Raw genomic sequence first — 53,329 nt, 5'->3', positions numbered from 1 at the left:
TCTCTGAGAATCTTTACTTTTTCTTCGGCAGTATAACTTTTTCTTTTGCCCATGTTTCCCTCCTGGGCTTTTGTATACCACCTTATATGCTTTGGTCTAAAACGGCAAGTTCAGCGTGGGCAGGACAATTTTTTTGTTTTTTTATTCATCTTTTGGGTAAAAGCGGTAGAAGATACCGTAGTGTGACTTTTACTCCAAGTGAGGCAAGATGTATGCCCAAAGAATTTATTTAGTACAGTGCTATCCGGCTACGCTAGATAGCTTAGGCAGGCTGCGCACGCTGTAAAAACTTCGGAAGAACCCGCCTCGCACTGACGGCCACCTAAAGGCGGCCTTGCTTTTATTTGGGACTACTGCATTTTTTGGTGCTCTCAGCGTGCGGCATTATTGATTTACACGGCTACGCCGTGCGTTTATTTGGCTGTGGCGGGGAACCCACAGAAGATGTTTTTGCCATAGGCAGCCTGCCCTGACTGTACTCAAGGATTTATTGGGCATACATCTTCTAGCAGTAATTAGGAATGAGCAATTTACAATTAGCAATAGACACCATCGGTGGCGTTTAAATGTCGCATAACGACACTATGAAAAAGTGGTGTCAATTACCACTGCATTACCGTTTTGAGAAGACTTCACACAAAGATCACGAAGGAACAAAGATCACAAAGGGGGATTAGGGTGGACTGTTTAAAGTGTTCATTTTTTTAATTCGTCAAAAGCGGCTTGAATATCATTTGACACCGCTTCAAGTAATTTCTTTTTAGCGGATTCTATGCGTTGTGCATGTGCGGTTCTGCCTGGTTTTGTTTCATCATAGAACAGTTGATACGGTTCAATGTGCAACGCATCGGCAATCTTCCCAATAAAAGCAAATGATGGATACCTGTTTCCACATTCAATTTGCCTAATATATGAATGGGCCGCATCACACTTTTCCGCAAGCTTTTTCTGGGAAATACCCATAATTTTACGCCATTTTTTCAGGTTTTGAATAAAAAGCCGACATAAATCCATTTTTGTATTCTATATGCACTCTTTTTTTTTACACAGAGATGCTTGACGAATACATAATATTATATTATGCTAGCAGTATGCGAACAATATTCGGGAAAACGTGGGAATATTGCGAAATTTCAATGGAATTTGAGTTAGGCAGAATAAAAAATTGAAATTGATGAGAGCGACAGCATCTGTGCTGCCGCTACGGAACACTCATAAATAAAGATTTTTATTTTCATTGTTTAACTTAAAAAATTTTATTGCCACACAAGGAGAAAAAAAATGGCAAAGAAAAGATTTATTGTTTTGGCACTTACGGTTTTGGTTGTGGGAGGGGTTTTTGCGCAAGCAAAAGGGTTTTCGATTGGAGTTCGGGCTATAGGAATTATGCCTACCTATGAACCTTCTTCTGACTTTGAAAAGGCGTTAGGCGGAATCTCTGTTGACCTTGAAGGCGATTTTGGTTTTGGTTTTGCGGTTCAAGCTGGATATAATTTTTCTGATACGTTTGGTATACAGGCAGAAATTTTATACAATTCAGATGAGGTCGCGGTCAAAGCGATGGGAATTGAAGCAGCAACATTAAAAGCCTCTTCATTATTAATCCCTGTTCTCCTCCGCGTTGGAACAACTATTGGGGACGGGATACAATTATCCGGTATAGGCGGAATATATTTAACTGTACCAATTGGTGATGGAGAAATTAAACTTTCACCACTTGCAGGAGGTGCCAGCGCAGAAGGAGAATGGAAAGGTTCTATTGGAGCGATGATAGGCGGGATAGTCGGTTACAAAATTGGTCCAGGGGTGCTTTTTGCGGACATTCGATATGGGTTTGATTTTTTAGATACTGAATTTGAATTTATGGGATCAACAGAAAAGGTTTTGAAAAAAAGCGCTTTTCACATTGGAGTAGGTTACTCTATTACCATAGGAGAATAGCCTAAAACTAGCACATGACACTCAAAACGTCTAGTGCCGTTAGTTGTAACAATACTAACGGTACTAGGCTCGCCCGCCTGTCCTGAATACTAGAAACAAGAAAATCAAACAATGCGGAATTGCCTTGATGCCGCTGTACATGGTTAACAGAAAGTACCAGCTATAATCCATATTACCGCTAGAAGATGTATGCCCAATAAACTTCTTGAGTACAGGCGGGCAGGCTGCGCGCGATGTAAAAACATCTTTCGGAATTCCCCGCCGGAGAGACTTGGGAATAAAACAAAAAAAATCAGAGAATAAAAGTCCGGCGACAAACCCTAGATAAAGCTTTCTACCCACACTGTTCAGTCGCCGGAAAGGCTCACAGCCAAATAAACGCACGGCGTAGTCGTGTAGAACCTCAACCGAGACTTTAGGTCGAAGGTTCCCCTCTTGATCAATAATGCCGCACGCTGAGAGCACCAAAAAATGCCGCAGTTCCCAATAAAAGCAAGGCCGCCTTTAGGTGGCCGCCAGTGCGAGGCGGACTCTTCCGAAGTTTTTACAGCGTGCGCAGTCTGCCTGCCTGTACTGAATAAATTCTTTGGGCATACATCGTTCTATAAATACTTGTTGATCTGCCAAAAAAAGAGTATATTAAACATAGAGGAGCTTTTTATGATAGCAGTAACCGAAACTGAAACCACCACCGAATGTATTCACGGAGATGACTGTCCCCTTCATGCCGAAAATCCTCCCTTTAACGCCAAAGTGCTTGCCGCAATAGCAGAGGGAGACGCTATTTTTAATGGAGAAAAATCGGCTAAGTGGTATACCTCTCTTGAAGAAGCAAGGGAAGATTTAGGCGTTTAACTGTTGCTGGACTTTGCTTTTACCAACCAATTTAAAAAAGACATCAAACTAATGGAAAAACGCCATAGAAACATGGACAAAATATATGAAATAATAGCACTACTCATTTGGGGTGAACCGTTACCAGAACATTGTCATGAACATGGATTTTCCGGCAATTATGAAAGACTTACTGATTGCCATATTGAAGACGATTGGGTTATGATCTATCGCAAATCAGAGGAGAAAGTTGTTTTTTACTATACTGGAACACATTCCGATTATCTTTAAAGAAGGAATACAAGTAGTACCCCTTTGTGTTTTTAACAAGAATTCTTGCAATTTAATCATAAAAATCAACCCATATTTGTATAAAAAGACTTATAAATGCATTATAATTAAATAAATGGACAAAATTGAAAATAACAAACCAGATTTCCCTTATATCAGCAGAGATCTTTCATGGGTGGATTTTAATGAGCGTGTAATGAATGAGGGGCTTCGCGCAGAAACGCCCCTTCTTGAAAGATTAAGGTTTCTTTCTATTGTATCCTCCAATTTTGACGAGTTTTTTATGGTCAGGGTCGCGGCGTTAATGCGCTTGCAAAAAGCGGAAGCCGGCAGAACGGTTGATCCTTCCGGTTTAACGGCCGCTCAGCAGTTAAAGGCTATTTCCAAAAAAGTTCATTCCATTATGAATCGTCAGTATGAATGTTTGCGTAATGAAATATTTCCGGGGCTTGCAAAAAACGGTTTGTCTCTTCTGCGCCCCGATTCATGGTCTGTTCCCCAGCTTGATTTTTTAAACGCGTTTTTTTTAAACCAAATATACCCCGTATTAACTCCCCTGCGTTTGGAAGATGACAAGCCCATGCCTTTTATCGAAAGCAGATCGCTAAATGCCGTCTTTCTGCTTGAGCCTGAAAATCCAACTCCGCCTCAGGGACTGGAAGGCGTAGCAAGCGACGCGCCGAAAGAGTTAAAAGTAATTATACCTATTCCCGGCGTTTTAAACAGGCTTATCTGGCTGCCGGACTTTGAAGCGTCGCATAACGGCGGCGGAAAAGAAAACTTTCAGAAAGAAAACTTTCAGCTTGCTTTACTGGATGACGTAATTGTTACATGGGGCGGTTATCTTTTCCCCGGTTTTCGCGTCAGGGAAAGCATGTTGTTTAAAATTAACAGGGACGCTGATTTCTCGGTTGACGAACAGAGAGACGAAGATTTTGTCGAAGCAATGGTAGAAGTTATTGAAGGCAGGGGAAGATCGGAATGTATCAGAATGGTTTATTCTTCGGGAAGCGTCAAATTAAAAGAAGACCTTGCCCGTCGTTTTTTACTGGATAGCGATTATTTGTATGAGGTTGACGGGCCGATTAATCCTGTTGATTTTATGGAATTGTCCAATGTGGCAAGCCTTGAAGATTTGACGGAAAAACCGTGGAAGATACACAAGTCCGTAGATTTTAACGAAGAGACTCCCATCTGGGACAGAATCAGTCAAGGGGACGTGATGCTGCATTTGCCGTATCAGTCTTTTGATCCTGTGGTTCGTTTTTTTCAGGAAGCCGCGACAGACCCGCAGGTTATTTCTATTAGAACCGCGCTTTACAGGACGGGCGGCGCTATTCCGGGAATCGGGCTTCATTCGGGGTCTTCGGCTTTTTCCCCGGTTGTCCGCGCCTTGGAGCAGGCGGCTTTGAACGGCAAACATGTAACGGCGGTGGTTGAACTTAAAGCGCGGTTTGACGAGGAGCGGAATATCTCATGGGCGAACAGGTTGGAAAAAGCGGGCGTTATCGTCGTGTACGGGCTTTCACGCTTAAAAATCCATTCTAAAATTTCGATGGTTCTGCGCAGGGAGAACGACCGCGTAAAGCGCTATGTGCATCTTTCTACGGGAAACTACAACGACAGAACGGCAAAATACTACGAAGACATCTGCCTCTTTACCTGCCGCGATGATATTGCTTATGACGCGGGGCTGATTTTTAACATGCTCACGGGTTACTCAACCGTTCAGACAATGACGAAGCTGACAATTGCGCCTACTGCCCTAAAGCGCCGTTTTCTTGAACTTATAGAAAGGGAAGCAAACAGGGCAAAGCAAAAATATCCCGCCAGAATAATGGCAAAAATGAATTCGCTTACCGATGTTGACGTAATAAAGGCTCTTTACAATGCGTCTGAGGCGGGCGTAAAAATATCCTTGTGCGTCAGGGGCATCTGCACTTTAGTTCCCGGCATAAAAGGAGTTTCTGAAAACATCCGCGTAATCAGCGTCATCGACCATTATCTTGAACACTCAAGAATTTATTACTTTTCCAACGGCGGCGCGGACGAAATTTACTGCGCCAGCGCCGATTTGATGACGCGAAACCTTGACCACCGTGTGGAAATTTTATTCCCCATACAGGATGAAAAACTCCGCGCGGTATTATATGATATTCTTAACGATTATTTCCGTGATAACTGTCAATCTTCCGTGTTGGACAGCGAAGGCAAATGGAAACAGTTGGCTCCTCCTGCGGGAGAAAAACTTTTCCGTGTTCAGAAAGAAATGCTTTCCCGCGCCGCGAGGGACAGTGAAAATCACGGCTCTGTAAAACTTGAATATACCGTGCGGCGCAGTCCGCCCGCGGATAAATGATAGAATATAAAAGGGATCCATGGAGGAAAATTATGTTTGATCAGTATTATTTATTCTTAGTCGTTCCAACTTTGCTCTTGTCGCTTTGGGCGCAGTTTATGGTTAAATCCACTTTTGCAAAATATTCAAAAGTGCCCTGTTCAAAGGGAATAACAGGCACCGCTGCGGCTGATCTTTTACTGCGGACAAACAACATCAACGATGTAAAAGTTGAGCCGGTCGGCGGCTCTCTTACAGACCATTATTCGCCCTCGGATAAAAAATTGCGGCTTTCAGAACCGGTGTACGGCTCAAAGTCAATTGCCGCAGTAGGCGTCGCCGCGCATGAAGCCGGACACGCGATTCAACACGCCACCCACTGGGGGCCTCTTTTCATGAGAAGCACGCTTGTACCTGTGGCAAATATCGGCTCAAGATTTGGCCCATGGCTTGCGATAATCGGGCTTGCTATTCCTGCCAGTTCGTCTTTTGGCGGCATTGCCTCGCTGTTATTAAATATTGGAATTATCCTCTTTAGCGGCGCCGTGCTTTTCTACGTTATCACATTGCCTGTGGAATTTAACGCTTCACATAGGGCTATTACTGTTCTGCGAGCCAACAATGTCCTGACCGAAAAAGAATTAAATGGCGTAAAAAAGGTTTTAACCGCTGCGGCATTAACTTATGTCGCCTCAGCGCTTTCTTCGATTGCCAGCTTACTGCGCCTTATTCTGTTGTCACGCCGCCGCAGATAAAAGTATTTTACGAAAAATTCCCTTCTGGGTCATATATAATACTAAAAATAACTTGATATTACAAAAGATACAAATACTCACAAATATTTGTTAATTTATTATAAATCTTTAATATTTCAACTTGCCCTGTTTTTCTCTTTATGGTACAATACTAAGGTCAAGTTAATAATTTCCCTCTATAATTGGGTTTTTTGAAGGTATTGTATGTTTACTGATTTTCGATTTTTTAATTTTATCTCTGTTCTTGCGTTATTGGTTATCGTAATTGTCCTTTTTATTATTTTATTATTAAGACGCGCCAATGAAAAGAAAAAGCTTGAAAAGCTGGTGCAGTTACGCACTGGTGAGTTAAACAAGCGCCTGCAAGAACTTGAAGCCGAGCTTGAAGCAGCTAACGCTGTAAGCAAATCAAAATCTGCGTTCCATGCAAATATCAGTAATGAAATTCGCACGCCCTTAGACAGCATCATTGGATTTTCCGATTTGGCTCTGGATGATGAGATTTCCAATAAGACAAAAGATTATCTGACTAATATCCGCGTTAACGCGGACTGGTTGCTGCAAATTACCAATGATATTATGGATATTTCCAAAATTGAATCCGGTGAATTGTCGCTGAAAAAAATTCCCTTTGATATGCATGAACTGTTTGCAAGTTGCAGAACCATGGTTATGCCTAAAGCCGTTGATAAAGGAATATTGCTTCACTTCTATGCCGAACCAAGCGTTGGTAAAAAACCTGTTGGCGATCCGGTTAGACTCAGGCAGATATTTGTAAATCTGCTTTCCAACGCGGTAAAATTTACAAATACCGGCATGGTCAAACTTGTGTCCGATATTATTCGTATAGATGATAAGTCCATTACAATACATTTTGAAATTAAAGACAGCGGCGTTGGCATGACCGCCGAGCAGATAGCTGTAATATTTGAGCCGTTTTCAAAAGTGGAAACAGTAATGGCAAGCAGATACGGCGGCACAGGGCTTAGTTTACCGATAACCAAAAGCATCATAGAAATGATGGGAGGGAAACTCTCTGTAGACAGTACGCCCGGCGTTGGAAGCAGATTTAGTTTTGATCTTACATTTGACACGATAGATGTGTCCATGGAAGAAATGTTCCAGAGTCGGATTTTCCCAAAAGAACTTGAGAAACCTGTATTTAACGGCGAAGTTCTTATATGTGAAGATAATTTTATGAAGCAGGAAGTTATACGCGAACACCTTACGAGGGTTGGGTTGAAAACCGTAATTGTGGAAAACGGTTTAATTGGCGTTGAGTTGGTTAAAAGCCGTATCAGGAAAGGTGAGAGATTATTCGATTTAATTTTTATGGATATGAATATGCCCGTAATGGACGGGCTTGAGGCTGCCGTTGAAATCATCAAACTTAATAATAAAATTCCCATTGTAGCCTTGACTGCCAATATAATGACAGAAGACATGGATACTTATAAAGCTCATGGTATAGCTGACTGTGTAGGCAAGCCGTTTACTTCCCAGGAATTGTGGCGCTGCCTGTTAAAATATCTAACGCCCGTAAAACAGTCAGAATTACAAAAGGAAATAAAAAAAGAAGAACCTGCGTCCGATATGGAATTTCAAAAATCTCTGGAAAAATATTTTATTAAAGCAAATATAAATAAATACGAAGAAATATGCAAATTAATAGAAAGTGGCGATGTTAAAACGGCTTATAAACTGGTGCATGCGTTAAAAGGCAACGCCGGGCAAATAGGGAAAAATCGTTTGCAATCGGCAGCCGCCAGCGTTGAACATCAACTTGCAGACAGTGTAAATACGGCTTCACCTGATCAAATGGCCGCGCTTAAAAGTGAATTAGACGCTGTTTTAACGGAATTTTTGCCATTACTTAACGAAGACAATTAATCTTTATTGGAGGAATGTATGGCGGAAAATCAACCGGTTAGTGATGATGTTGTTGAATTATTCAGTAAAGGGAATGCCGCAGGAATGTTAAATAATTTTGCGGAAGCTTTTGATTGTTACCGCAAAGCGGCGGAAAAAGGATACGCTCCAGCACAGTGCAATCTGGCGTTTTGTTATGAAAAAGGGCATGGCGTTCCCCATAATTATGCAAAAGCGCTTGAATATTATCAGAAAGCCGCAAAACAAGGGTATGCTCCAGCCATTTGTAATTTGGGATGGTGTTATGAAAGCGGTAGCGGAGTAGAAATGGATTTAGACAAAGCGGTCGCGTATTATACTAAGGCGGCGCAATTGGGATATGCGCCAGCTCAGGGTAATTTGGGTTTTTGTTATGAAAACGGCAATGGCGTAACTAAAGATATAGAAGAAGCTGTTAAATGGTACAAGCAGGCTGCGGCTCAGGGTAACGTTTTTGCCCAGTATAATTTGGGCGTATGTTATGAATTTGGCAAAGGTACGCCTGCGGATATAGCAAAAGCAATTGAATTATACAAAAAATCCGCAGAGCACGGATACGCGCCAGCTCAGAATTGTCTTGGGATGTGCTATGAGAATGGCAACGGAGTGCCAAAGAATCAGCTTGTAGCCCATGAATGGTATAGTTATGCCGTATTTCAAGGGTATTCAGCCGCAAAGAAAAATCTTGATAATCTTAAAAAAAAGTAATCTAACATTTAAAAACCCCAGTTAGGTTTTTAGATGTTAAATGCTCTTGCCACGCCGCTCTTAATCGCTGCTTGGGCTGTCGCGCGCGCAACAGCGTCCCTTACCCTTGGGTCAAAAGCCGCGGGAATAATGTAATCGCGGCGTAATTCATTTTCGCTTACAAGACTGGCAAGCGCATAAGCCGCCGCGATTTTCATTTCATCGTTAATGTCGCTTGCGCGGACATCCAGCGCTCCCCGGAAAATGCCCGGAAAGGCGAGCACGTTGTTGATCTGGTTGGCAAAATCACTGCGACCTGTTCCCACTACTGCGGCTCCTGCGGCAACCGCCAAATCCGGCATGATTTCAGGCGTCGGATTGGACATCGGAAATAAAATTGCGTTAGGCGACATTGATTTCACCATCTCTGCCGTAACCATGCCGGGCGCTGAAACGCCGATAAAAACATCGGCTCCCCGCAGTACGTCGGCGAGGCTTCCCTTTTTCATTTGCCTGTTTGAAACTTCAGCCATTTCAGCCTTTTCACTGTTAAGGCCGCCTCTCCCCTTGTAAATTGCCCCTTGACGGTCGCACAGTACTACATCAGACAGTCCCAGCGCAAGTAAAAGCCTGATTACGGCTATACCCGCCGCGCCCGCTCCTAACGTAACTACGCTGACATTCTCAAGTTTTTTTCCCGTAAACTTTAACGCGTTAAGCAGCGCGGCAAGCACTACTACCGCAGTCCCATGCTGATCATCGTGAAAAATAGGGATGTCGCATTTCGCTTTTAATTTTCGCTCTATTTCAAAACAACGCGGTGCGGAAATATCTTCCAGATTAATGCCGCCAAAACTCCCCGCAAGAAGCGATACCGTTTCTACAATTACGTCAACTTCTTTTGAACGTATGCAAATAGGGATTGCGTCAACTCCGCCAAAGGCTTTGAACAGTACGCATTTTCCTTCCATTACGGGCATTCCGGCTTCAGGGCCAATATCGCCAAGTCCTAAAACGGCAGTGCCGTCTGTTACAACGGCAACCGTATTCCAGCGCCCTGTCAACTCCCAGCTTTTTTCGGGATTTTTCTGTATTTCAAGGCAGGGTTGGGCGACGCCGGGAGTGTAGGCAAGCGAAAGATCCTCCCGCGTTGACACCGGCATTTTGGGTACAATTTCCAATTTACCGCGCCACTGGTAATGTTTTTTTAAAGATTCTTCAGCATAATTCATAATGGAATCAATATATTAGATAATCACCGTCTTAGCAATAAGCCGTATTATATGCTAGAATTAGAAAAACAATCGGAGAGTATTTTGATAATAGGAATTGATATTGGCAGTACCATAACAAAAGCCGTTTCCATAGAAGATGGAAAAATAATCAAAATGATAAAAACAAAGGCATCGGACGCTATAACTGCCGCTACCGGCGCTTTTGGAAAAATAGTCCTTGAAAACGGCATAAAAATAAACACTGTCGAAAGAATCGAGATTACCGGAGCCGGGGCGTCAAAAATAAAAGACGACATTTTTGGCATTACCACAGGCAGGGTAAATGAGATAAAAGCTATCGGCACGGGCGGAATGTTTCTTTCCGGCATGAATAATATAATTATTACAAATATCGGGACGGGAACCGTAATAATCGAAGCCGGCGATAAAGGCATTTTTCATTTTGGCGGCTCGGGTGTCGGAGGCGGAACAATATTGGGACTGGGTAAAAAACTTTTGTCGGTCGCCGAATTCCATGATATTATGGAATTGGCAAAGAATGGAAAATTAAACCAAGTTGACCTTTTGTTAGGTGACATTACAGATACGGGATTAAGTTTCTTAAACGGCGAATGTACGGCTTCTAATTTTGGGAAAATGCTGGATACCGCCAATCATGGGGATATCGCGCTTGCGATTATCAACATGGTGTATCAGGTAATAGGAGTTCTTTCTGTTTTTGCCGCAAGAGCGAAAAATTACAGCCGCGTTGTTATTACGGGCAATGGCAGCAAAAACCCGATAGGGCGGAAAGTGCTTGCCGACGTAACCTCTATGTATGGAATTGAATTTATCTACCCTGAACAGGCGGAATATACTACGGCGATTGGCGCGGGATTATCAAACAGGGAGTGAAATAAAGAATAATGTTCCCTTGTTGGGTTCCGATTTTAATTTAATTGCGCCTTTTACTTCCTTTATACGGTCTCGCACAAGGTTTAAGCCAATGCCCCTTCCGCCATGAACAGTTTCAGTATCTGCGGTGCTAAAGCCGGGCATGAATATTACCTTCGATAATACGTCAGGATTTTTAGCTTCTTCCTTAGTAATTAAGTTATTGGCTAACGCTCTTTCGCTGATCTTTTGGTAATTAAGACCTCTTCCGTCATCAATAAGTTTTATATGTATATTCTTATGATCTTCCGTCATCTTAATGGAAAGTTTTATAACGCCCATTTCATTTTTACCTTTGGCTTTTCTTTCATCCGGCATTTCTATTCCGTGCAGGGCGGAATTGCGGATAAGCTGCATTAGTATTTCTTTCATTACCCGTCTTGGACCTTTATCTATAGCTTCAGGATCAATTTCAGCCGGGACAAATTTAATTTTCTTTTCTAAGTCTTCGGCGACTCTGGAAGTGGTTTTTGCAAGAGATTCAACCAACACTTTGATATTTTGTTTTTCACCTGTTCCGCCGCTCTTGCCGCCGCTTCCGGCATAACTTTGAAGCTTGTTAAGAATATCCCTGAAACCTTCTTTTTCTTTGGATATCTTTTCTATATCCATGGTCAGATTCAACATTTCACCGAAGGGCACGTCCCCTTGCATTTCCCGTAATTTCTTTATTTTTGATTCCAGATTATGCATCTTGTTGCCAAATACGTTCAATCCTAGAATAACGGCGTTTGATTTAATGGCATGAACAGACTGATAAATCTTAACAAGCGCGTCATGCGTGGGCAATGTGTCATTTTTTTGTACCTTATCAATTTGGTCGAACTCATGCTCCATATCCGCCATAAAGTCGTTAAATACGTCCGGTTCAACTTTGATAAGTTCAAAGACAGACTGCATTTCTTCCTGCCGTCTTGATTCTTCTTCTGCCAATCTTTGCTGCAGTTCTACTCTGGTTGTAATATCATAGACTGTTACCAGAAGAAAGACTTCACCGTGCCCGCGTTCTACCGTGGCAAAGGCAAATTGGAATACTTTTCTGTCGCCTGTTTCTTTGTTTACATAATGAAGTTCATTTAACGGATTTATATCATCCAACATTTCCTGGTCGTAAGTGCGTTCAAGGATCATGCCAAAATAATCCTTTATCGCTTCCAGTTCGCTATGGCTGACTGAGTCGGCAATAACATCCGTTAAATTTTTTCCAAAAAGTTTGGTATCTGAAAGCATTTCCTCCAAATATCTTGAATAATGATCCTGAATAATAAAGTTCTTATCTATGAAGAATAAGCCAATCTTCATGCTGTCTTTCATGACGGCAATTTCATCACGCTCTGCAAGCTGGGTCATGTCGTATAAGCTGATAAGAGTGCCGCCGCCTCCCGGAAGGCCATGCGAAGCAGCTTTAAAATAACGTTTCTGTCCGTTTAATGAAAATTCCCAGTCTTCTTTGTAATCGTCCTTTTCCTTTAATAAATTTCCCGCATGTATTTTCAGGCCTTTTCCCGGAAAAAGATCGATAAGAGGACGCCCTTGAACCAAAGTCGGATCGCTTGTATTTCCCAGATCGGATAAGGTTTTACTTGCGTAAACAACCTCATTGCGTTCATCTATCATCGCGACAAAGTTTTCTGTAGAAGCAAGAAGATCCATGAATGAATTTTGGTGTTCAATCGCTTTATTTAATACAACTGTAGCTAATCTTGTAAGCAACAACATTATAATACTGATGAATAGGCAGATAATCCATATAACCAATACGGTAAATATGGGCACTTTCCCGCCTATAGGATAACCGCTTAAAATAAGAAAGATGGAAAAAATATTTTGAATTATTATAAAACTCAGAGTTCTGTCAAAACTTGAATATATGCAGCTAATAGCGCACAGGAAAATACAGATAAGCATATAATGGGAGTTATACCAGCTACTGAGCATCATAAGCGCCGTATAAAATAATAAAAGTAAAACGGGAATGTTAATCGCCATTTTGTAATGATTTATTGTGTTTTTGATGATTGCGATAAGTATCACCATAGTTAATATCATTACAAGCCCGGCTATACTGTAATTAACCTTAACCTTGGCTACGTAAGTTTCAATAATATAAGAGGCGCTTATAAAAATAACCATCGCAATAGAAGAAAAGTTTGCGATGGTTTTTAATTTATTACTTTCTGTTTTTTTTATTGCCATGGAGTAATCCTTCTTTAAACAGCCGTCATCGAGGTTGATGGGTATGATAAATTATTTATCGTTACCATTTGTACCGCGTGATTAATCACGTTCATAGTTATATTGGTGTCTTGAATGTATTCATTATCAAGTTGAATCCACATTTGACCGGCGGTTTGAATTGAAATTTTTTTCCCATGGACAACAGCGCAATTTCTCGGGCGTTTCCCTTTGGAATATTTTCTCATGGATGAAAGCGTCCCCATGGGGTGGGAAGGTTTAATTAACGCGATATCCAATACACCATCATCAGGGCTTGCCCCTGAAACGCCAGTCATTTTTCCATCATGATACGGGCTATTCGCGACATGGATTAAGCAGTATTGCCCAGAATAATCCGCGTCATCAATAGTTATCTTATATTCCCGCGCGGCGACATTTTTATCAAATGCGCCAAATAACGTGTTAAAGTAAGATGAAAGTTTTGAGAAAGCAATAAAGCTGCCTTTGTTCATGTTTGACTTTAAATCTTTTATTCTTTTTAATATGGCGGAATTCATTCCTATGTAACAGGAATTTAAAGCATAATTTACCCCCCATCTGATTATGTCTGTTTGAAGAGCTTTTCCTTTAACAAGAGACGGAATATCCCTAAAGGATTCAATATTGCTTTCACCGAAAATATGTAAAAAATCATAAGACTCCCCATGAGGAACGGCTGCAAGCTGCATATTTTGAAAATGAGCGACGCCATTCAAGCAGTCAAAGAGAATTTCTTCTCCGCCTATCGCATAAACCCTGATGATGTCGTCCGGTTTTGCCTTTTCCGCTTCATCTTGAATTATGGTTATAGCGTTTCTTCTGTAACGTGAAAATTGTATGGAGAAATTAGGGGCTTCTTGTGTTCTAAAAAATTGCCCTATGTTGTCCAAAATATTGTCCATTTTCCATTGCTGGCCGTAGAAAGCTTTTGGATCAAACACGAAAACATGCTTCATTATGCCCTCTCCCTATTATTTTTCAGCATCAAGTTCAATAGCCACCATTAGGTGAAAAATATCATTTTCAAACGCTTTGTGCGGAATACAAAGAATACGCGTCTGCTTGCTGGGCCACGCGATTGAATGTTCCTTTCCCTTGATAATTGTAGGAATTGAAATTACAATCCTGTCTCCGTTTGGCACTTTTGGTTTTATGTTTCCGGCAATGATGTTATTTATTTCGCCAATTACGTCAATTACATCGGCATCAAGTTCCGAATGTTCCGAACCCGTTAACAAGTCGGTTAATTTTATCGCTAAATCAGCCTTCATTGAAACTATAACAGCGCCTTTAACCACGCCGGATAGGCCTATTACCGCAGAAATGTCCCATTCAAAATTTTTGTCAGGATCCAGAAAATGCGGATGCCTTGGGCTTACTTCAACACCTACAAATTCTTTGAAAGTGCTGACCGTAACTTCTACAAAAGGTTCTACATAATTTTGTAATTCTACTGTCATATTTTACATCCTGAATAAATGTAGTTTCGACAATTTTTGCTTGAACAGATCAAGCTTAATTGGTTTAGTAATATAATCAGTGGCTCCATGTTTTAACGCTTCTATAACGTTAAATTTGGCAGCCTCACTGGTTACCATGATAATAGGCAAATCTTTGAATTGCTCCATCGCTCTAACTTGTTTTAGAAAATCAATTCCGGATAATCTTGGCATATTCCAGTCAAGCAGAATTAAATCGACTGTTTGCGTTTCCAATAACGCTAGGGCTTCCTCACCATCTTTTGCCTCGATAAAGTTACAAGTTGATTCAACTCCTGAGAAAACGCCTTTTACAGTATTTCTCATAATTCTGGAGTCATCAACTATCATAATTGTCACACCGCCGGGCATAACACCTCCTTATAATTAATTGGAGATAAGCGACATTCAAAATAGCTTATCATTACAGTATCCGCCAAATTAAAAGTAGATACCTATTTTTAAATGATACTATATATTTATCGTAAAAACAATGTCTTTTATGCACTTTTTTTTACATTTTTCTTTGTATTTCCATTCTCCATGACACAGTCCAATTCCATTTTTCGGGAAAATCCGGAGAAGACATCTTAAAACTCAATCTGCCCATTTTAGAACGAATGGCTGTACTAAAGGAAAGCTCCCATTTTTCGTCTTTTTCCGGGAAAAAGGCGCATCCGGCCTTTGATCTGAACTGAAAAACCCCTGCCGACCATAAAAATTCACAATTTATATCGGCTGTTTCCCATGACCAATCTTTATCCAATACGGGATATGGTGATATATCGACATTTGCCCCTGCCAGCCCCTTAACCGAGCCTGAAAAATTAATCCCAAGTGGGTTTTTTATGCCTATTTGCCGCATATTCAGTGAAATTCCAATGTTTCCCGAGAAACTATCATTGATTTTTAACGGATTAGACGCGTTTCTGTCCATAGACAGGGAAATACGCGTCAGGCGGAGCGTATTATTGCGTATTGCAGAAGAAGAGGGGAACCGCCAATAAAAACCGGAGGAACTGCGGTTAAAATCCTCGCCAAAAGCCAGTCCCCGTAATACGGTGTTTATTTTGATTAGGGAACTGTTTTTGCCTTTCCATTCAATTTTTGCCGCGCTCCTGAAACCTTCCCCGTGGTTTACGCCGTCTCTGTATACAAACCTATCCCCCGCGCCGTCTGCCGATAATGAAATTAATAACGGTCTTGACTTTTGCCCAAAAGGTAAAGACGGCGAATAGGAAATGCCCAGATTGGCATAAATATCCTTTCCTACGGCAAAAGTTTCTGATACGGCAAAATCTGAGCTTACGGAAAAATCCGGGTTTGTAAAGAGAAGCCCTGCGGCAAAGAGACTGAATTCCCGTTCCGGTAAAGGCGGCTTATCAGAGAACCATGCGCTTGGTTTTGAAGACTGAAGCGTTTTACCGGTGTAAAAAGTTTCCAGCAATAAGTTATTGGTTCTTTTAAAAGTAAAATCCAATCCGCCTGAAAACGCCGGCGTAAACTCGTCAACTTCCGACTGTGCGCTGATAAAAGTCCTTAAATTTACATCAGGAAAAAGTTGAAATAAAGGACTTGACAAATACAGATACGCCTCGTCTTCCTTTGTAGAAGAAGCAGTCGTTTTTAAATCCGCAATAATAGGCTTGTGATTTTCAGCATAGGCCGGCGAGCGGATCCACGGGTTACGGATTCTTGCGGGCAGTCCCCACTCATCAATCGTCCCATAAAGCAACCTTGATCCTGTTGTTTTGTGATACAAGCCTCCCGTATAATTGGTGACTCCTTTATCAGGCTCCCCCCAGGGCGGCTCCAATGAAAAGTCCAATGGGTGCCTATCCAGAACCTGAGCGCGTAATGCAAGATCAGGCTGGAGAAACTGCAATTTAATTTCCCCCCTATTACCAAGTGTCCCCGACAAAGCCGGTTCGTCCTGAAATGTGAAGTTTTTTTCTTCCCAAGAGCCGCTCCAGAGAAGACCCAAATTAAGAACCGGCGCGGGTTCCGCCGCGAGAACAACTGTGCCGCACAAAAGAACGGCAGCCAAAACAGATAAATTTTTCATACCTATATATGGCGTACAGATGCGTGGCGCTTGACTGTTTTTTAAAAAATTTTCGAAAATATTTCACACTCGAAGAATGGGGAGTGGGGAGTAGGGAGTGGGGTTTTTGTTCGTTATCTTATTGTGAAGCTCACGCATAGCCTGCGGACAAGAACCCCTGATCTCTATCTTTCTACTACGCATATATTTGTAGTAAATCTTTGCTCTCTAGGTTCGCTCCTTGTTCGTGTGGTTCGTGGTTAAATTCTTTGGCTATTATGCCTCTTTGTTCAACTCCCCGCGTTCTTGTAGATCGGAGAGTATTTGTTTGTAGAATTTACTGTCGATTTTGTACTTCATGCGGTAGATTAGGTAGCTTCCTAAAAAGCAAAAAAGTGGGAAAATTAGCATGGCGACTTTCATCATTAAAAGGCCCGATGGCGTAACTTCGTCTGCTGAATTGGCATCTTTAATTCCTGAGATAATTATCACTACGGAAACAACCCCGCTGCCTACCGCGCCGCCTAATTTGTTGATAAGCGGCTGGATGGAGAAAGTGATGCTGTCGTTGCGTTTGCCGAGTTTCCAGTGTCCGTAGTCAACAGAGTCGGCTAGGAACATAACCATTAAAAGCTGGATAAACGATTGCCCAAAGAAAATTAAAACGCCGGCAATGCCGATGAATAACATTGTTGAAACAGGAGCGAAGAAAAAGAGCAGATAACCCGCCGTCATCGAAATAATCGCGCCGGTATAGAGAGTTTTACGGTCGAACTTTTTGCTGAAAAACTGGAAAGTTGCAAGGGCTGATAATTGCGATACGCCTAAAACTGCCGAGAAGATTGAAAACATCCCTTCATCACCGTAAGCGTATTTGAAAAAATACAGTCCAAAACTGGTAGTTGTCATATAACCAATCATAAACAGCGAAAGGGCAATCATCGTAAAAAATAACTGGTCGTTTTTAACTATGATGTTTACTAATTCACGTAACGGCGTATTTTGTTTTTTATCCGCGACAATACCCGTCTCCTTTACTCCGAAAATTGTTACGCACATTCCAAGAGACATAAAAACCGATACGCAAATCGCAAAAACAAAATAGCCTTTTTGCATAGAACCAAATTTTACTCCAAGGGAAGTCGTAAGCGGCACAATTGCGACAACTACAAAAAACAAACCGATATTCGCGAAAATACGGGCAAGCGCCCCTATTTTTTCCCGTTCTTTTTGATCGACGCTTAAACTGGGAAGCATTGACCAATATGAAATGTCGTGGATCGTGTAACAGATACCCCACATAAAGTAGATAATCGCGAAAGCAACGATGTACGCGTTGCCCTGAAGTCCAAGGTTGGTAAAGAGAAGAATGGTAAATATTGGGGAAGTTATCGCGCCTATTGTTATCCACATTTTAAATTTACCCCAGCGCGTGTGCGTATTATCGACGATAAGCCCCATGAAAGGATCGTTAAAAGCGTCAAAGATACGGGCGGCAAGAATAATTCCAGCTACCCACCACATTGTACTTGTCGGCAGATCAATTACATCGGTAAGGTAGAACATAAGGAACATGCTGACTATGCCGTAAACCATGTCCCTGCCGATTGTCCCCAAACCGAAAGTTATCCGGTTGCGAATATTAGTTTTTTGCATAATAATATATTATATCATTAAAATATTATTTTGAATAGAGGATTATTTATGTGGTGGAAAGACAGAGTTATTTATCAAATTTATCCTAGGAGTTTTCAGGATTCTCCAAAGACGCAGTTTCCAAACGACGGAATCGGCGATATTCCGGGAATAATTTCAAGGCTGGACGAGATCAAAGAACTGGGCGTGGGCATAATCTGGCTTTCGCCCGTGTATAAATCCCCCGATGCCGATAACGGTTACGACATCAGCGATTATTACAATATAAACCCCAAATTCGGGACGATGGCGGACATGGAGAAGCTTTTCGCGGAAGCAAAAAAAAGAGACATAAAAATTATTATGGATCTTGTTATAAACCATACTTCCGATGAGCATGAGTGGTTTCAAAAAAGCAGAGATATTAAAAGCCCCTACCGTGATTACTATATCTGGCGCCCCGGTAAAAAAGTTTCCGATAAAAAAACCGGCAAGCAAGGACGGGAACTTCCGCCAAACAATTGGACAGGTTTTTTTCTGGGCAGCGCGTGGGAGTACGATGAAAAAAGCGGCGAATATTATCTTCATCTTTTTGATAAAAAACAGCCCGATCTAAATTACAAGAACCCAAAAGTTATAGAAGAAGTAAAAAAAATTCTTCGTTTTTGGTTGGACAAAGGAGCCGCAGGGTTCCGTTGCGATGTTATCAATATAATTTACAAAACAAGCCTTGATGACGGAAAAAAAACCGTAGCGATTCAAGGATTGGAGCATTACAAGTCGCAGGAAGGCTGCCATGCCGTGTTACGCGAACTAAGGCGCGACGTATTGGACAAGTACGATTGCTTTACGGTAGGTGAAACTGTTTTTGTCGATTTGCCGGACGCGAAACTTCTATGCGATGAAAGCCGAAAAGAGTTAAATATGCTTTTCTTTTTTGATCATCTGGAAGTTGACCGCCGCATTGTAAAGTATATACTGAAAAAATTCCGCGCCCGTAAATTGCTGGAAGTAATGTCAAAGTGGCAGCAGGGACTTGATTGGTGCGCCCTATATCTTGAAAACCACGATCAAACACGTACTGTCTCTCACTTTGGCGCTTTGAGAAAATGCCGCCTGACCAATGAGGGAGATTTGAAAAAAAAGTCGGGAGAGTACTGGCGGCGAAGCGCGAAGATGCTCGCTCTTTTTGAACTGACATTGCGCGGCACTCCCTTTATTTATCAGGGGCAGGAAATCGGCATGACCAATTTTGATTTTAAGAGTATTGACGAACTCAACGACGTGGAAAGCAAAAACATGGACAATTTGTTGAAAAAGAAATTCGTTCCCAAATGGCTGCGTTGGAATTGGATTAAAACAGGTTCAAGAGACAACAACCGCACTCCAATGCAATGGGATAACAGCGAAAACGCCGGTTTCAGCAAAGGAACCCCTTGGCTTGGTATAAACAAGAATTACAAGTATATTAACTACGCTTCGCAAAAAAATGATCCCGACTCAATATTGTCTTTTTACAAAAAATTAATCGTCTTACGCAAACAAACCAAGTGCCTTGTCTACGGAGACTTCCATCCCGTTTATTCCAATGATCGCATAATGATCTATCAGCGCAAACTCAATGAAGAGACATACACGGTAGCGCTTAACTTTTCTTTTAATAAAGTTAAACCGCCAAGAAAGTTCGCGAGTCTATTATTGGGAACGCAGATTATTTCCGCGTCAGGTGAAAAATATGAAGACTCACTGCTACCATGGGACGGGGTATTGGTGAAGAATTAATCCCCAATGGTGATTTACCACGAACAGGAAGAAGTGGTTAGTAATTAGTAGATAGTGATTAGTGTTATTGTTAGTAAACTAAGCTTGTTTCCAATACTCTTAGCTTACTAACATACAAACTATCTACTATCCACTAACTACTCCTTTGGTTGTTTTAGATTCATCAACCTTAAAATGACAATCAGTACCACGCCGACAACCGCAAGAGCACCGAGGGCGATAAATTGTAATTCTTGCCCATTGATTTTTTTGATCACAATTGGGAACAACAGCGCAGAGAGCATAAAGCCCACCATGACCGCGCCGTAATTAGAACCGATGTTTTTAATGCCGAAATTTCCCGAAGTAAGAACGGGATACAGTCCCGAATAGCCGCCGTAACAGAACGCTACTACCGCGATGATCACTATCAGCAGAATCCCGTTGGCGAAACAAAGCCCAAACGCGCCGAGCGCGGTTGCGGCAAGAATGATGATGTCAGCCATTTCACGCCCGATTTTATCGGACATAAGCGGCGCGCCAAGTCTGCCAAGCGCGTTGGCTATGCCTGTGAACATGACAATTCCGGTTGCGAAAGACGCAAGCCCTCTGTTCTCCGCTAATTCTTTAAGACTGGGAAGGATGATGAAAAATACCGAAGTGCCAAACATGAGCGATAGCGCAATTAAATAGAAGCGCGGTGTTTTAATCATTTCCAAAGTCGTGTATTGCTTGCCTTTCAAGACAGGCGCGGCGGCGTTTGGCACTTGCTCCGGCGTTTTAATAAAATTGAATAATAAGAGAACTGCCACCGCGAAACCTCCGGCTAAAATTAAAAACGTATACTTCACGTCAAGCTTACTGATTAATGTTGTAACAAGTGGCGCGAAGATAACTGTCGAAACTCCAAACGCGCAGACGCTTATGCCTGTCGCAAAGCCTCGGTTTTGCGGGAACCATTTTTGCGCACAGGAAATGTTCGCGTTATATCCCGCGCCCACGCCAAAGCCGCCGATAATTCCGTAGAAAAGATAGATAAGAAAAACGGGCGCTTTTCCGTCCCCCGGAATCAGCGCGGTAGCCAGCATACCAACTGCGACCATTAACCCGCCAATCAAGGTTGTGATTTTTACGCCGATTTTCACTTGCGCCTTTCCCCCAACCAATATGCCTATGACAAAAAAGCAAAGCATAAATGAAGACGTAAGTTTTACGCCATCAATAGTCCATCCGTAAAAACCGCTGACCGGTCTTACAAATACGCTCCATACATAAATTATTCCCAAGAACAACTGTAAAATACTTCCCATTATGAGAACCTTCAAACCCTGTTTGTTTTCTGTGATTGACGACATAATTTTCTCCTTGTATTTGATTTGTTTTTAGTATATAGGAAAGCGGTGGAAATTGCTATGGGGTAAAGGGGGGTGATGGGTGGGGGTATGCAACAATAAAACGGCAAAAAACAAGGGAAATGACTTCGGTATAAACATCGGTTTAAATTTCGGTATAAACTTCGGTATAAATGGGGGAGAAGTGAGTGAGGTTGCCATTGTTTTTTAGCCTATTTCATGATATAATTTTTTATGCCCAAAAAAATCAATAATGATCAGCTCAGTACTCTTGTTTCATTGTTTTCTGCAAACATTACTCAGTACAAAGGTAGTCAATACGATGAGTCCAATACCCGTACTGATTTTATTGACAAATTTTTTACCTTGCTAAATTGGGACATTGCAAATAATCAAGGTTTTTCAGAAAGTTATCGCGAAGTGGTACGAGAAGATAAGGTAAATATAGATGGCTCAAAAAAAGCGCCAGATTACAGTTTTCGTATTGGCGGAGTACGAAAATTTTTTGTAGAAGCAAAAAAACCTTCAGTAAATATTAAAGATAACGTCGAACCGGCTTATCAAGTACGCCGTTATGCCTATACTGCAAAACTTCCTCTGTCGATTTTGACGAACTTTGCCGAATTTGCCGTGTATGATACACGGATCAAGCCTGATAAGAATGATAAGGCAGGCACAGCCCGTATTTTTTACTGTACCTTTAATGAATACGGACAACATTTTGATTTTATTAACAGTACTTTCTCAAAAGACGCTATTTTAAAAGGAAGTTTTGATAAGTACATTGAAGAAAATAAAAACAAGAAAGGTACATCAGAAGTTGATACAGAAATTTTGGCTGTTATTGAAGAATGGCGCGTGGAACTGGCAAAAAACATTGCCAAGAATAATCCTGATCTTTCAGTGTATGATCTTAATACCGTAGTTCAAAAAATTATCGATCGTATTATATTTCTACGAATTGCCGAAGATAAAGGCATCGAAGACGAAAACTTGTTACTTTCGGTTGCCAAAAGTCAGAATATTTACGAAAAACTTATTCATCTTTTTGTCAAAGCAAATACCAAATATAATTCCGGTCTTTTTGCCGAAATTGATTGGATCGACAAGGTTAGTATTGAAGACAAGGTATTGTCTCATATCATCGTAAATTTGTATTACCCTGAATGTCCCTACGAATTTTCGGTACTGCCTGTTGAGATTCTCGGAAGTATTTACGAGCGTTTTCTTGGCAAGACGATTCGGTTACGCACAGTTAAAGGTGATACACATACCGCCATAATCGAAGAAAAGCCTGAAGTTAAGAAAGCAGGGGGCGTTTATTATACTCCGCAGTACATTGTCGATTACATCGTGCAAAACACAGTTGGCGAAAAAATCAAAAATAAAACACCTCAGGAAATTTCAAGTATAAGAATTGTTGATCCTGCCTGCGGTTCAGGATCGTTTCTTGTGGAAGCGTATCAGTATTTACTAGATTATCATCTTGATTATTACACGCAAGCCAAGAACGTAAAAGCTGCCCTAAAGGGCGAGAGTATTTACGAAGTGGCTTTTCAGACATATAGACTAACGATAGAAGAAAAACAGCGAATTCTTACCAGTGCCATTTACGGCGTTGATATTGATAATCAAGCGGTGGAAGTAACCAAACTGTCATTGTATTTAAAACTTCTGGAAAATGAGGGAAAAGAAGCCGAAGGATGGCTTTTTAAGTATTCTGATAAAACACTCTTGCCTTCACTTGAAAATAATATTAAATGTGGTAACAGCCTTATCGGGACAGATTTTAACGCCCAACCAAATCTTGAACTGACTGATGATGACAGAATTAAGGTAAATTGTTTTGATTGGAATGGGAAAGACGGATTTGTAGAAATATTTAACAATGGCGGTTTTGATGTAGTGATTGGTAATCCGCCGTATGTACTTGTTCAAACAATTGATGATAAATCTCAATTTACTTATCTATTGAAAAATTACGATTCGGCAACTTACAAAATTGATACTTATCAAGTTTTTATTGAAAAAGCATTAAAATTATCAAAAACTGGAGGTCTTGTTGGCTTTATTACTCCCAATACATTTTTGCGAAATAAACATTCGGTAAATATACGTTCTATTATTTTAAAACAATCAAGTATTAAGAAAATACGCCTTTTTTATTATTCTGTTTTTTATGGAGCAAGTGTTGACACATTAATTATTTGTATGGAAAAAACTAATCTTGAAAGCAAGAAAAATACAGTTGAAATAACAAAATTCTTAAAACCAGACAGCGAACCTCAAATAATATATTTTTCACAAGATGCATGGTTAGAAAATAATAATTTTGAAATTGAAATAATTGAAAATACTAAAAATATTGAAGTTATAAAAAAAATACAGTCGAAATCAATATCTTTTGGTTCATTTGGGACAGCATACTTTGGTATTCAGACTCATGATAGAGAAAAATATGTCTCTACAACCAAGAAAACAAAAGATTGGAAAGCGGTGATTGATGGGAAAAACATTCATAATTACTTTTTTGATGCTCCTGTTGAATATGTTAGTTGTGAAAAGAAAGCTATCAAGAGCGGCGGTAATGATGATGTCTATAATACAGAAAGAATTTGTACACGCCAAATTGGTGAAACACCAATAGCTACAATTATACCGAGTGGAGTATATACATTAAATACGATTTACAATCTCTATTTTAATAAGGAAACAAATTATTCCTTAAAGTTTATTTTAGGAATTATGTTATCATCTACATTTAAATTTTATTGGAAATTAAAACATTTTGATGAGAAAAAGACTTTTCCTAAAATAAAAAAAGATGCTCTAATAGGGATGCCCATTCCAATTCTTGATTTTTCCATAAAAACAGATAAAACCAAACACGATAATCTGGTATCCCTTGTAGACAAAATGTTGGAACTCAAACAAAAAGAAGCTACTGAAAAGAACCAGCAATTAAAAACGATGATTTCTCGGCAAATTGAAGGTGTGAACAAAGCGATTGATTCGGCGGTTTATGGGTTGTATAATTTAACAGAAGATGAGATTAAGGTGGTGGAGGGATAAATGAGTAATAATTTTATTATTATAACAGGAGCAGGAATTTCCAATTTATTTGGTTTACCATTAACATCAGGATTTACATCACTTATAAAGGATAGTTCAAAATATCAAATGAATGGATTATTATCCAACTATTTGGGTAATGGAATATCCGATATTGAAAAAGTTATGTTTACATTAGAAGAATTTCTTGATGATGAAAATAACAACTTACAAAAACATATTTTAGAAGCTCAAGAATATTTTCCTTCTATATCATCATCAACATCGGGGCATGTTAATAACATAATATATAATACATATAAAAATATTAAAGAGAATGCGTACAGATATTTATTATCTTTGAAGACAGGTATTTATAATACTCTTGACAATAATAATATTGATATTGAAAAGGCATGTACACTTTATATTAATATTTTATCAATAATGAAAAAAAAATATCCAGATTCGAAAATTTCCATTTTTACAACTAATTACGATTTATCATTTGAAAATGTTTGCCGCAGAGAAAAGGGGCGATTTAAAAAAGTTGGTATAGATACAGATGCAATAAATTATGGATTTATACCACAAAGTGATATATTTGTTTTTAATCCAAAATATAACGATATTGAAAGAAAACCTCTTGAATATTATAAATTACATGGTTCTTTAGATTGGCATTATGATGATTTGAATAATTGTACGAAATCTGGTGCTAATGCTTATCCTTCTAATCCTGAAAAAATGCCAATCTTGTATCCAGGTGTAAAGGGAAGACCAAAAAAAGAACCTTTTATAAGTTTACACAATATTTTCTTTGAACGATTACAGACAGTAGATATGGTCATTGTTCTAGGTTTTGCTTTTAGAGATCCTTATATAAATGATTTGATAAAAATCAGTAAAATGACGAATAAGAAATTTAAAATGTTATATTTTAATCCAAATAAGATTGAAGAGCTACCTCAAGAATCAGGAATACATGATTTTAAAAACATTTTCAAGGATGATTTACAATATGTTACTTCTAAGATAGAAGTAAGTGGCGATCCTTTGAACGATTATCTAAACTAATGTAAGTAACCATGCCCCTATACCACGGTAGCGATCAAATTAATAAAGCCCTCGAACTTCGCTCCTCAACAAGAACTCTCGACTTTGGAGCGGACTTCTACACATATTCAGATTAAATTGAGGATACAAATGGTTGACACTCAATTCAAGGCGATGTTGGAAATACTAATTCATCTCGTTATATTTGAATTGTTATATTTCTCGTTCTTATACAATAAAATGGAAACAGAGAACACCAAGTTATGGCATTTAAGTCAGTCGACTTTGGCAAACTTATTGAATAAGTAAACAAGTAATATAATCTGATACCGTATAATATTTTCCTCTCATGTCAATTACCTATAATCAATAATCTCCTGCTCAACGCCCATGCCTGTTTCCTCAATTCGCCGTAAAAGTCCTGCCAGTTCGGGGCTACCCTTTATTTCTTCCCTTATTTTCTCTATTTGGCGTAACGTAGGTTTGGTAAGCGGTCGCGCCCACGCTTGGTATTGGTCAAAAGTAGCGGCATCCATCCGTACCGGAACAACAGGCTTTTTAGCCAACTCCTGAACATGTTGCAAAATAAGAATCCCGTCTGGATCAAGGTCTCCGGCATGGTAAAAAGAAAAACCTGAATCTGCTAATGTCTTTACAAGAGCGGCGGCGGCGCGGTTTGAGTAACCGCCTATGTAAAGGAAACAATCATAATGGGAAAGGTCTTTGCCTTCATTGTGTTTTTGCGGACTACCAAGAGCATAAAAAGTTTCTTTGTTTTCAATTGTCAGTACGGTTTTTTCTTTTTCCTCTGACACAAGCTGTATTGCCTCAATCGCTTCCGCGCTCTCAAGCGGAAAGCCGAGGATATGACCTTCGGCGTTTACAAGAGGCGGTTCTTGATTTTTAAATTGAATAATAATTTTTCCCGCGATCATGGTTTCGGGATAGGAGCGTTCAAGAAAAGAAAGATCGGGAATAGAGACGGTTTTTTGAATGCGGGATAAAAGCGGATTGCAAAGAGATAGAAGGTTCTCCAGACGTTTTGAATCATGGTAAAGCAAAATTGAAAGAGCACGGGTTGTTAATTTTTCCCGATGAGCGGGCTCGGAACAGAATTCCAAAAGACGGATAAATTCTTCCATAGTGTGTTGATCAAGACCCTGCCCGATTTCACGAGGACTGAAGCGCAGGGAAAGAAATTCCAGAAGGGCGATTATTTTTTCTGTTTGAACAGCGTCTTTGTCCGGCAGTGTTGATTCTTTAATTGCTCGAACCTTTTCACCTAACATGGTTCTGATTTTTTCCGCTTCGGTCTTAGGGTACGGTCTTCCGGCTTCTTCAAAAAGTTGTTCAAAGTTTTCACAGCTTAAAGTTTTTAAACGCTCGCCCTTGTTACGCTTTTCCCAGTTAAGATTTATTATTCCTTTCCGTTGCAGGGATTCTGCGGCTTCCAGATAAGATTCTTTTTCATCAGAACGACTCGTATCAAAATTTGGGAAAAGCAAAGAGGAACGCACGCGCAGGATGTTTCGATTCTCTTCTGTTTCCGAAGCGGAATCAAAATAATGACTGATAAACTCATCAATAATCTTTTTTTCCCAACTTGTCATTTTTCTTACCTTTGCTTAAAACTATATAAAAAATTTCATACGCTTATGTCAATATCATTTGAATCAATGGCGTCAATGTGGCAGTCTCTTACTTTTACCGCGTTGCCAAAACGGCTTATCACGTTGATCCTGTCCATGTAGGGAGCAATGGCTTCAATTTTTTCAGGCGGAACCGAGGTGATGATTTGCAAATTGAGGGTTTTGTAAAACTCAAGTATCTTGCCGATCCGTTCATCGTCCATGCGGTTAAAAGCTTCGTCAAAAATTACCAGACGCGCTGTAGTCTCGGGACGCGCTTTGTAAAAACGGTAGAAGCTTGCGGCAATAGCGACATAGTAGGGAGTCTGCGATTCGCCACCGGATTTTTCTTTGAGTACCTTTGAAAGCGAGAGAATAATCGGATTGTCATTTTCGTCCATGTTGTCGGTTTCCTTGATCCTGATGTCGTAGTGAAAATAAGTGCGGTAATCGCAAATCGCTTTAAGCTCTTTTGAATCCAGCGGAGAATTTAAAATACGATTAAAAAGTTCCTCTGCGGCTTTTCGCTCCGCGGGATCGACAAGTTGGGAAAAAAGCCCTTCGTCCGCTGTGGGTATCTTTGCCGCCTGCCTAATAACTTCGATTTGTCCCTTGCGCTCGCTAAGTTCTTCAAGATGAAACCAGTATTGATCCCTGCCAAAATGGAGAGTGCGCAGAATATCGTTAATCTCATTAAAACTTTCTCTGGCTTCTTCGATATGCTCGTTAAGGCGGGAAATAAAATGTTCTTTGAATTCTTTTTCCGCATCCTGATATGCCTTTGCAATTTTTTCGCGGTACTGGGGCAGTTCCGAAGTTTCAAGCCGCTTTAACAGAGTTTCCGCTTCGGCATTATCCGAAGGTTCCATGCCAAGAAGATAATGAAACTCATGTTCATAATCGGCGACAAGTTTATTGTACTCTTTTTTGAGCGTTTCGGTTGTACTTTTGAATCTTTTTAAAGTAGTTTCGTATGTATTTGATAGATCAGCGATGCTGTTCTTTGAAAGTTTGTCTTGCGCGTATTCTTCACATTCACCAACCATTAAATAATGTTCGTTACCGAAATTTTTGATCGCGTTTTCCTTTTCTTCCTGAGATTGAGTAAATCGATCAAGGTCTTCGCGGCAGTTGGATAATTTGTTATTTAAGCCGCCTCGGGTATTTTGCAGGTTGTCGTTATCATTTTTTAACTGATCAATATACTTCGATAATTCACCGCGTTTGTTTTCCAGTTCTTTGAACGATTGCGTATCTATCGCGTCAAGTTCTTTATTCGCTGTTGTTAGCTGTCCCGCAAGAAGTTCCGCGCTTGCAATGGAAGGGAAAAGATATTTCAATTCCGGCATAAAACGTATTACGCGGTTACAGCAATCTTCGCGGCTGCGCGCTTCCCGTTCTTCCCTTTCGGCAACGGTCAATTCAGCTTCGATACGCTCAGCTTCGGCAGACAGAAATTTCTTGCGCTCTTCCAGTGCGGTTCGCCCAAGATAATGACGGCTGTAAACATCTTCCTTGATCCGTGAAGCGGTATGGTTCGTATAGGTCATACATTCCTTGGTAACCGCAGAATCATAAGTTTTAAGATTTGCAAGATCACAGCGCATTACTTTTCCCAATGTGTAGTTGATGTAAGTACGCGCATAACCTTCGGCTTTGACTATTTCCGCGAGGGAACCAAGTTTAGCATTTGCGTTACGCATCTTTTCGATATTGGGAATAAAAGCTCCGGCCACAGAACGGGGAAGGCGGTCGTATATTTCAATGGCTTTTTGAAAATTTTCAGGAGCGACTAAAATGGCAAAGCGTCTTGTGTTGAGCCAGCCTTCAACAGCGTCAGCCCATGCGGGTTCGGTAATTTCCGCCGCTTCCGCCAGAAAGAAAGCTTCGATACCCGCCTTCTCCAAAGCCGCTCGCAATTCGCGTGGAGCATCGGGATAGCGGAGTATGCCCCGATCAAGTTCCGCAAGTTCCGAGCGAATGTCACGGAGACTGTTCGCCGCGTCATCTTTTTTCCGTTCGGCGATGTACCTTTCGTTTTGGTATTTCTTCGCTTCTTCGGCAAGGGCGGCGTCTTCACCGTCAAAGTCTTCTGTCAACGCGCGGTTCAAAAGGGCTTCACATTGGGATTTTAAATTTCGATATTTGTCGGCTTGTTCTGTTTGCTTTGCAAGGTCAAGATTTATTCTATCGATACGCGCCCTAATTTCTTCGTAAAGCCGATGCGCGTCATTGGCGGCAAGACTTTGATCCAAGGCTCTCAATTCCTGTTCCGCATCCAACCGTTTTTGGTTCAGCGCGTCAATTTCACGGTTGGTGAAATCCAATTTGTTTTGCGTTTCCGTAAGTTGGCGAGCGGCATTGTCTTTCTTTTGTTTTTCATTTTCCCGTTCAATGCTGAGTTTCAAATATTCCTGTTTGATGATAAGCCCGTCGTAATTGCGCCACTCCACCGCCTTAGCGCAGATTTTTTTCAGCACGCCTATTTTAGCTATTGCCCCTTTAGCCTGCCTATCCGCTTCTTTGTAATTTTCAAGGTTCTGCTTCATGTCTTGAATCGACACGGGGTTTTCTTCGAGAATAAAATCGCATACAAATTGATCGATTGAATCAAGGGGTTTAAAACCGATGGAGCGGGTAAGTGAATCAAGGTAAGGATTAACATCGGGCTGCCGTTTGAAAACTCCAAGCCGGTTAGTAAGGTCTTTTACATACTGTTGCTTTGTGGGATAGTCATAAAGATTTTTTTCCGCAAGTATATTTTTAAATTGACGGAACATCAGCGGTTCGTTTTTTTCGTTGCGGATATTTATAGCCCGTATGGAGTCTTTAGAACCTATGTCCCCGATCCAAAAATGTTCAGTATGGTGATTGTCCTTGTAGGCTTCTATACACACGCCGCAGGCAAAATTGTCGTTATTGGTTTGCCACTCCAACATTACATGGGCTATGGTGTCGCCTCGGCGGTACTCGGTTGACTCACTGCCAAGTTTACAGCGCACATAGCCCATTAGATCGCGCCCTCCGCCACGGCGCTCGTCTGCGGCGGAATTAAACCTCGCCATTCGCAAATTCGCCGCCATCACATATTGAATCGCGTCAATGACAGTTGACTTGCCGGAGCCGTTATCTCCGGCAAGAAGACAGCGGTTCCCTATTTCTATTACCTCATCATCAAAGTTATGCCAATTAACAAGCCGCAGGCGTTCCAAGGTAACCATAATTATATTTCGCCCTCCGCGTCTTCTCCATCTTCACTCTTTTCTCCCAACAAAGCAATTGCGTTGTCCAGCGCGTTACGGTCTATGCTAAGGGGAATACTCGGATACAGTTGAATGATCCCTTCGGGGTCAGCATAGTCCTGCGATTCTACAGAAATTAATTTACAGGAAGAAAGTTTAGCCAAAACTTTTTTAAGGGTGGTTTTATTTATCTCGTCCCCGGTCATGGCGTTGTACTTGTCTTGAAAATCTCTTATTGTTATCATCGGAAATTTGTTTAATGTTACTTCAAGTTTTTTATCTTCGTAAAGAAGGCGCAGAACAAGAACCGCGCAGATTTCTTCTTTTAAAAAATAGAGTCTGGTATTTCCCAAACCGCGAAAAGCGATAACTCCTAAACTTTCATCCCGTACTAGAGAAGCGTCCATGCAGGAAAACCATGCGTCAAAAAGCGCGTTGTTCCTGACAGTAAAATCATAAAGCTCCTGTTCCTTGTCAATGCCGCGAATGATAAAAGTTTTTGATGTAAGTATATGAAGCGCCATTTTGAATTTTTCAAAATCATCGCTTGAAAGATCGCGTATCAATACAAGAGCGTCAAGGTCTTGATTCATAGCTCATCTCCGTCAACAGTGGCACGGTTATCGATCTTCTTGCGAAAACGTATGTCGGGAACAATATAGTTCGCCGCTTTTACCGAACCGGTATTTGTTTTTTCTTTATCAGTATCTTCAATATTATAACTAAAATTATTTCGTGAGTCGCCGTAGAGCAAGGCGTAAATAAAACGGATGTAGGAATCTTCCCCCGTGATAAGTTCTTCGGGAATAAGAATTTTTTCCTTACCGCCTTGTTCGTCAAGCCATGCGTTAATCCGTTTGATGGAAAGACGCTTCTTCATTCGTTCAAGAAATTCCGCTTCAGATTGGGCAAGAGCTTCAACATCGGCTTTTGAAGGAGCGGTAATAAAATCACCCTCCGCCCGTTTTTTGGTAAAGACCAGACTGGAAGGGGAAAGAAATCTGATGCGGTGCAGACCATGGATAATATTCGATTTAACTTCTTCATTGCCGCCGTAAATCGCCTTTATAAGCTGTCCGATTTTTCCGGCTATGGTACTGTCCGGCTCGATGTAGGCTTTGATAATTTCCGTGCTGGAACGTGAATAGGCGGCGTTTCGTCTGTCGATTTCATCTTCTAAAGGATCAACGGATTTTAAATCATCTCGAATTTCTTCCAGCATGGATGTCAGTTTTTTTCGACATTCATCACGGCTTGTTTGAAGTATCCGCGTATATTTGCCCGCGCTTTCATCAAGCCATTTGTCGTCTTTAAGCAGAGCCGCCACCTGTTTGAAAATACCCTGACGGTAACGGGAAACATTGTCGGAAGTTTTAAGCCGTTTGTACGCCCTGTCCAGTACTTCCCCCATGTAGAGATCGTAATGTTCGTGTAACGCAGATGAAGCCAGAGAGCGTACCGCTTCTACGTTAAGGCTGTCGTAATAGCCCTTGATACTTTGGGATAAAACTTTTAAGGAGTCAATCAGCGAGCGACATTCCTCGTGCGCCTTTAGAACCGCATGATGTCCGTCTTTTTTTATCGTTTCACCGCAGAGCATGGAGTAAACCGTAACAACATGGCTTTCATATTCAGTTTTAAGACCGCCGTCAATGTCGGCAAGGGATTTCATAAAAGGCTTGCCATATGCGGTAATGTTAATCACTTTGGTAAAATCAGCCAAAGTTTCTTCGGAGAGCCAACCGGCATTTATAAACCGCCGTAAAAACTTGCTTGCAATAGTCCTTTCATCTGCGGAGCGGTTTTCATGAACAGAGCGGTTTTCGCTTAAATTACCTGCGGCAACGCCAAAGTCTAATTCCTGTGCTCCTGCCTCTGCATGAAAAGAAGGATTATCGTAAAGAGTGTTAGAAGCCTGATCTCTTACGGGTTCCTCGTCTTCTTCTTTTAAACTGTCGCGGTGAAGGGCAAGATAGTTCATAAATTCCCGAACTACCAGTTCACGTTCAAGCCCGCGTGTATTTTCCTGAAAAAGCCTGTAGTACAGCACCAAAAGCGCCGCATAATGTTCTCGGTTTACGCTCGCGAGAGGAGAGAAAAAATTATCAGGCAATATCGCAAAAACACCGGAAGGCATTTTTTAACGGTATGTAAAAGATTACTCTTTGTCAAGGAGAAAATCTATTCCCTTTCTTCACCCCGCTCTCCTCACCACTTCCAAACAAGCCCGCGCGTTATGATAAGGGCACTTCCAAAACCCGGCTTTCGGCAAATTAATATCCGGCGTATTGTCAATATTCAACTCATTGAACCATTCGCCATGTTTGTTATCCGCAAAATAATTTTGAATATAACTCCAAACGCTCTCAGCCGCGTCAAAATATTTCCGCTCTCCCGATAACTCATACGCATTGTAAAACCCCACGACCGCTTCCGCTTGCGGCCACCATTCTTTTTTGTTGTGCTTATGCCCCGCTTCGTCACAACCGCTGAGTAATCCGCCGTTTTTATGATCAATGGCGGTATTATAAATAACTTCCGCAATTGCCAATGCCGCTTGTTTCACTTTTGAGATAAGGCTTTCATCGCCTACGGCAAGCGCCGCTTCGTACAATAGCCAGCTTCCTTCAATATCATGTCCGTAAGAAATATCTTTTGTCAGCGAATTCCAATTCATGTCAAAAAACAATTTAAAATGCCAATCGCTGTTGACAATTTTATCAAGCGTTATGCGCAATAACGCTTCAAGAGCTTTACTCACTCGCTCATTCCTGTTTGCGCGGACAAGGTTTGTATAGGCTTCTAAAACGTGCAAATTAGTATTCATTGATTTTGGGCAGTTGAGGTCTTTTCCGCTAAGCCGGAAATCGTCAATACTTCGCCATTCACGGTTACACGCTTCAATATAACCGCCCGCAGAGGGATCAAATCCGTATTGTTCAGTCGCGTCAAAAAGATTTATCGCCAATTCCAGTGAAGATTGATCGCCTGTGGCGAGGTAATGCTCGCTTAGCGCATAAATGCCAAAGGCGATGTTGTAAAATTGCTTTCTTGTATCCAATGCTTTTCCTGTATGATCTGCCAGCCAATACAGTCCGCCGTGCATAGTATCCAGAAAAGCTTTCGATAAAAAATCCCGCGCTCGTTGGGCGCAAGGCTTGCAGGCAAGGTCGCCGAACATACGGTATGCGGCAGAAAATGTCCACAGTATACGCGAATTTAAAATACAGCCTTTGGCGGCGGTTTTGTCTATCTTGCCATAAAAATCCGCCTCGCCGTAAAAGCCACCGTTTTCTTCGTCAGCCAGTCTCTGCCAGAACGGGAGAATGTTTTCTCTAACTTCACGTAACGCTTCTTGTTTGTTTAACATACCGTTATTCCTTTCTTTCAGTATTATTTTCCCGCCTCAATCAACTCACAAACCGCAAGACCAGCCAATACCGCAAGATCCTCCGACGCGAGCCATGTTTTTGCCGTTTGATCAAAGAGTATATTTCCATCGGGGGGAAATTCTTCGCTCTCTTCCCATATAATAAATGTCATCGGCACATACGGAAGAACATTTATCGTAACGGCGGCATCGCCCATTTTAGCCGTCTGTCCGCCGAGAGCGGTACCAACGCGAATAAGGTTTTGCGGGTTTTTGCCAAAATGGTTAACAAGGGGTTTTACGGCGCGTTTGTTGAAATTAGCTTCATAGAAAAGCGCGGGCGCGGCTTCCCTGTAGGCGATTAAATGATTCGATTGTTTTTGTGTCCCGCCGGCTGTCAGATAATGCAACCAAATTATTTTATGCGAAACTGAAGCCGATGAAAGCGGTTTTTCAGTATTGAACCAGGGGACAAAAAATTCTCCGTCTTCGTAACGTGCGCCGCAATTTTGGCAGACCGTCTGCGGCGGTATCTGCGCGAGTTTTTGCGCGGCTAGATTCAACGCGTCGTCATATCCCAAAATTTGCCTCCTTTGCTTTTATATTCTACAATGTAATATTTTATCATATCATAGTTAGTAATAAAAATACTTGATTATTGAGCCTATACAAAGTTCAATTATTTTTGCAATTGGTTTAATAAGAAATAACGTAAAAAATTTATTGATTTTTTATGGTAATTAAGGGATAATTATTAAGGAGTTTAATTTGTCAGATCAATCGCCTGTCAATTTGGAATTGCCAAAACAGAAAAAATTTCAGAATATTACTTCAAGCGGCGGATTTAAAATCGCCATGCTTGTTATCATTATTTTGCTTTTGTTAATACCCGTTGCTATGATTCGTTCATTGATTGGCGAGCGAAGCCATCGCGCTGACGAAGTGGAAGAATCGATCATGGAGGCGTGGGGAAGCCAATTTATGCTGTACGGTCCTGTTATCCGCATTCCGGTTGTGGAACGTGAAGAGATCAGGACAAAAACAGAGAAGGAAGGGGAAAAAATTGAAGTTATTACGCGCAATTACACGCTTTGGATTACGCCGAAAGACGTAAATATCAGCGCCGATTTTTCCGCTCAGAAAAAACGCAGGGGTATTTTTTCGGTTGCGTTGTTTTCAGGTAACGTTTCTCTTTCAGGGAATTTCAGTTTTGAAAGGGCAAAGGATGGACTCAAGCAAAATCAGACAATGTATCCCGAACAGGCGGAGATTGTCATAGGACTGGCAAGCCAAAAGGGAATACGCAGGATAATCAAAGCGGATTGGAACGGCGGCGAACTCTTTTTTAAACCTGGTAACAGAAATTTTGCTATAGATTATTCATACGACTGGAAAAGTCTTGGCCGTATGCCGCCCGACGGCGGAAACGGCGTTAACGCGTCAAGTCCATTTAACGCGACTGGCATGAATACGTTTGATATTCAATTCGCCGTACAGGGCGGAAAAGCCATTCGAGTTATCCCCATCGGTGAAACAACGCAGGTGCGCATACAGACTAATTGGCCGTCTCCGTCATTTCAGGGCGGATTTTTACCCGCAAACTACACCCTCTCCGAAAACGGTTTTGACGCTGAATGGGAAATCAGTTATTTAAGCAGATCAATCCCGCTTTATTGGCTAACTAATGAGCGCGATGAGCATGAAAGTAAATTGAACTGGAAAAATGAATTCTTTGGCGTAAATTTTTTCAAACCGCTTGACCATTACGCGCTAAATACCCGCGCCGTAAAATACGCGATTTTATTTTTAATCATACCGTTTTTAACGCTGTTTTTTCTGGAAGTGTTTTCACAAAAATCAATCCATCCCGCGCAATATTTGCTTTCGGGATTCGCAAATGTTATTTTTTACCTTTTACTGTTATCAATCTCCGAACATCTTTCCTTTTCAGTCGCCTATCTTATCGCCGCCGCCGCGCTTACCTGCATGATGACATTATACGCCCGCTCGTTACTCGAAACATGGACCCGCAGCGCGTACATGGGGCTTGTCATGGCGCTTTTGTACCTCATCATGTACCTTACGCTCAATGCCGAGGACTGGGCTTTGCTCATCGGTTCAATCGCGGCCTTTGTAATAACGGGCGTGGTAATGTTCCTGACCCGCAAGCTGGATTGGTCAAACTTGAATATAAAAAATCGACAATGACCGCTCTGAAATAATTTCTTAGTCTTCTATCGCCGTTGATTTGTCGTATAACGCTTCTACTTCGGCGCTGGGTTTCTTCCCGCAAAGAGTAACGGCTATAGCAGTAATTAAACCGGCTATAAAGCCAGGAATAATTTCGTAAAGGCCAGTGCCGGAAAAGAACGCAAGCCAAAGCACGTCCACCGCAGCGCCTGTAACTATGCCCGTAACTGCGCCGATAAATGTAAAACGTTTCCAGAAAAGCGATAACAGAATAGTCGGTCCAAAAGCGGCTCCGAATACTCCCCATGCGTTTCCGACAAGACTCATAATCGTGCCGCTTGCGGGATTCGACGCGATTATAACGGCTATTAACGCTATAATAGCGACAACAACCCTGCCCGCCCAAAACATTTCTTTATCATCAGCCTGTCCCTTACGCAATACGGGTTTGTAAACATCAGCCGCAAACGCGGAAGCGGAAGCCAGAAGTTGAGAGTCGGCAGTACTCATAGCCGCAGCTAAAATTGCAGATAACAAAATTCCTGAAATAACTCCCGGGAAAATCATCCGTACCATTTGTATAAAAACTGTATCCCCTTCCATATTACTGCCAAGGAACATACGCCCAATACAGCCGGCGGCAACGGAGAAAAGCAGTATTAAAATATTCCATGTTATACCAATTTTCGCGCTTTTACTCACATCTTTTTGGGAGCGTATAGCCATAAATCTGATAATAATATGCGGCATTCCAAAATAACCAAGCCCCCACCCAAAACCGGTAAGGATGTCCGCCCAGCTTGCCCAATTCAATTTTCCGCTGCTAAGGAAGTTCCAATAATTTTCAGGAAAAGAAACGAGAGCCGCCGCGGTATGACCTGATTCGACCAGCGCTAACGCGAAGATAGGCGCGATAAGTAGCGCTCCCAGCATAAGAAGTCCCTGAAAAAAGTCCGTCCAGCATACTGCTTTAAAACCGCCCATCAATGTATAACCGATGATAACAAATCCTGCTACATACATGGCTAAATTAATATCGATGCCTAAAACAGTGTTAAACAATTTACCGCAAGCTTTTATGCTGGAAGCGGCGTATATAGTATAAGCAAACAAGAAGATAATAGCGCATACGATCTGCAACGCTTTGCTTTTAGAGAGAAATCTGTTTGTAAGGTACTGAGGTATGGTTATTGAATCATTTGCCACGATAGAAAATTTGCGAAGGCGCGGCGCTAAAAACAACCAGCTAAGTATGTAACCTATTGCAAGGCCGATGGCGATCCATGTCTGCCCCATGCCGGCCGCGTAAATTGACGCGGGAAGTCCCATAAGCACCCACGCGCTCATGTCCGACGCGCCAGCCGAAAACGCGCTTACCCAAGGACCCATTTGACGATCCCCAAGGAAGTATCCTTTCTCTCCTCCCTCGCCCTTTGCAGTGATGAAGAAATAAACGCCAACACCTAACATACATACCAGATAAATAATAAAGACTATTAATTCGCTATAATTCATATTAAAAACTCCTTTTTTTACAGGCTTATTGCATTATATGGTATAACTTTCAAAAATACAATGACCGCACAGGAGAACGTTTGAATATATGCATTTTTTCTTGTTCGTGTTAGTCCGTGAATAATTAATATGCAATCATCACTCAATAATTTTATCAATAATAATATTCACCTCTTCAATCAATATGCCCGTATAGCGCTCAATATTTTCAATTATATACTGCTGCATTTCATGGATATTGTCGCCAAGCTGGATGCTGTGAGGAATATCAATTGTTATAACAAGCCGATAACCCATTTCAGCGTCTTTTACAAGAATTTTTTTAATTTTTATTTCAGGATTGTATTCGTCTACGCAGAGTATGACCATCTGGCTCAGCGCTGATTGCGAAATGATTACTTTTCCGCGTTTTGAATATTCAGGACGCACTAAGGATTTTTCAAGCAAGGTAGGGACGGGTCCCAGTCCAAGCCCCATGGGTAAACTCATCGGGTCCCCATCGGGAGTGACGCGGCGTTTAAAAATTCTTATCGCGTCAAAAAAAATGTTTGGATAGCTTTTTTTTACTTCAATTGAGGGTACGGGGATTACATGCTTTCCTTCTATGCGTCTTGTTCTTACCGCCCTGTCAATTTCTTCCTGGGTGGCGATATCTTCAATTTTTATAATTTTGGAAGGAGGGGGAAGCTGTAGGCGCACTGCTATTTTATAAGCCATTTTTTCGGATGTTCCAAGAATTAAAATACGCTTGTATTTTTCACTTTGCAATTTGCGCGCGACTTCGTCCCTGTGTGACTTTTCGTCAAAAAGGGCGACTTTAACCGCCGCAAGGAAGGTATGTTCTTTTTTTGCAGAATGGCCGGCAAGGATACGGTTATCCCGTATCAATAACCCGTCGTCTATTAAATAATCTATTCTGTATTTCTGCGCGACAATCTTTGCGTGAAAGCTTTTACCTGTTCCGCTATCCCCAATAAGAGCGAAGACTTTTTTCCGTTTTAGAGCAAACAGGAAATCAAAAATCATCGCTCTCCGCTAAAATTACTTGCCGTAAGTCCGTAATTCCGCTAATAACTGCCTTGCCCGTTCTCTAACCGGCGTAACATAGAGTCCCTCGGAAATAAGCATTAATGTCCTAATAGCTTCAGGAGAGTTAAAACCTTTGTTTTTTCTGGCAATCTTTTCAAACGCGTCAATAGTGGCAAGCGCCATCAGATTATCCGGCTTTAGGGTGTTATAGCGGTTCATAACCCACGATATATGTATTACAGTTTCGTTGTTTGGATTTGCCCCGATATCACCAAGGGACTTTATCGCTTCCTGTAAAACTGTCTCCTCATTTTCAAATTGAATTATTTCAATGAGGGTTTTTCTGGCTTCTTCCGAACCAATCTGTCCCAGGTACTTTGCCGACTGCCGCCTTACATCCGGAAAGTTATTGACAACACGCCCGTTCTCCCGTGCGGTAGACGCCCTGCCTTCCCTGGAAAGGTATTCCAGCGTCTGGCGTATTTCGTCACTTGTGTTTCCTCGGTTAAGGGCTTCGCCGATATATTCTAAAGCGATAAATTTTTGTTCCCTTGAATATGATCTTGCGGTTTCTCTGATAATCATTATTTCTATTGATTCCTGCAGATAAGATTCCTCAACTGACATTTCCCTTCTTTGATTTTGGGCGGCTGCGGTTGATGTAATAATAACAGCCGTTACTAATAAAATGGAAAAACGCTTGAATGAAAACATTTTAATTCTCCTTAATTAATTATTGTCCACGAATTATCGATTTTTTCAAGATCATACAAACGCAGTTTCTGTTCTTCGCCAGCCTTGTTTGTCATTATTGTAAACGCTTTAACTCTGTTAGCGCTTATAAATTCAATTGCATCAACATGAAGATCGGCCCTTGAAGGAACAACTACATTATCAAAGTAATCCTGAACCGTTTTTAATACAATTTTTCTGGATTTCATTGCCGGCAGTTCAGACATTTGCCTTAAGTTTTCCGCAGATGAAATTTCCGCAAAATATTCAGGGGATAAAGATTTCTTCCATGCCTCAAAATTTTTGCTTTTTATATTTTTATTTTGTTCTTCGATAAATTTTTGTACTTCGGCTCTTGTAGCCAGATATTGTTCCTGACTGATTTTGCTTGGGTCAAAGGGTTCATTTTTGTTTAAACTGCTTGAATTGGTTGAATTGTTTGAACTGCCGCCCGTGTCTGGCTTTTGCTTTTCCGGTCCTGATCCGCATGATAATACAATTATTACCGTCAGAGACATCATTAGAAACGCTTTTTTTATTCCCATAAGTTTATAGTATACTAATTTACCGTATTTGTCAATATTTGCAATATCATTTGAACTCAAAATGGTATTTATTGAAAATTCTACACTTGTTTTAATGGTGATTTTTTAATATGCTTACACAAGGAGGCACTCTTTGTGAAAGCCGCTTTTCCGGGTTCTTTTGACCCCCCCACATCAGGGCATATAAATATAATTAGCCGCGCCGCGTCCATTTTTGGGGAACTTGTGGTGATTGTAGCTGAAAATAAACGTAAAAAATACCTTTTTTCCGCCGAAGAGAGGGCTTCTATGATACGGGAACTAATAAAAGGCTATAAAAATGTGTCTGTAACGGTGTGTGACTGCTTAATTGTGGATTTTCTTAAGAAAATGGATATAAAATTATTACTTCGCGGAGTTCGCGGGGTGGAAGATTTTTCCTATGAATTTGAACTTTCAATGATGAACAGAACGCTTGACCCTGGTATTGAAACAATTTTTATGACGACCGATCCTGAATACTTTGTCATCCGTTCGTCTTCAATTAAAGAATTGGCTTCATTTGACGGAAATCTTCATGGAATGGTTCCCCCACTGGTTGCCAAAGCGTTAAAAGAGAAGTATAATTAGATAACAATATTAAATTGACAAAATTTGATAAAATGTCTTGACATGGATATTGATTTTTGTTAATTTCATAAATTAGTGAGAGAGGTTATATTATGGCAGTACCTAGATACAAAACATCAAAGGCCAGGACGAGCCGTCGGCAGTCCATTAACATGAAGCTTACAGCGCCCACAATGATTAATTGCAGTTCATGCGGCAACAAGGTTCTTTTGCACCGAGTTTGCCCTAAATGCGGTTTTTACAGGGGCAAGCAGGTAATCGTACCTGATTCTAAAGTTTAGTTAAGGGGAAAAAAATGGACGAATTATTTGAAAAAATGAAAAAGCTCATCGCGGAGAAACTTGAAGTCGATGAGGGCAAGATCACAATGGAAGCGTCATTCCGCCAGGATCTCGGCGCTGACAGTCTGGACACTTATGAATTGGTTTACGCCATCGAGGAAGAAATGGGCATCAATATTCCCGATGAAAAAGCCAATGAATTTGAGACGGTGAAGGACGCGTACGAATTTATTAAATCCCAACAAAAGTAAAAACGTCCTCAGCAAGGAAAGGAAAAAAAACCTGGCGGCGTTTCAAAAAGCCGCCGGTTTTAAATTTAAAAATATAGATAATTTAAATCTTTCATTCATGCACCGCTCTGTTTCCAATGAGACAGGCAATAAAGCAAACAACGAGCGTCTTGAATTTTTAGGCGACTCCATTCTTGGCGCGGTCTGCGCTACTCTTTTGTACCGTTCTTACAAAGATAAAGCCGAAGGAGAACTTGCGAAAATAAAAGCCGTAGTTGTCTCCGAGGATATTCTTTCCGGTATCGCTTTAAAGCTTGAAATAGATAAAATGCTTCTGCTTGGCAAGGGCGAAGAAATGTCCGGCGGCAGGACAAAAAAGGCGATTCTTGCTGACGCAATGGAAGCGTTAATAGGAGCCTTGTACCTTGATTCCGGTTATAAATCGGCCTTTGATTTTGTCAGCGATTGTATTCAGCCGGAAATAGACAAAGTTACCGGCACCAATTACCACAAAGATTATAAGTCTATTTTGCAGGAGTACTGCCAGCGGGAATACCACTGTTACCCCGAATACGTTATGGTGAAACGCACTGGTCCCGAGCATGATCGTACGTTTTGGATGGAAGTGCGTATAGGCGATAAAATTTACGGCGCGGGAACCGGGCGCAACAAGAAAAGCGCGGAGCAGGAAGCGGCGAAGATTGCGTGTGAAAAGATTTTAAATTTTTAACCACGAACAACGGCAAATCGGTTGCGTATAAAAGGAATTGACACAGTCTGGCAGGCGGGTTCTCCCAGAGTTTTTGCCACACGCAGCCTGCCTAAGCTATTCGGCTATGCCGAATAGCTCCGCCGCTTCCTTCAAATCATTACACCGATGCCAAACCGTGGCAAGTATTTCCGGCGGCGGCTCGATAAGGTCTTTAATAAAGATTGACCGTATCCCTGCGGCGTGCAGTCCCAAAAGCCCCGGAGGCGAATCTTCAAAGCCGACGCAGACGCCGGGAGGCTGTCCTAATTTTTCCGCCGCAAGAAGAAAAATGTCCGGCGCTGGTTTCCCATTTGTGACTTCCTCACCGCAAGTAAGAGCAGTAAAACGGTCGATTATACCGGCTTTACTGAGCATATTTGTCGCGGTAGCAGTGCGGGAAGAAGTCGCGAGTGCGAATGGTATCTTTACTGCGGAAAGCCGATCAAGCAGATACATAAGACCGGGTTTTAGGGGAACTCCGTTTTTATCAACTTCTTCTTGTACAAGCCTCCTGAATTCACCACGAATAGTGTCGTAGGGAAAATCTGTGCCGAATTCTTCATACATAACCAAACGCGCTTTTTCAGCGCTTATCCCAACCATGCGAAGAACAATGTTATATGTAATATTATAGCCAAATGGTTTGCCCGCAACTTCCCAAAGAGGGATAGTCAAATTTTCCGTATCGAACATAAGGCCGTCCATGTCAAAGATAACGGCGGAAGGGCGGAATGTTTTTTCTGTTGTTTTCATTTATAAACCTGTTAACTTAAGATTACTTTATATCCAAATACGTCCTGAAACATTCCGCCCTTTTCTTCAAGCCCCATTAATTCAATCGAAAGGTCATAAGCTTTATCCGCATGAAGGACAATTGTTTCCGAGCGGCGCTCAACAGTGATTTTTTTTATTTGCTGAGTATGGCCGCGATCCAAAGCGTCCGCAATCCTTAAAATAGAAGCCATTTTAAGAACAACAACACGCTCCTCGCGCTGGAGTATCATAAACTCAAGATCAGACGGCGAAGGAGGTTCTCCGCGATGATAGTTGACCACATTTGAAACAATGCTAAGTTCATCCTGATGAAGCCCGAAAATTTCAGAGTTTGCGACAATGTACTGGCTGTGTTTTTGATGACCGGACGCTTTTATATAACCGCCAATATCGTGCAGAATAGCGGCAGTCTCAAGCATTACGCGATGGCGCCTGCCCATGCCGTGTTCTTTTACAAGCGCGTCAAATAACGTCATGCAGTGTTTGGCGACATTAAGAGCGTGCGGTTCGTCAAAATGAAATTTACGCCCAAGGTTAACGGCAGAGGCGATTATCTGCGAGAAAAATTCTTCCTGCATGGAAGAATCAACGCCGGAAGCCAAATCGACAAGGTAACCGTCACGGATTGTAACAAGCGGAACAGCGATATTCGCGGCACCCGTCTGCTCAAGAAAAAGTTTCAGTACCAAAAGGCCAAGGACAAGGCCTTCAGCATCGGCGTAAGGAATTCCAAAATTGTGCATGCAGTCTTCTATGCTGTAATTGCGGAGTTGTTCTACAAATTTAATATAATCTTCGCGTTTAATGATACGGCAGTTTTCGTTTAATTCCTTCCCAACCTTGTCGGCGGCAAGACGCGCGTCTGCGCTGGCAACGACAATCATGCGCACGCGGGCAAGATCCATTTCCATGTTTAAGTGAGTCAAAGTGCTCCTGAGATTCTCATTCAGATAACGCTCGTAAAAAATGCCCGTGCCAAAACCCTGACGCGAGCGCTGATCGATAATTATCGTTCCCATTTTTAAGCTGTGAGCCGCTACCATCTGCCCCCGCCGCAAAAGCATAATTTCCGTAGAGCCGCCGCCAATCTCGATAATCATGGAATTGGCGCGCCAAATAAGGGGAAGATCATCCTTTAGCGCAAAACGCACCGCAAGATACATCAGCCTGTTTTCTTCGATACCTTCCACAATCGAAAGATTAAATCCTGTTTCCTGATATATGCGGTCTATAAAAACATCCCTGTTACGCGCGGCGCGGAGGGCGCTTGTCGCGATAACATGAATATTGTTATCCGCGATTCCCCACCCCGATAAAAGTTCGCGGTAGTTCTGAAGAACCGAAAGGCACTCAAGGATTGATTCGCGGGATAGCAACCGTGAAGTAAAAACATCGCGCCCAAGAGACGCGGGCTGCATCGCCCTGTCGAGAGTCTGCCAGCTTCCGTTTGAATGAATTTCAGCGATATTCAGCCTTATGCCCGTAGAACCAATTTCTATGATCGCGGTCAGTGTTGTATCCGCATCGGGATTGAAAGATGAATTTTCCAACGTACTCATAATTACAGTTTATCAATAAGTATGGAACATTTTCCAGAGGGGATTGGCAGTGTTTTCTCTTTTACGCCCAGAATGTTAATAGTAAAGAAATAGAGATTTTCACTTTCTATGTGAATCTCCCACCCTCTGCCGCTTTTATTTGAAAGAATTGTAATCATATTATTTTTAAGTGAAAGATTTTCCACTCCCATAATTTCCAGATTTGGAATAACCCAGTCCACAGTTTTGCGCGGAAGCGAAATTGAAAGCCCGACAATATTTTCGATTGTCAGGCAGATGGTAGAAAGAGCGTCGTAGGTTAAATACTGCGGGCGCGGGAAAGTCGGCTTGCCCGACCATTTTGCCGGCCCTTCCTTTGTTGGCAAATACGCTTCCCACAAATTTCCCCTGTGATGATTACCGTCAGGACTCATCGAATCGAGCATAAAATACATGTGCCTTATCGCGCATTCCCGCGCCAAATCCCAGCGCTGGTAACGCTCGAGTCCTTTTATAACCATAAATGTCAAATAAGGATAAACCGATCCTCTAAAGCCGCGCCCTGTTTCGTCAAACTCTTTTTCAGATAACGCAAGTGAGGGGAACGGGTGGGCGGTGCCAAAATAATTTGGGTCTGAAAGTTTCTCGATAATACGCTCGGCTTTTTCCCCATTGGGAATCTCCGCCAAAAGCGGCCAATATCCGGCGATTGTTTTTACGGGGACTTGTTTTTCGTTTTTGTTGATGTCGTAATAAAAACCGTCCGTCGGGTTATACATTAATGAATTGATTCTTGTTTTTAGGGAAAAATACTGACGCTTGTACTGGAAACTCGTTTCCTTATCGTTCAGAATGTCCGCAAGGGCGGATATGTAGAGCATATTAATCGCTATCATTGTGTTAAAATCCATGGCATAGTACGCGTCTCCACGGGGGGCATTTGTCATTCCCGTAGCGTTAAGAGGCGTTTTGTACAGGCCGTTCGGCTTTTTAAACACAGTATCGATCCATGTTGAGTACTTGCATAAAATGGGCAAAGTGTCTTTGACTCTCTTTTTATTGCCCGATTTATGGTAGATATTGTACTCCGCCCATGCGAAAAGGGGCATTCCAAGCCCCTCATGATTGTCTTTTTCTATTACAGGCGCGCCGGAATTGATGTCATAAGCGGATCGAATCGCCCCATTTGGCTCCTGATGGTCATAAAAGAGGTCTAAAGTGGAATGAGCTTGAAAAATACTGTTGGAATACACCAAAAAAAACGAGGAAAAGATAGCGTCAGTCTGAGTAACTACCTGTGAATCGGGATAAGAGAAGATTTTTCCGTCCGGTCCGCTCTTTTCACCGCTGTTAATCCAGCAATCCTGTATCCATGCCCATGTTTTATCGTAAATATCGACAAAATCCTGATCATAAAAGTGGATTTTGGGGAAATCATGCTTGGTCACCAATGCTCCTTAAACAAATACAATCTTATAAATATAATATGAAATTGCCGTTTCTGCCATAAGTTTTTTACGAATTTTATGGAAAATTATTGGTTTTTGGGGGTATAGGGGGCATGAGACAGTAAAAACTCTACTTGACATTTTTTTTAAAATAATTTACATTAATAATGTACCCGTGAGCACTATTGATGCTTGCCCCGCCGAACAGTGTGTTCGGCATTTTTTTTACCAAATCTAATGCCGAGATAAAAGGAACCGCCAATTTGCCTAAAAAAAGGATTAATGTCTATATAGACGGCTTCAATCTTTATCATAGTACTTTACAACACACTCACCCAGATTGCCGTTGGCTTAATCTTCTGGAACTTTCAAAACGTCTGATAAACCCTGAAACCGAGGAAATTCAGACAGTTTATTATTTTTCAGCCCTTACCACATGGATACCGGAAAGAGCAAAAAAACATCTTTTATACATACATGCTCTCCGTACTGTAGGAGTAAAGGATATTTTAGGAAAATTTTCAATAAGAGAACGGAAATGCCCTTTATGCTCCGGTTATTATCAAGCGCATGAAGAAAAAAAGACAGATATAAATATAGCCATAACCTTGATTGCAGACGCTGTAGCGGATAAATTCGACACAGCCCTAATCCTATCCGGCGACAGCGATCTTGCCCCTGTAACAACCAAATTGAAACAACTCTGCCCCGGTAAAAAAATCGGCATAATCGTCCCCAAAGGACAATCCGCAATGCACCTAAAGCAACATGCTGATTTTTTCAAAAAGATACAAACCAAAGACCTGAAAAAATCACTCTTGCCATTACAAGTAACCTATAACGGAAAAATCATTACCGCCCCTAGTGGCTGGTTTAGTAAACGAGACAACAATCCTTGATCCCCCTTTGTGTTCTTCTCTTCCTTTGTGATCTTCGTGTGAAATTTTTAGGAAGAAACTAATCAATATTTTTGATAATTTTACGAATTGCAGTGGTAAGGCGGTTGGTGAGTTCTTCTTTTTTAGCGTCTGAAATTGATTATACTTCAAAAAAAATAAACATAAATCGGAGTTGTCCGGTAATGTGGTGTCAATTTCTTCGTCGCATAACAGATCAGTAACTGTACGCCGCCTATCGGCGAGTCATTAACCGCCGGAATGTTAAACAAGCTTTTGTGTTAAAATTTACATATCAATATTTAACATAAATTTAAATTTATGGTATTATAAAATATGAAGAAATATTTAGTTATTATTCTCTTTTTAACGTCATTCATTTTTATTTCATGTGTTTCAGTAGAAACATTTATTAAAGAATATAATTATTCACAAATAATTCCTATAGAAAGAAAAACAACATTATTGATTTTTGATGAAAAGTTAATTTTGAATGAGTATTCTCTTCGTTATAGAGGTGATATTAAGGATGTGTCACCGTATCCGTATCTCTTCTTTCTTGGAACAAAAGAAACCACGGGCAGAAGATATCTTTTTTATAAAGATAACGTTCCTTTGTATATTGTTGACATACTTACAATGGAAAGGCATAGTCAACTAAATGAAAATTTTCAATTTGTATTTGATCCAGAATGTAATATATATATTACTGATAATACAGGTACAAGAAGAGACTTTAAGATTAATCCCAAGATACAATCAGTACAATTACCTTATGTTATATTTCATGATAATGACATTGGGGAAATAAATTTTAGTTATTATAGATCACAGAATAAGAACAACCTTGAAGTTAAATATGAATCTTTGACCGGATGTGAAATATCTATAAATTATCGACAATTTGGAATTCTCGCATTTTATCCCCCTGCATCCTTGTATATAGTAGATGATAATATAATTAATGATAAAATGGCCGTGTATATATTAGCAACGTATGCTAGTTTTTTACATCATCATAAATATAGAACAGCGGTGTTAATGGATTGAAAATAAAGGTTTATGAGAGATTGCGTACAAGGGGTTTGTTAAAATTTTTGTTTTATTGTATAATTAACAATAACAACTTTGAAAACAAACTTTAAAACAGCGATTAAAGAAAAATTTCTCAATACCCTATTTATCCGCCGCGTGGCGCTTTGTCTTTTGGGAAACTTTGTGCTTGCTTTTGGCGTGGCAATGGCTGTAAAAGCCGATTTGGGAATTACGCCTGTCAATTCAATCGCCTTTGTTCTGAGTAAGGTTTTTTCTCTGGATCACGGTTTAATGACAGGCGTCATATACGCAAGTTATGTGCTGATTCAACTGGCAATATTAAGAAGGGAATTCCGTATCAATAATCTTTTACAGGCGGGAGCGGCCATTATATTCGGCTGGTTTGTTTTTCTCTGTAACCATATCCTTGCGTTTCCGGTTCCGCAATTTTATCCTGTACGGCTCCTATTCCTTCTGGCCGGAATAAGCATAATAGGCCTGGGCATAATGCTTTACCTCAGGGCCGATTTTATTCCCCAACCGGCGGAAGGGCTTATACTGGCAATTCAGAAAAAGACCGGATGGAAACTGCACAATATCAAAGTCGCTTTCGATTCTTCGGTTGTCGTTATAGCGGCGGCGCTCTCTTTTATCATAATAAAAAAAATTGTCGGTATCAGGGAAGGAACGCTCATCTCGATGATCGGCATTGGTAAATGCCTTGGCTTTTTTACCAAACATCTTGGCGGGAAGATCGATGCTCTTTTCAGACTCTCCAAGAAAAACGTTACAGAAAGTGATACTGAGCCGGTTACAACGTCGTAAATTTATCTTTATATTGTTATGCGCCAGTTTGCGCAAAAAATATGTATAAAAAAATAGACATAGGCCTTTTGGCATATATGATTTAGGTTTTTTTGTGCAAAATATGCCATTTGGCCTATATGAATTTGGGCTTTTTTTTGCAAAATAGGCCTTTTGGCATATATACAAATAAATTCTCTGCAATAAAATTTAGGAAGGTAAATACCGCCCGTATGGGCTGTATATTTTTTGTAAATATTGCGGGAAAGACCGCAAAGGAGTTTTGTATGAAAAACTTTACTAAATTATTCGGGATTATCGCTCTTGTAGTGGCAATCGTATTCGGGGTGGCAGCGTGCGATGACGGCAATGACGGCAACAAAACGCAAGACCAAACTTATACGATTACTTGGAAAAATTGGGATAACTCGGTTTTGGAAACCGACACAGATGTCGCCAAAAATACAATGCCGTCTTATGACGGAGCAACGCCTACCAAACCGGCAGACGCGCAATATGTCTATACTTATAATACTTGGTCGCCGACGCCTGTTTCGGTAACGGCAAATGCAACCTATACAGCAACATTTACGCAAACGGCAATTAGTTCACTGACTGATGACGAGGCAATATCATACACAATAGAGGCAATCGAAACTGCAGATTTTACAAGAACATATCCGCAAGGCACAACGCAAGCGGAAATCAAAAGCGCCGTTCAATCGGTTATTGACGACTTGAATGAATTCGGCACAACAATATCAATTACAGAGGAAGAATTCACAGACGCGCAAACGGGAACAAGTTCAAATCCAAACGGCACAGACGGCCAGTACACGTTACGGTTTCTTATTGAAAAAGGCGCAGGCACAGAACAAACCATTGAAATCACAATTATAATCACGGCAACGGCATATAACAGCACCGCAGACGACAACACGGCAATAGGCAACGCAAAAACGGCAATTCAAAATGCAACCTATTCCGCAACACAAGCAAATGTAACAGACGCGGACACGGCAAGAACCGCCGTTCAAAATATCATAAACGGCTTAACACTTAACGGCGTAACAGCAACAATCGTAGACGGCACATTTACAGCCGCAACGACAGGCACAATCGATACACCAAGCGGCATGAACGGCAGTTGGACATTTACAGTAAACCTTAACAAAGGCACAGGAACGCAACAAACAACAAATACCCTTACGCTTACAATCACGGCGACCCCTGTTGACCCAAATGCCTTGTTGCTTGTTGGTTCGTGGAGTGCGCCAAGTAATTTTGTTTACATATTTGCAGACGACGGAACATTTTCAATGTTCGTCAATTCGATTGTTGTGCCGGGCACAACGGGGACTTGGTATTTTGAGGGCGAAAATTTAATTTGGAATGTAACAACGAACTCTGACACGACAACCTATACACTTGCGTTCGTGTTTTCAAACAACGACAATACATTAACGACTACAGTCAATAACACGACCACGACACTTACTCGTATTGGTGGTGGCATAATTGTGCCACCTGTGCAAGATGCTTGGCATGGAACATTCAAGGGCGATATTGGCGGAACGGAACGAACTCTCGTGCTTGGCGAAAATGGCGGCGTAGCAATGCCGAATGTTGGCGGAACAACAACAACTATACAAGGTCAAACGAAACAAATCAACCTTGTTCCTGCGGCGGACGCAACAAGCACAGGTAGCGGAACATTTGATTTTATCAGTTTAATGAATGACGGAAATTCAAATTTCGATTATTACTTGTATGACGGACAAGTTAGAAGGTGGAACAGCAACAATAACACAAATGATTTGATTTTCAACGGACACATTATATGGCTGTATTTTGGCAAGGAAAATTGTTTCATTGGACAAATAAGCAACGATTACAACACAATTACATTAAGGGGTTATATTCTTACAAACACAGGACACGATGCTGGTGGTGCTGACCCCGTTCAAACAACGGATTTTGTGCTTACAAGAGTGGAATAAAAGGGCGGTAACGCAGCAATCTGACACCATTTTTCGGTAGTGTCGCTGACAAGTCGGCGGCACTACTTGTAGTGTTCGGCTTCAGCCGGGCTTGTCCCGAGTCTGTAGCTCAAAAAAGAATAAATGGTATTGAAATGGGCTAAAGCCCAAGGGAGTCTTTATGAAAAAGAAAAAATGGTTTATTATGGCAGCTATAATAGGCTTTGTGCTGTCGATATGTTTTGCATTAGTTGGTTGTGATTTACTTAAAGATTGCAACTGTTCAGGCGCGGACTGTTCACACGCGGACCTTTCTTCAAGCTGTTCAAGCGCGGACTTTTCAGGCTGTAGCCCGAACTTATCAGGCGTTTCTTGTCGATAAAATGTTATTAGCGTTAGTATAAGTTATAGGAAAGATAAGAAGCCCAAAGGAGGTTTTATGAAAATGAAAAAATGGTTTATCTTGGCAGCTTTGATAGGCTTGGTGCTGTCGATAAGTTTTGTAATAGTTGGTTGTAATTTGCTCGGAAGAGGATGTGACAGTCTATGGTGCGATGGTCGAGTGTGCTGACTTTTCTGGGGCTTGTAAGCAGCGGTCAACAGATAAAATGTCCAGTATTAGCGTCTCTATAGGTTATGCTTATGTTTCCACAAATTGAAGTATTTGGACGGGTTATAAGTTTATACTTGATAATGATGTTATCCGGCGTTCTTGCCTTTGGCATTTATGCCGGAATAACAGCCATAAAACGCAAGTATGACATTATCGATATGATAATGTTCTTTTTTATTTTATCCATTGGAGTATTACTAGGAAGTCATTTGCTTTATGCGTTAGTTAATTATAAAAAGACAATTAATGTATTGGAAAATATAAATCTAAATAACGTAATTAATTCTTTGGGAAGTATGTTTAGCGGCAGAATGTTTTATGGAGGTCTTGTTGGAACATTGGTTGCAGGTTATATAGTCATTAGGAAAGATCATACCTACATAAAATACATTGATTTAATTGCGGTAGGCATACCTCTATTTCATTCATTTGCAAAAATTGGCTGTTTTTTGGCAGGTTGCTGTTATGGGGTTCAAAGTAAAATTGGTTTTATATATCACAATAGCAATGTAATAGAAGCAGATAATATTATGCGTTTTCCTGTTCAACTGCTGGAATCATTTTTTTGCATACTTTTATTTTTATTTCTTAACTATCTTCTAATAAATAATAAATTTAAAAATAAATTATTATTTTTGTATTTGCTAATATATTCAACAGGAAGATTTTTTATAGAATATTTACGCGGTGATGCGTCAAGGGGAATATGGTTTTATTTATCTACTTCGCAAATAATAAGTATTGCAATTATTTTATTTTTCTTAATCAGGTTTTTAATATCTTATAAAAAAAACAATAATATAAAGAGTCAAAAAATTTAGTCCCTATCTTATCGTAATCTACACGCATAACTCTCAAACAAAAACCTTCGTCAATTGATCACTTGCCATCCAACACCACAAAACGCCTAACTATCATATTTCCGCTTGAATCAACAAGAGTTAGCGCATGCGAACCGGGCAAAGGGCGGGCTTCCATTTCGTGAAAAGTTTGCGTGTAGCCGAGGAATGTATCGTCAAGATGCCAATAAATTATTTCGGTTTCATTGCGATGGGCGGCGGAAAAGACTATTTTGCCCTCGCTGTTGTCCAGTTCGCGTGGAACATATACTTGGCTGTCAGGTTCGGGATTAAAAAGGGCAAGCACTCCTTCTCCGCTATTTGATAAATCTTTTGAATTTAAATACGGCGGCAGGGGTTTATAATCAAGATTCCAGCGGCGGTAATACCATTCCTCCGCAGGAGGAAGAACGAACCACTTTCGTTCCACTGCCGCTGTAGAAAGGCCGGGTTTAAGAACGATGCGATGCGTAAGAGTCTCGTCTAAAATTACCGTTTGACAAAAACGGCATGGCTTGACTGCGGGGGCGTTTTTGGGTATGTCAACATATTTTATGTTAGCGCAATTTACGGAGGCCGGAAAGCCTGAAGAGGCGCATACTTCCGTTTGCAGAAGTTCTGTTGTAGGCTTGTTAAACCACACATTTCGGTTTCCACCTAGGGAATTAAGGACGGAAAAAATTTCAAAGAGTACCGGCGCGGAGGTAACAGCACTTCGCAACTCCGGCCTACCCTCCCCTGACGCGTTCCCTATCCAGACTCCTACCGTCCATTCGGGCGTTACGCCAATAGCCCACGCGTCGCGCAGGCCGTAACTTGTCCCTGTTTTCCATGCAATGTGCCTCGCCCCGGCGTATTCGCGCCAAATAGCCTCTTCACCCGGACGCGCCGCGTTTACCAACGCTTCCAAAGTGAGCCATGCCGCGCCGCAAGAAATTAATGAGGTGCCTGTTGAGTAAGAAGCGGCTGTCTTTCCAAGATTGGCGTATAGTTTTGTTATTTCAAAAAGGGTAACTTCCGCGCCACCAAGAATTAAAGGAAGACCGTATTCACTGCCGGGGCGAAAGAGGGTTGTAAGCCCCAATGAACGAAGAAATTGGGCGAATCTTTCAACGCCGAAAATTCGCAGAGAACGCGCAGCGGGAACATTGAGTGAACGCGCCAACGCTTCGTCAGCGGGAACCACTCCCAAATAATTTCTGCTCATGTTTTCGGGGCTGAAACTTCCGATACGGGTGGGGATGTCGCTTACCAAAGATGATGGGAGTATGTCCCCCGAATCAAGCATTGCTGCATACAGAAAAGGTTTGAATAAGCTTCCCGAACTTCTGCGTGAAGACGCGATATCTACATCGGGGGCATGGAGCGTATTCGTATTGCCCACATAAGCGGCTATCTCGCCTGTTTGCGTGTTAAGCACAACACAAGCGCCATTAAAAATTCCGTTTAGCGCATAACGGTCTGACGCGCGGTTTAAAATATCCGTTACGCGCTGTTGTATGCCGCGATTTATCGTAGTGACAAAGACTGCGGATTTTTTTAACGTAGAGGTTTTTTTTGCTTCTAAAACAAGCCTGTCTAGCAGATGTGGGGCAAGGCGCGGCAGGGGGAGCGGCTCACCGGGTAGCGGTTCCGCTTCGCTGAGAGTGAGAGTTTCTTCGTCAAAACAGCCTTTTTTAAAAAGTTTATTTAAGAGCGAATCTCTTTTTAATTTTAAGGCTTCGCGGTTGCGTCCCGGGTGAATAAGAGCGGGGCTGTTTGGAAG

The 53,329-nt window shown here is 41.3% G+C and carries 46 protein-coding genes; 23 read left to right on the top strand and 23 right to left on the bottom strand.

All coding sequences use genetic code 11. The features are described from left to right. Positions 1-233 (top strand): hypothetical protein (locus ACYVRH_RS17035; RefSeq protein WP_461258037.1); only part of this gene is annotated, 233 nt, incomplete at its 5' end. A gap of 463 nt (positions 234-696) precedes the next feature. On the opposite strand, the gene ACYVRH_RS17030 is transcribed toward ACYVRH_RS17035, so the two are convergent. Continuing rightward, entirely contained in the window at positions 697-1,014 is a 318-nt protein-coding gene (locus ACYVRH_RS17030) for a helix-turn-helix domain-containing protein (protein ID WP_461258036.1), read from the bottom strand. 267 nt (positions 1,015-1,281) lie between these two features. Here ACYVRH_RS17030 and ACYVRH_RS17025 point away from each other — a divergent pair, with 267 nt between their 5' ends. The 7 genes from ACYVRH_RS17025 (at position 1,282) to ACYVRH_RS16995 (ending at position 8,775) form a co-directional block, all read left to right on the top strand. Then, positions 1,282-1,941, top strand: a complete 660-nt coding sequence (locus tag ACYVRH_RS17025) for an outer membrane beta-barrel protein (RefSeq protein ID WP_461258035.1) — start codon at positions 1,282-1,284, stop codon at positions 1,939-1,941. Positions 1,942-2,601: 660 nt separating this feature from the next. Then, positions 2,602-2,796, top strand: coding sequence for a hypothetical protein (locus tag ACYVRH_RS17020; RefSeq protein WP_461258034.1), 195 nt, complete (start codon positions 2,602-2,604; stop codon positions 2,794-2,796). A gap of 3 nt (positions 2,797-2,799) precedes the next feature. Continuing rightward, positions 2,800-3,066, top strand: coding sequence for a type II toxin-antitoxin system YafQ family toxin (locus ACYVRH_RS17015; RefSeq protein WP_461258033.1), 267 nt, complete (start codon positions 2,800-2,802; stop codon positions 3,064-3,066). 115 nt (positions 3,067-3,181) lie between these two features. Further along, positions 3,182-5,425 carry a polyphosphate kinase 1 gene (gene ppk1, locus ACYVRH_RS17010; RefSeq protein ID WP_461258032.1) on the top strand — a complete coding sequence of 748 codons (2,244 nt, stop codon included), beginning with the start codon at positions 3,182-3,184 and terminating at the stop codon, positions 5,423-5,425. Positions 5,426-5,454: 29 nt separating this feature from the next. Beyond that, the gene (locus tag ACYVRH_RS17005; RefSeq protein ID WP_461258039.1) at positions 5,455-6,159 is read left to right on the top strand and encodes a zinc metallopeptidase; all 705 of its coding nucleotides are present in this window, start codon (positions 5,455-5,457) and stop codon (positions 6,157-6,159) included. A 204-nt stretch (positions 6,160-6,363) separates the two neighbouring features. Continuing rightward, the gene (locus tag ACYVRH_RS17000) at positions 6,364-8,049 is read left to right on the top strand and encodes an ATP-binding protein (protein ID WP_461258031.1); all 1,686 of its coding nucleotides are present in this window, start codon (positions 6,364-6,366) and stop codon (positions 8,047-8,049) included. 18 nt (positions 8,050-8,067) lie between these two features. Then, on the top strand, positions 8,068-8,775 hold the full coding sequence (locus ACYVRH_RS16995) for a tetratricopeptide repeat protein (RefSeq protein ID WP_461258030.1): 708 nt from the start codon (positions 8,068-8,070) through the stop codon (positions 8,773-8,775). Between the two features lie 29 nt (positions 8,776-8,804). On the opposite strand, the gene ACYVRH_RS16990 is transcribed toward ACYVRH_RS16995, so the two are convergent. Beyond that, on the bottom strand, positions 8,805-9,986 hold the full coding sequence (locus ACYVRH_RS16990) for an NAD(P)-dependent malic enzyme (protein ID WP_461258029.1): 1,182 nt from the start codon (positions 9,984-9,986) through the stop codon (positions 8,805-8,807). Positions 9,987-10,037: 51 nt separating this feature from the next. On the opposite strand from ACYVRH_RS16990, the gene ACYVRH_RS16985 reads away from it, so the two are divergent. After that, the gene (locus tag ACYVRH_RS16985; RefSeq protein WP_461258028.1) at positions 10,038-10,883 is read left to right on the top strand and encodes a pantothenate kinase; all 846 of its coding nucleotides are present in this window, start codon (positions 10,038-10,040) and stop codon (positions 10,881-10,883) included. Here ACYVRH_RS16985 and ACYVRH_RS16980 read toward each other — a convergent pair. The 6 genes from ACYVRH_RS16980 to ACYVRH_RS16955 all read right to left on the bottom strand — a co-directional run bounded on the left by ACYVRH_RS16980 (position 10,869) and on the right by ACYVRH_RS16955 (position 18,317). Then, positions 10,869-13,118, bottom strand: coding sequence for an ATP-binding protein (locus tag ACYVRH_RS16980; protein WP_461258027.1), 2,250 nt, complete (start codon positions 13,116-13,118; stop codon positions 10,869-10,871). The two genes, ACYVRH_RS16985 and ACYVRH_RS16980, sit on opposite strands and share 15 nt — an antisense overlap. A gap of 14 nt (positions 13,119-13,132) precedes the next feature. Beyond that, on the bottom strand, positions 13,133-14,095 hold the full coding sequence (locus ACYVRH_RS16975; protein ID WP_461258026.1) for a diacylglycerol/lipid kinase family protein: 963 nt from the start codon (positions 14,093-14,095) through the stop codon (positions 13,133-13,135). 15 nt (positions 14,096-14,110) lie between these two features. Continuing rightward, positions 14,111-14,599: a chemotaxis protein CheX gene (locus ACYVRH_RS16970; RefSeq protein WP_461258025.1), complete on the bottom strand. Its 489-nt coding sequence runs from the start codon at positions 14,597-14,599 to the stop codon at positions 14,111-14,113. A gap of 3 nt (positions 14,600-14,602) precedes the next feature. Then, the gene (locus ACYVRH_RS16965; RefSeq protein ID WP_461258024.1) at positions 14,603-14,989 is read right to left on the bottom strand and encodes a response regulator; all 387 of its coding nucleotides are present in this window, start codon (positions 14,987-14,989) and stop codon (positions 14,603-14,605) included. A gap of 142 nt (positions 14,990-15,131) precedes the next feature. Then, on the bottom strand, positions 15,132-16,682 hold the full coding sequence (locus ACYVRH_RS16960; RefSeq protein WP_461258023.1) for a hypothetical protein: 1,551 nt from the start codon (positions 16,680-16,682) through the stop codon (positions 15,132-15,134). 255 nt (positions 16,683-16,937) lie between these two features. After that, on the bottom strand, positions 16,938-18,317 hold the full coding sequence (locus tag ACYVRH_RS16955; protein WP_461258022.1) for a glycoside-pentoside-hexuronide (GPH):cation symporter: 1,380 nt from the start codon (positions 18,315-18,317) through the stop codon (positions 16,938-16,940). Positions 18,318-18,365: 48 nt separating this feature from the next. Here ACYVRH_RS16955 and ACYVRH_RS16950 point away from each other — a divergent pair, with 48 nt between their 5' ends. After that, positions 18,366-20,078 (top strand): alpha-glucosidase, encoded by a 1,713-nt coding sequence (locus ACYVRH_RS16950; protein ID WP_461258021.1) that lies wholly within the window; start codon positions 18,366-18,368, stop codon positions 20,076-20,078. Between the two features lie 137 nt (positions 20,079-20,215). Here the strand turns inward: ACYVRH_RS16950 and ACYVRH_RS16945 are convergent, their stop codons facing one another. Next, the gene (locus tag ACYVRH_RS16945) at positions 20,216-21,412 is read right to left on the bottom strand and encodes an MFS transporter (RefSeq protein WP_461258020.1); all 1,197 of its coding nucleotides are present in this window, start codon (positions 21,410-21,412) and stop codon (positions 20,216-20,218) included. 231 nt (positions 21,413-21,643) lie between these two features. On the opposite strand from ACYVRH_RS16945, the gene ACYVRH_RS16940 reads away from it, so the two are divergent. Then, positions 21,644-24,481 carry an Eco57I restriction-modification methylase domain-containing protein gene (locus ACYVRH_RS16940; RefSeq protein ID WP_461258019.1) on the top strand — a complete coding sequence of 946 codons (2,838 nt, stop codon included), beginning with the start codon at positions 21,644-21,646 and terminating at the stop codon, positions 24,479-24,481. Continuing rightward, positions 24,482-25,537 (top strand): SIR2 family protein, encoded by a 1,056-nt coding sequence (locus ACYVRH_RS16935; protein WP_461258018.1) that lies wholly within the window; start codon positions 24,482-24,484, stop codon positions 25,535-25,537. 335 nt (positions 25,538-25,872) lie between these two features. Here the strand turns inward: ACYVRH_RS16935 and ACYVRH_RS16930 are convergent, their stop codons facing one another. The 6 genes from ACYVRH_RS16930 to ACYVRH_RS16905 form a co-directional block, all read right to left on the bottom strand. Then, positions 25,873-27,126, bottom strand: a complete 1,254-nt coding sequence (locus ACYVRH_RS16930) for a Wadjet anti-phage system protein JetD domain-containing protein (protein ID WP_461258017.1) — start codon at positions 27,124-27,126, stop codon at positions 25,873-25,875. A 35-nt stretch (positions 27,127-27,161) separates the two neighbouring features. Next, a complete protein-coding gene (locus ACYVRH_RS16925; RefSeq protein WP_461258016.1) occupies positions 27,162-30,365 on the bottom strand; it encodes an ATP-binding protein in 3,204 nt (1,067 codons plus the stop codon). A 2-nt stretch (positions 30,366-30,367) separates the two neighbouring features. Continuing rightward, positions 30,368-30,979: a DUF4194 domain-containing protein gene (locus tag ACYVRH_RS16920; protein WP_461258015.1), complete on the bottom strand. Its 612-nt coding sequence runs from the start codon at positions 30,977-30,979 to the stop codon at positions 30,368-30,370. Further along, on the bottom strand, positions 30,976-32,499 hold the full coding sequence (locus tag ACYVRH_RS16915) for a Wadjet anti-phage system protein JetA family protein (protein ID WP_461258014.1): 1,524 nt from the start codon (positions 32,497-32,499) through the stop codon (positions 30,976-30,978). The genes ACYVRH_RS16920 and ACYVRH_RS16915 overlap by 4 nt, the downstream gene beginning before the upstream one ends. An 81-nt stretch (positions 32,500-32,580) precedes the next feature. Next, complete coding sequence (locus tag ACYVRH_RS16910; protein ID WP_461258013.1) at positions 32,581-33,756, bottom strand: AGE family epimerase/isomerase; 1,176 nt, start codon at positions 33,754-33,756, stop codon at positions 32,581-32,583. A 23-nt stretch (positions 33,757-33,779) separates the two neighbouring features. Continuing rightward, entirely contained in the window at positions 33,780-34,337 is a 558-nt protein-coding gene (locus ACYVRH_RS16905) for a DUF3786 domain-containing protein (protein ID WP_461258012.1), read from the bottom strand. 187 nt (positions 34,338-34,524) lie between these two features. On the opposite strand from ACYVRH_RS16905, the gene creD reads away from it, so the two are divergent. Then, the gene (creD, locus tag ACYVRH_RS16900; RefSeq protein WP_461258011.1) at positions 34,525-35,964 is read left to right on the top strand and encodes a cell envelope integrity protein CreD; all 1,440 of its coding nucleotides are present in this window, start codon (positions 34,525-34,527) and stop codon (positions 35,962-35,964) included. An 18-nt stretch (positions 35,965-35,982) separates the two neighbouring features. Here the strand turns inward: creD and ACYVRH_RS16895 are convergent, their stop codons facing one another. From ACYVRH_RS16895 to ACYVRH_RS16880, 4 genes are all read right to left on the bottom strand, one after another. After that, on the bottom strand, positions 35,983-37,461 hold the full coding sequence (locus ACYVRH_RS16895) for a sodium/proline symporter (protein ID WP_461258010.1): 1,479 nt from the start codon (positions 37,459-37,461) through the stop codon (positions 35,983-35,985). A 138-nt stretch (positions 37,462-37,599) separates the two neighbouring features. Beyond that, a complete protein-coding gene (locus ACYVRH_RS16890) occupies positions 37,600-38,487 on the bottom strand; it encodes a hypothetical protein (RefSeq protein ID WP_461258009.1) in 888 nt (295 codons plus the stop codon). A 15-nt stretch (positions 38,488-38,502) separates the two neighbouring features. Then, a complete protein-coding gene (locus ACYVRH_RS16885; protein WP_461258008.1) occupies positions 38,503-39,204 on the bottom strand; it encodes a HEAT repeat domain-containing protein in 702 nt (233 codons plus the stop codon). An 11-nt stretch (positions 39,205-39,215) separates the two neighbouring features. Then, the gene (locus ACYVRH_RS16880; RefSeq protein WP_461258007.1) at positions 39,216-39,827 is read right to left on the bottom strand and encodes a hypothetical protein; all 612 of its coding nucleotides are present in this window, start codon (positions 39,825-39,827) and stop codon (positions 39,216-39,218) included. A gap of 75 nt (positions 39,828-39,902) precedes the next feature. Here ACYVRH_RS16880 and coaD point away from each other — a divergent pair, with 75 nt between their 5' ends. The 4 genes from coaD to rnc all read left to right on the top strand — a co-directional run bounded on the left by coaD (position 39,903) and on the right by rnc (position 41,617). After that, positions 39,903-40,376 (top strand): pantetheine-phosphate adenylyltransferase, encoded by a 474-nt coding sequence (gene coaD, locus ACYVRH_RS16875; RefSeq protein WP_461258006.1) that lies wholly within the window; start codon positions 39,903-39,905, stop codon positions 40,374-40,376. 92 nt (positions 40,377-40,468) lie between these two features. Further along, positions 40,469-40,657 carry a 50S ribosomal protein L32 gene (rpmF, locus tag ACYVRH_RS16870; protein ID WP_461245790.1) on the top strand — a complete coding sequence of 63 codons (189 nt, stop codon included), beginning with the start codon at positions 40,469-40,471 and terminating at the stop codon, positions 40,655-40,657. Between the two features lie 14 nt (positions 40,658-40,671). Beyond that, positions 40,672-40,908, top strand: a complete 237-nt coding sequence (acpP, locus tag ACYVRH_RS16865; protein ID WP_461252167.1) for an acyl carrier protein — start codon at positions 40,672-40,674, stop codon at positions 40,906-40,908. A 31-nt stretch (positions 40,909-40,939) separates the two neighbouring features. Further along, a complete protein-coding gene (rnc, locus tag ACYVRH_RS16860; protein WP_461258038.1) occupies positions 40,940-41,617 on the top strand; it encodes a ribonuclease III in 678 nt (225 codons plus the stop codon). A 96-nt stretch (positions 41,618-41,713) separates the two neighbouring features. On the opposite strand, the gene ACYVRH_RS16855 is transcribed toward rnc, so the two are convergent. From ACYVRH_RS16855 to ACYVRH_RS16845, 3 genes are read right to left on the bottom strand one after another with little or no spacing between them, the layout of a single operon-like run. After that, complete coding sequence (locus ACYVRH_RS16855; RefSeq protein WP_461258005.1) at positions 41,714-42,391, bottom strand: HAD family hydrolase; 678 nt, start codon at positions 42,389-42,391, stop codon at positions 41,714-41,716. An 11-nt stretch (positions 42,392-42,402) separates the two neighbouring features. Beyond that, positions 42,403-43,971, bottom strand: a complete 1,569-nt coding sequence (locus ACYVRH_RS16850; protein ID WP_461258004.1) for a Ppx/GppA phosphatase family protein — start codon at positions 43,969-43,971, stop codon at positions 42,403-42,405. A 2-nt stretch (positions 43,972-43,973) separates the two neighbouring features. Further along, on the bottom strand, positions 43,974-45,398 hold the full coding sequence (locus tag ACYVRH_RS16845; RefSeq protein WP_461258003.1) for an MGH1-like glycoside hydrolase domain-containing protein: 1,425 nt from the start codon (positions 45,396-45,398) through the stop codon (positions 43,974-43,976). 209 nt (positions 45,399-45,607) lie between these two features. Here ACYVRH_RS16845 and ACYVRH_RS16840 point away from each other — a divergent pair, with 209 nt between their 5' ends. The 6 genes from ACYVRH_RS16840 (at position 45,608) to ACYVRH_RS16815 (ending at position 51,546) form a co-directional block, all read left to right on the top strand. Continuing rightward, positions 45,608-46,297 (top strand): NYN domain-containing protein, encoded by a 690-nt coding sequence (locus tag ACYVRH_RS16840; RefSeq protein WP_461258002.1) that lies wholly within the window; start codon positions 45,608-45,610, stop codon positions 46,295-46,297. Between the two features lie 333 nt (positions 46,298-46,630). Then, the gene (locus ACYVRH_RS16835) at positions 46,631-47,344 is read left to right on the top strand and encodes a hypothetical protein (protein WP_461258001.1); all 714 of its coding nucleotides are present in this window, start codon (positions 46,631-46,633) and stop codon (positions 47,342-47,344) included. 78 nt (positions 47,345-47,422) lie between these two features. Then, positions 47,423-48,154 (top strand): YczE/YyaS/YitT family protein, encoded by a 732-nt coding sequence (locus ACYVRH_RS16830; protein ID WP_461258000.1) that lies wholly within the window; start codon positions 47,423-47,425, stop codon positions 48,152-48,154. 266 nt (positions 48,155-48,420) lie between these two features. After that, entirely contained in the window at positions 48,421-50,133 is a 1,713-nt protein-coding gene (locus ACYVRH_RS16825) for a hypothetical protein (protein ID WP_461257999.1), read from the top strand. A 160-nt stretch (positions 50,134-50,293) separates the two neighbouring features. Then, the gene (locus tag ACYVRH_RS16820; protein WP_461257998.1) at positions 50,294-50,494 is read left to right on the top strand and encodes a hypothetical protein; all 201 of its coding nucleotides are present in this window, start codon (positions 50,294-50,296) and stop codon (positions 50,492-50,494) included. A 254-nt stretch (positions 50,495-50,748) separates the two neighbouring features. Continuing rightward, complete coding sequence (locus ACYVRH_RS16815) at positions 50,749-51,546, top strand: prolipoprotein diacylglyceryl transferase (protein WP_461257997.1); 798 nt, start codon at positions 50,749-50,751, stop codon at positions 51,544-51,546. A gap of 58 nt (positions 51,547-51,604) precedes the next feature. On the opposite strand, the gene ACYVRH_RS16810 is transcribed toward ACYVRH_RS16815, so the two are convergent. Beyond that, on the bottom strand, positions 51,605-53,329 hold a 1,725-nt coding region (locus ACYVRH_RS16810), incomplete at its 5' end, for a penicillin-binding transpeptidase domain-containing protein (RefSeq protein ID WP_461257996.1).

It is taken from the genome of Treponema sp. R80B11-R83G3 (assembly GCF_054786115.1).
Note: the sequence above shows the minus strand (reverse complement) of the source record. Positions and strands in the feature narration are given on the sequence as shown.

Coding starts and splice junctions, on each gene's coding strand:
- ACYVRH_RS16825 (WP_461257999.1), top strand. CDS start 48,421: ATGAAAAACTTTACTAAATTATTCGGGATTATCGCTCTTGTAGTGGCA.
- ppk1 (WP_461258032.1), top strand. CDS start 3,182: ATGGACAAAATTGAAAATAACAAACCAGATTTCCCTTATATCAGCAGA.
- acpP (WP_461252167.1), top strand. CDS start 40,672: ATGGACGAATTATTTGAAAAAATGAAAAAGCTCATCGCGGAGAAACTT.
- ACYVRH_RS16990 (WP_461258029.1), bottom strand. CDS start 9,986: ATGAATTATGCTGAAGAATCTTTAAAAAAACATTACCAGTGGCGCGGT.
- ACYVRH_RS16820 (WP_461257998.1), top strand. CDS start 50,294: ATGAAAAAGAAAAAATGGTTTATTATGGCAGCTATAATAGGCTTTGTG.
- ACYVRH_RS16850 (WP_461258004.1), bottom strand. CDS start 43,971: ATGAGTACGTTGGAAAATTCATCTTTCAATCCCGATGCGGATACAACA.
- ACYVRH_RS16925 (WP_461258016.1), bottom strand. CDS start 30,365: ATGGTTACCTTGGAACGCCTGCGGCTTGTTAATTGGCATAACTTTGAT.
- ACYVRH_RS16895 (WP_461258010.1), bottom strand. CDS start 37,461: ATGAATTATAGCGAATTAATAGTCTTTATTATTTATCTGGTATGTATG.
- ACYVRH_RS16945 (WP_461258020.1), bottom strand. CDS start 21,412: ATGTCGTCAATCACAGAAAACAAACAGGGTTTGAAGGTTCTCATAATG.
- ACYVRH_RS16985 (WP_461258028.1), top strand. CDS start 10,038: ATGCTAGAATTAGAAAAACAATCGGAGAGTATTTTGATAATAGGAATT.
- ACYVRH_RS16885 (WP_461258008.1), bottom strand. CDS start 39,204: ATGTTTTCATTCAAGCGTTTTTCCATTTTATTAGTAACGGCTGTTATT.
- ACYVRH_RS17025 (WP_461258035.1), top strand. CDS start 1,282: ATGGCAAAGAAAAGATTTATTGTTTTGGCACTTACGGTTTTGGTTGTG.
- ACYVRH_RS16950 (WP_461258021.1), top strand. CDS start 18,366: ATGTGGTGGAAAGACAGAGTTATTTATCAAATTTATCCTAGGAGTTTT.
- ACYVRH_RS16890 (WP_461258009.1), bottom strand. CDS start 38,487: ATGATTTTTGATTTCCTGTTTGCTCTAAAACGGAAAAAAGTCTTCGCT.
- ACYVRH_RS16855 (WP_461258005.1), bottom strand. CDS start 42,391: ATGAAAACAACAGAAAAAACATTCCGCCCTTCCGCCGTTATCTTTGAC.
- ACYVRH_RS16920 (WP_461258015.1), bottom strand. CDS start 30,979: ATGAATCAAGACCTTGACGCTCTTGTATTGATACGCGATCTTTCAAGC.
- rpmF (WP_461245790.1), top strand. CDS start 40,469: ATGGCAGTACCTAGATACAAAACATCAAAGGCCAGGACGAGCCGTCGG.
- ACYVRH_RS16965 (WP_461258024.1), bottom strand. CDS start 14,989: ATGCCCGGCGGTGTGACAATTATGATAGTTGATGACTCCAGAATTATG.
- ACYVRH_RS16930 (WP_461258017.1), bottom strand. CDS start 27,126: ATGACAAGTTGGGAAAAAAAGATTATTGATGAGTTTATCAGTCATTAT.
- ACYVRH_RS16815 (WP_461257997.1), top strand. CDS start 50,749: ATGCTTATGTTTCCACAAATTGAAGTATTTGGACGGGTTATAAGTTTA.
- ACYVRH_RS16960 (WP_461258023.1), bottom strand. CDS start 16,682: ATGAAAAATTTATCTGTTTTGGCTGCCGTTCTTTTGTGCGGCACAGTT.
- ACYVRH_RS16975 (WP_461258026.1), bottom strand. CDS start 14,095: ATGAAGCATGTTTTCGTGTTTGATCCAAAAGCTTTCTACGGCCAGCAA.
- ACYVRH_RS17030 (WP_461258036.1), bottom strand. CDS start 1,014: ATGGATTTATGTCGGCTTTTTATTCAAAACCTGAAAAAATGGCGTAAA.
- ACYVRH_RS17020 (WP_461258034.1), top strand. CDS start 2,602: ATGATAGCAGTAACCGAAACTGAAACCACCACCGAATGTATTCACGGA.
- ACYVRH_RS16995 (WP_461258030.1), top strand. CDS start 8,068: ATGGCGGAAAATCAACCGGTTAGTGATGATGTTGTTGAATTATTCAGT.
- ACYVRH_RS16980 (WP_461258027.1), bottom strand. CDS start 13,118: ATGGCAATAAAAAAAACAGAAAGTAATAAATTAAAAACCATCGCAAAC.
- ACYVRH_RS16910 (WP_461258013.1), bottom strand. CDS start 33,756: ATGTTAAACAAACAAGAAGCGTTACGTGAAGTTAGAGAAAACATTCTC.
- ACYVRH_RS17000 (WP_461258031.1), top strand. CDS start 6,364: ATGTTTACTGATTTTCGATTTTTTAATTTTATCTCTGTTCTTGCGTTA.
- ACYVRH_RS16955 (WP_461258022.1), bottom strand. CDS start 18,317: ATGCAAAAAACTAATATTCGCAACCGGATAACTTTCGGTTTGGGGACA.
- ACYVRH_RS16935 (WP_461258018.1), top strand. CDS start 24,482: ATGAGTAATAATTTTATTATTATAACAGGAGCAGGAATTTCCAATTTA.
- ACYVRH_RS16970 (WP_461258025.1), bottom strand. CDS start 14,599: ATGACAGTAGAATTACAAAATTATGTAGAACCTTTTGTAGAAGTTACG.
- ACYVRH_RS16940 (WP_461258019.1), top strand. CDS start 21,644: ATGCCCAAAAAAATCAATAATGATCAGCTCAGTACTCTTGTTTCATTG.
- ACYVRH_RS16835 (WP_461258001.1), top strand. CDS start 46,631: ATGAAGAAATATTTAGTTATTATTCTCTTTTTAACGTCATTCATTTTT.